The organism is Candidatus Saccharibacteria bacterium, assembly GCA_016700315.1.
In the GTDB taxonomy this organism is placed as follows: Bacteria; Patescibacteriota; Saccharimonadia; order Saccharimonadales; family SZUA-47.
This window is the reverse complement of sequence record CP065013.1, coordinates 400,898-456,338: the sequence shown is the minus strand read 5'-3', so window position 1 is coordinate 456,338 and position 55,441 is coordinate 400,898. Positions and strand designations below refer to the sequence as shown.

General features: G+C 43.4%; 67 protein-coding genes and 1 pseudogene (2 of these 68 cut by a window edge). 26 read left to right on the top strand and 42 right to left on the bottom strand.

The window, feature by feature from the left end:
• Positions 1-503 carry the 3' portion of a cytochrome c biogenesis protein DipZ gene (locus IPO96_02330; GenBank protein ID QQS65370.1) on the top strand. It extends 1,216 nt beyond the left edge of the window, so only the last 503 of its 1,719 coding nucleotides appear in the window; the start codon falls outside the window, past its left edge; the stop codon is at positions 501-503.
• Positions 504-569: 66 nt separating this feature from the next.
• On the opposite strand, the gene IPO96_02325 is transcribed toward IPO96_02330, so the two are convergent.
• The gene (locus IPO96_02325) at positions 570-986 is read right to left on the bottom strand and encodes a DUF1801 domain-containing protein (GenBank protein QQS65369.1); all 417 of its coding nucleotides are present in this window, start codon (positions 984-986) and stop codon (positions 570-572) included.
• 81 nt (positions 987-1,067) lie between these two features.
• On the opposite strand from IPO96_02325, the gene IPO96_02320 reads away from it, so the two are divergent.
• Positions 1,068-1,346, top strand: coding sequence for a YdeI/OmpD-associated family protein (locus tag IPO96_02320; protein ID QQS65368.1), 279 nt, complete (start codon positions 1,068-1,070; stop codon positions 1,344-1,346).
• A gap of 66 nt (positions 1,347-1,412) precedes the next feature.
• On the top strand, positions 1,413-2,477 hold the full coding sequence (locus IPO96_02315) for a metallophosphoesterase (protein ID QQS65367.1): 1,065 nt from the start codon (positions 1,413-1,415) through the stop codon (positions 2,475-2,477).
• A 1-nt stretch (position 2,478) separates the two neighbouring features.
• On the opposite strand, the gene IPO96_02310 is transcribed toward IPO96_02315, so the two are convergent.
• The 9 genes from IPO96_02310 to IPO96_02270 all read right to left on the bottom strand — a co-directional run bounded on the left by IPO96_02310 (position 2,479) and on the right by IPO96_02270 (position 7,877).
• Positions 2,479-2,742 carry a zinc ribbon domain-containing protein gene (locus IPO96_02310; protein QQS65366.1) on the bottom strand — a complete coding sequence of 88 codons (264 nt, stop codon included), beginning with the start codon at positions 2,740-2,742 and terminating at the stop codon, positions 2,479-2,481.
• A gap of 29 nt (positions 2,743-2,771) precedes the next feature.
• On the bottom strand, positions 2,772-3,413 hold the full coding sequence (locus IPO96_02305; protein ID QQS65365.1) for a hypothetical protein: 642 nt from the start codon (positions 3,411-3,413) through the stop codon (positions 2,772-2,774).
• 77 nt (positions 3,414-3,490) lie between these two features.
• Entirely contained in the window at positions 3,491-3,754 is a 264-nt protein-coding gene (locus IPO96_02300; protein QQS65364.1) for a rhodanese-like domain-containing protein, read from the bottom strand.
• A gap of 24 nt (positions 3,755-3,778) precedes the next feature.
• On the bottom strand, positions 3,779-4,339 hold the full coding sequence (locus tag IPO96_02295) for a leucine-rich repeat domain-containing protein (protein ID QQS65363.1): 561 nt from the start codon (positions 4,337-4,339) through the stop codon (positions 3,779-3,781).
• A gap of 71 nt (positions 4,340-4,410) precedes the next feature.
• Positions 4,411-5,295, bottom strand: a complete 885-nt coding sequence (locus IPO96_02290) for a PepSY domain-containing protein (GenBank protein QQS65362.1) — start codon at positions 5,293-5,295, stop codon at positions 4,411-4,413.
• On the bottom strand, positions 5,292-5,804 hold the full coding sequence (locus IPO96_02285) for a sigma-70 family RNA polymerase sigma factor (protein ID QQS65361.1): 513 nt from the start codon (positions 5,802-5,804) through the stop codon (positions 5,292-5,294). Before IPO96_02285 ends, IPO96_02290 begins: the two co-directional genes overlap by 4 nt.
• 192 nt (positions 5,805-5,996) lie before the next feature.
• The gene (locus tag IPO96_02280) at positions 5,997-6,365 is read right to left on the bottom strand and encodes a winged helix-turn-helix transcriptional regulator (GenBank protein QQS65360.1); all 369 of its coding nucleotides are present in this window, start codon (positions 6,363-6,365) and stop codon (positions 5,997-5,999) included.
• Positions 6,366-6,412: 47 nt separating this feature from the next.
• On the bottom strand, positions 6,413-7,141 hold the full coding sequence (locus IPO96_02275) for a hypothetical protein (protein ID QQS65359.1): 729 nt from the start codon (positions 7,139-7,141) through the stop codon (positions 6,413-6,415).
• Between the two features lie 25 nt (positions 7,142-7,166).
• The gene (locus IPO96_02270; protein QQS65358.1) at positions 7,167-7,877 is read right to left on the bottom strand and encodes an aspartate/glutamate racemase family protein; all 711 of its coding nucleotides are present in this window, start codon (positions 7,875-7,877) and stop codon (positions 7,167-7,169) included.
• A gap of 202 nt (positions 7,878-8,079) precedes the next feature.
• Between IPO96_02270 and IPO96_02265 the strand changes: the two genes are divergently transcribed.
• The 5 genes from IPO96_02265 to IPO96_02245 all read left to right on the top strand — a co-directional run bounded on the left by IPO96_02265 (position 8,080) and on the right by IPO96_02245 (position 11,001).
• Positions 8,080-8,727 (top strand): HAD family phosphatase, encoded by a 648-nt coding sequence (locus tag IPO96_02265; GenBank protein ID QQS65357.1) that lies wholly within the window; start codon positions 8,080-8,082, stop codon positions 8,725-8,727.
• Between the two features lie 107 nt (positions 8,728-8,834).
• Positions 8,835-9,203 carry a hypothetical protein gene (locus tag IPO96_02260; GenBank protein ID QQS65356.1) on the top strand — a complete coding sequence of 123 codons (369 nt, stop codon included), beginning with the start codon at positions 8,835-8,837 and terminating at the stop codon, positions 9,201-9,203.
• Positions 9,204-9,260: 57 nt separating this feature from the next.
• Positions 9,261-9,653, top strand: coding sequence for a DUF2177 family protein (locus tag IPO96_02255; GenBank protein ID QQS65355.1), 393 nt, complete (start codon positions 9,261-9,263; stop codon positions 9,651-9,653).
• On the top strand, positions 9,650-10,513 hold the full coding sequence (locus tag IPO96_02250; protein QQS65354.1) for a DUF1295 domain-containing protein: 864 nt from the start codon (positions 9,650-9,652) through the stop codon (positions 10,511-10,513). Before IPO96_02255 ends, IPO96_02250 begins: the two co-directional genes overlap by 4 nt.
• Positions 10,510-11,001 carry a hypothetical protein gene (locus IPO96_02245; protein QQS65353.1) on the top strand — a complete coding sequence of 164 codons (492 nt, stop codon included), beginning with the start codon at positions 10,510-10,512 and terminating at the stop codon, positions 10,999-11,001. Before IPO96_02250 ends, IPO96_02245 begins: the two co-directional genes overlap by 4 nt.
• Here the strand turns inward: IPO96_02245 and IPO96_02240 are convergent.
• The gene (locus tag IPO96_02240; protein QQS65352.1) at positions 10,998-13,409 is read right to left on the bottom strand and encodes a hypothetical protein; all 2,412 of its coding nucleotides are present in this window, start codon (positions 13,407-13,409) and stop codon (positions 10,998-11,000) included. The two genes, IPO96_02245 and IPO96_02240, sit on opposite strands and share 4 nt — an antisense overlap.
• A 181-nt stretch (positions 13,410-13,590) precedes the next feature.
• Between IPO96_02240 and IPO96_02235 the strand changes: the two genes are divergently transcribed.
• Entirely contained in the window at positions 13,591-14,199 is a 609-nt protein-coding gene (locus IPO96_02235) for a DUF2202 domain-containing protein (protein QQS65351.1), read from the top strand.
• 5 nt (positions 14,200-14,204) lie between these two features.
• On the opposite strand, the gene msrA is transcribed toward IPO96_02235, so the two are convergent.
• From msrA to IPO96_02220, 3 genes are read right to left on the bottom strand one after another with little or no spacing between them, the layout of a single operon-like run.
• On the bottom strand, positions 14,205-14,693 hold the full coding sequence (msrA, locus tag IPO96_02230) for a peptide-methionine (S)-S-oxide reductase MsrA (GenBank protein QQS65350.1): 489 nt from the start codon (positions 14,691-14,693) through the stop codon (positions 14,205-14,207).
• Positions 14,690-15,406 carry a DNA alkylation repair protein gene (locus IPO96_02225; protein ID QQS65349.1) on the bottom strand — a complete coding sequence of 239 codons (717 nt, stop codon included), beginning with the start codon at positions 15,404-15,406 and terminating at the stop codon, positions 14,690-14,692. The genes msrA and IPO96_02225 overlap by 4 nt, the downstream gene beginning before the upstream one ends.
• The gene (locus IPO96_02220; GenBank protein ID QQS65348.1) at positions 15,403-15,711 is read right to left on the bottom strand and encodes a hypothetical protein; all 309 of its coding nucleotides are present in this window, start codon (positions 15,709-15,711) and stop codon (positions 15,403-15,405) included. Before IPO96_02220 ends, IPO96_02225 begins: the two co-directional genes overlap by 4 nt.
• Before the next feature lie 269 nt (positions 15,712-15,980).
• Between IPO96_02220 and IPO96_02215 the strand changes: the two genes are divergently transcribed.
• The gene (locus IPO96_02215; protein ID QQS65347.1) at positions 15,981-16,196 is read left to right on the top strand and encodes a DUF2892 domain-containing protein; all 216 of its coding nucleotides are present in this window, start codon (positions 15,981-15,983) and stop codon (positions 16,194-16,196) included.
• Positions 16,197-16,209: 13 nt separating this feature from the next.
• Here the strand turns inward: IPO96_02215 and IPO96_02210 are convergent, their stop codons facing one another.
• The 5 genes from IPO96_02210 to IPO96_02190 are packed head-to-tail and all read right to left on the bottom strand — an operon-like array spanning position 16,210 to position 18,290.
• Positions 16,210-16,668: a VOC family protein gene (locus IPO96_02210; GenBank protein ID QQS65346.1), complete on the bottom strand. Its 459-nt coding sequence runs from the start codon at positions 16,666-16,668 to the stop codon at positions 16,210-16,212.
• Complete coding sequence (locus IPO96_02205; GenBank protein QQS65345.1) at positions 16,668-17,081, bottom strand: VOC family protein; 414 nt, start codon at positions 17,079-17,081, stop codon at positions 16,668-16,670. Before IPO96_02205 ends, IPO96_02210 begins: the two co-directional genes overlap by 1 nt.
• A 15-nt stretch (positions 17,082-17,096) precedes the next feature.
• Positions 17,097-17,516: a DUF1761 domain-containing protein gene (locus tag IPO96_02200; GenBank protein ID QQS65344.1), complete on the bottom strand. Its 420-nt coding sequence runs from the start codon at positions 17,514-17,516 to the stop codon at positions 17,097-17,099.
• 5 nt (positions 17,517-17,521) lie between these two features.
• Positions 17,522-17,875, bottom strand: coding sequence for a DUF1801 domain-containing protein (locus tag IPO96_02195; protein QQS65343.1), 354 nt, complete (start codon positions 17,873-17,875; stop codon positions 17,522-17,524).
• Complete coding sequence (locus IPO96_02190; protein QQS65342.1) at positions 17,868-18,290, bottom strand: DUF1801 domain-containing protein; 423 nt, start codon at positions 18,288-18,290, stop codon at positions 17,868-17,870. The genes IPO96_02195 and IPO96_02190 overlap by 8 nt, the downstream gene beginning before the upstream one ends.
• Before the next feature lie 170 nt (positions 18,291-18,460).
• On the opposite strand from IPO96_02190, the gene IPO96_02185 reads away from it, so the two are divergent.
• The 5 genes from IPO96_02185 to IPO96_02165 all read left to right on the top strand — a co-directional run bounded on the left by IPO96_02185 (position 18,461) and on the right by IPO96_02165 (position 22,389).
• Positions 18,461-19,012, top strand: coding sequence for a hypothetical protein (locus IPO96_02185; protein ID QQS65341.1), 552 nt, complete (start codon positions 18,461-18,463; stop codon positions 19,010-19,012).
• 108 nt (positions 19,013-19,120) lie between these two features.
• Positions 19,121-19,762: a DUF1345 domain-containing protein gene (locus tag IPO96_02180; protein QQS65340.1), complete on the top strand. Its 642-nt coding sequence runs from the start codon at positions 19,121-19,123 to the stop codon at positions 19,760-19,762.
• Between the two features lie 50 nt (positions 19,763-19,812).
• Positions 19,813-20,481: a response regulator transcription factor gene (locus IPO96_02175; GenBank protein QQS65339.1), complete on the top strand. Its 669-nt coding sequence runs from the start codon at positions 19,813-19,815 to the stop codon at positions 20,479-20,481.
• An 18-nt stretch (positions 20,482-20,499) separates the two neighbouring features.
• Complete coding sequence (locus IPO96_02170) at positions 20,500-21,534, top strand: HAMP domain-containing histidine kinase (GenBank protein ID QQS65338.1); 1,035 nt, start codon at positions 20,500-20,502, stop codon at positions 21,532-21,534.
• A gap of 42 nt (positions 21,535-21,576) precedes the next feature.
• Positions 21,577-22,389, top strand: a complete 813-nt coding sequence (locus IPO96_02165; GenBank protein ID QQS65337.1) for an RsmB/NOP family class I SAM-dependent RNA methyltransferase — start codon at positions 21,577-21,579, stop codon at positions 22,387-22,389.
• Between the two features lies 1 nt (position 22,390).
• Here IPO96_02165 and IPO96_02160 read toward each other — a convergent pair whose 3' ends face one another.
• Genes IPO96_02160 through IPO96_02130 form a run of 7 tightly spaced genes read right to left on the bottom strand, consistent with a single transcriptional unit; the run spans position 22,391 to position 27,195 of the window.
• A complete protein-coding gene (locus IPO96_02160) occupies positions 22,391-22,882 on the bottom strand; it encodes a DUF4352 domain-containing protein (protein QQS65336.1) in 492 nt (163 codons plus the stop codon).
• A complete protein-coding gene (locus IPO96_02155; protein QQS65335.1) occupies positions 22,882-23,463 on the bottom strand; it encodes a DUF4352 domain-containing protein in 582 nt (193 codons plus the stop codon). Before IPO96_02155 ends, IPO96_02160 begins: the two co-directional genes overlap by 1 nt.
• A gap of 6 nt (positions 23,464-23,469) precedes the next feature.
• On the bottom strand, positions 23,470-24,336 hold the full coding sequence (locus IPO96_02150; GenBank protein ID QQS65334.1) for a hypothetical protein: 867 nt from the start codon (positions 24,334-24,336) through the stop codon (positions 23,470-23,472).
• Positions 24,333-25,718, bottom strand: a complete 1,386-nt coding sequence (locus IPO96_02145; protein ID QQS65333.1) for a ferredoxin reductase family protein — start codon at positions 25,716-25,718, stop codon at positions 24,333-24,335. Before IPO96_02145 ends, IPO96_02150 begins: the two co-directional genes overlap by 4 nt.
• Before the next feature lie 54 nt (positions 25,719-25,772).
• Positions 25,773-26,186 carry a hypothetical protein gene (locus tag IPO96_02140; GenBank protein ID QQS65332.1) on the bottom strand — a complete coding sequence of 138 codons (414 nt, stop codon included), beginning with the start codon at positions 26,184-26,186 and terminating at the stop codon, positions 25,773-25,775.
• Positions 26,187-26,239: 53 nt separating this feature from the next.
• Positions 26,240-26,683, bottom strand: coding sequence for a hypothetical protein (locus IPO96_02135; GenBank protein QQS65331.1), 444 nt, complete (start codon positions 26,681-26,683; stop codon positions 26,240-26,242).
• A 2-nt stretch (positions 26,684-26,685) separates the two neighbouring features.
• Entirely contained in the window at positions 26,686-27,195 is a 510-nt protein-coding gene (locus IPO96_02130; protein ID QQS65330.1) for a GtrA family protein, read from the bottom strand.
• A gap of 69 nt (positions 27,196-27,264) precedes the next feature.
• On the opposite strand from IPO96_02130, the gene IPO96_02125 reads away from it, so the two are divergent.
• From IPO96_02125 to galE, 6 genes are all read left to right on the top strand, one after another.
• Positions 27,265-28,707, top strand: coding sequence for a sugar transferase (locus IPO96_02125; GenBank protein ID QQS65329.1), 1,443 nt, complete (start codon positions 27,265-27,267; stop codon positions 28,705-28,707).
• A gap of 24 nt (positions 28,708-28,731) precedes the next feature.
• On the top strand, positions 28,732-29,106 hold the full coding sequence (locus IPO96_02120; GenBank protein QQS65328.1) for a four helix bundle protein: 375 nt from the start codon (positions 28,732-28,734) through the stop codon (positions 29,104-29,106).
• A complete protein-coding gene (locus IPO96_02115; GenBank protein ID QQS65327.1) occupies positions 29,064-30,227 on the top strand; it encodes a glycosyltransferase in 1,164 nt (387 codons plus the stop codon). The genes IPO96_02120 and IPO96_02115 overlap by 43 nt, the downstream gene beginning before the upstream one ends.
• A gap of 90 nt (positions 30,228-30,317) precedes the next feature.
• On the top strand, positions 30,318-32,138 hold the full coding sequence (gene glmS, locus IPO96_02110; protein QQS65326.1) for a glutamine--fructose-6-phosphate transaminase (isomerizing): 1,821 nt from the start codon (positions 30,318-30,320) through the stop codon (positions 32,136-32,138).
• A gap of 41 nt (positions 32,139-32,179) precedes the next feature.
• Positions 32,180-33,757, top strand: a complete 1,578-nt coding sequence (locus IPO96_02105) for a putative DNA binding domain-containing protein (GenBank protein QQS65325.1) — start codon at positions 32,180-32,182, stop codon at positions 33,755-33,757.
• Positions 33,758-33,766: 9 nt separating this feature from the next.
• Positions 33,767-34,762 carry a UDP-glucose 4-epimerase GalE gene (gene galE / locus IPO96_02100; GenBank protein ID QQS65324.1) on the top strand — a complete coding sequence of 332 codons (996 nt, stop codon included), beginning with the start codon at positions 33,767-33,769 and terminating at the stop codon, positions 34,760-34,762.
• Between the two features lie 75 nt (positions 34,763-34,837).
• On the opposite strand, the gene IPO96_02095 is transcribed toward galE, so the two are convergent.
• The 4 genes from IPO96_02095 to IPO96_02080 all read right to left on the bottom strand — a co-directional run bounded on the left by IPO96_02095 (position 34,838) and on the right by IPO96_02080 (position 38,707).
• Positions 34,838-35,050, bottom strand: a complete 213-nt coding sequence (locus IPO96_02095; GenBank protein ID QQS65323.1) for a hypothetical protein — start codon at positions 35,048-35,050, stop codon at positions 34,838-34,840.
• Between the two features lie 646 nt (positions 35,051-35,696).
• Positions 35,697-36,224, bottom strand: a complete 528-nt coding sequence (locus IPO96_02090) for a phosphoheptose isomerase (protein ID QQS65322.1) — start codon at positions 36,222-36,224, stop codon at positions 35,697-35,699.
• Entirely contained in the window at positions 36,217-37,662 is a 1,446-nt protein-coding gene (locus tag IPO96_02085) for a phosphomannomutase/phosphoglucomutase (protein ID QQS65321.1), read from the bottom strand. The genes IPO96_02090 and IPO96_02085 overlap by 8 nt, the downstream gene beginning before the upstream one ends.
• A gap of 10 nt (positions 37,663-37,672) precedes the next feature.
• On the bottom strand, positions 37,673-38,707 hold the full coding sequence (locus IPO96_02080; GenBank protein ID QQS65320.1) for a mannose-1-phosphate guanylyltransferase: 1,035 nt from the start codon (positions 38,705-38,707) through the stop codon (positions 37,673-37,675).
• A gap of 113 nt (positions 38,708-38,820) precedes the next feature.
• Between IPO96_02080 and IPO96_02075 the strand changes: the two genes are divergently transcribed.
• Positions 38,821-39,183, top strand: coding sequence for a hypothetical protein (locus tag IPO96_02075; protein QQS65319.1), 363 nt, complete (start codon positions 38,821-38,823; stop codon positions 39,181-39,183).
• A gap of 202 nt (positions 39,184-39,385) precedes the next feature.
• Complete coding sequence (locus IPO96_02070; protein ID QQS65318.1) at positions 39,386-41,230, top strand: hypothetical protein; 1,845 nt, start codon at positions 39,386-39,388, stop codon at positions 41,228-41,230.
• Here the strand turns inward: IPO96_02070 and IPO96_02065 are convergent, their stop codons facing one another.
• The 11 genes and pseudogenes from IPO96_02065 to IPO96_02015 all read right to left on the bottom strand — a co-directional run bounded on the left by IPO96_02065 (position 41,231) and on the right by IPO96_02015 (position 51,655).
• The gene (locus IPO96_02065) at positions 41,231-42,658 is read right to left on the bottom strand and encodes a glycosyltransferase (protein ID QQS65317.1); all 1,428 of its coding nucleotides are present in this window, start codon (positions 42,656-42,658) and stop codon (positions 41,231-41,233) included.
• A 10-nt stretch (positions 42,659-42,668) separates the two neighbouring features.
• Positions 42,669-43,016: a glycosyltransferase family 2 protein gene (locus IPO96_02060; GenBank protein ID QQS65316.1), complete on the bottom strand. Its 348-nt coding sequence runs from the start codon at positions 43,014-43,016 to the stop codon at positions 42,669-42,671.
• Entirely contained in the window at positions 43,013-44,503 is a 1,491-nt protein-coding gene (locus IPO96_02055) for a hypothetical protein (GenBank protein QQS65315.1), read from the bottom strand. Before IPO96_02055 ends, IPO96_02060 begins: the two co-directional genes overlap by 4 nt.
• Positions 44,497-45,330, bottom strand: coding sequence for a hypothetical protein (locus tag IPO96_02050; protein QQS65314.1), 834 nt, complete (start codon positions 45,328-45,330; stop codon positions 44,497-44,499). The genes IPO96_02055 and IPO96_02050 overlap by 7 nt, the downstream gene beginning before the upstream one ends.
• A gap of 94 nt (positions 45,331-45,424) precedes the next feature.
• Positions 45,425-46,516 (bottom strand): UDP-N-acetylglucosamine 2-epimerase (non-hydrolyzing), encoded by a 1,092-nt coding sequence (gene wecB, locus IPO96_02045; GenBank protein QQS65313.1) that lies wholly within the window; start codon positions 46,514-46,516, stop codon positions 45,425-45,427.
• A gap of 5 nt (positions 46,517-46,521) precedes the next feature.
• Positions 46,522-47,373, bottom strand: a complete 852-nt coding sequence (locus IPO96_02040; protein ID QQS65312.1) for an SDR family oxidoreductase — start codon at positions 47,371-47,373, stop codon at positions 46,522-46,524.
• Positions 47,370-48,371 carry a polysaccharide biosynthesis protein gene (locus IPO96_02035; GenBank protein ID QQS65311.1) on the bottom strand — a complete coding sequence of 334 codons (1,002 nt, stop codon included), beginning with the start codon at positions 48,369-48,371 and terminating at the stop codon, positions 47,370-47,372. The genes IPO96_02040 and IPO96_02035 overlap by 4 nt, the downstream gene beginning before the upstream one ends.
• Positions 48,372-48,454: 83 nt before the next feature.
• The gene (locus IPO96_02030) at positions 48,455-49,303 is read right to left on the bottom strand and encodes a hypothetical protein (GenBank protein ID QQS65310.1); all 849 of its coding nucleotides are present in this window, start codon (positions 49,301-49,303) and stop codon (positions 48,455-48,457) included.
• A gap of 62 nt (positions 49,304-49,365) precedes the next feature.
• Positions 49,366-49,551: a hypothetical protein gene (locus IPO96_02025; protein ID QQS65309.1), complete on the bottom strand. Its 186-nt coding sequence runs from the start codon at positions 49,549-49,551 to the stop codon at positions 49,366-49,368.
• Positions 49,552-49,711: 160 nt separating this feature from the next.
• Positions 49,712-50,838 (bottom strand): annotated as a pseudogene (locus tag IPO96_02020) (ABC transporter ATP-binding protein).
• A gap of 1 nt (position 50,839) precedes the next feature.
• The gene (locus tag IPO96_02015; GenBank protein ID QQS65308.1) at positions 50,840-51,655 is read right to left on the bottom strand and encodes an ABC transporter permease; all 816 of its coding nucleotides are present in this window, start codon (positions 51,653-51,655) and stop codon (positions 50,840-50,842) included.
• A gap of 52 nt (positions 51,656-51,707) precedes the next feature.
• Here IPO96_02015 and IPO96_02010 point away from each other — a divergent pair, with 52 nt between their 5' ends.
• Together IPO96_02010 and IPO96_02005 are read left to right on the top strand one after the other, a co-directional pair.
• Positions 51,708-52,820 (top strand): glycosyltransferase family 4 protein, encoded by a 1,113-nt coding sequence (locus IPO96_02010; protein QQS65307.1) that lies wholly within the window; start codon positions 51,708-51,710, stop codon positions 52,818-52,820.
• Complete coding sequence (locus tag IPO96_02005) at positions 52,817-53,965, top strand: glycosyltransferase family 4 protein (protein ID QQS65306.1); 1,149 nt, start codon at positions 52,817-52,819, stop codon at positions 53,963-53,965. The genes IPO96_02010 and IPO96_02005 overlap by 4 nt, the downstream gene beginning before the upstream one ends.
• On the opposite strand, the gene IPO96_02000 is transcribed toward IPO96_02005, so the two are convergent.
• Entirely contained in the window at positions 53,955-55,244 is a 1,290-nt protein-coding gene (locus IPO96_02000; GenBank protein QQS65305.1) for an O-antigen ligase family protein, read from the bottom strand. The two genes, IPO96_02005 and IPO96_02000, sit on opposite strands and share 11 nt — an antisense overlap.
• An 18-nt stretch (positions 55,245-55,262) precedes the next feature.
• Between IPO96_02000 and IPO96_01995 the strand changes: the two genes are divergently transcribed.
• Positions 55,263-55,441: the start of a glycosyltransferase family 4 protein gene (locus IPO96_01995; GenBank protein QQS65304.1), read on the top strand. The gene runs 958 nt beyond the window's last position; the window shows 179 of its 1,137 coding nt (coding positions 1-179); the start codon lies at positions 55,263-55,265; its stop codon lies beyond the right edge, outside the window.

The following is a 55,441-nucleotide window of genomic DNA, read 5'->3' as shown; positions in this document are numbered from 1 at the left end:
TTAAGGAATCCGGAAAATCAATTACAGAAAAAATTGAAATAGAACGTAGCGCAGGCTCGGCAGCCGGCGAGCAAACACCAGAAACATACCTCGGCTACGACCGCGCCGAACGCTTTGCTAATGCCGCCCAGTTTATGGGCGATCAACCCGTAGACTATTCCCTTGCGAGTGAACTAAAAGAACACGAGTGGTCGCTGGGTGGGCAATGGCAAATAAACGATGAGTCTAGCCAAAGCCTTTCGGGCGAATCAAGGCTAAGAATAAACTTTTCTGCCAAAGAAGTCTACCTCGTCATGAGCGGTCCACCCGGATCGCTCGTCGAAGTATCCGTTGAGGGTGAGGGTTCCCCGGGCGGAGCCGATGTTAACCCAAAAAAACAAGTGAGCCTGAGCGGCGCTCGCCTATACAAAATCGTGAACTTAGATAAATTTATGTCCAACCAGATGCTAACTTTGACATTTCAATCGGGCGTCACCGTCAACGCATTCACTTTTGGTAGCTAAACAATACTACCCTAGCTTTTTGTCCTATACGATACCGCGTCGTGTTGTACCCATCCTGAAAGCATATTAGCTATGAGCGGCCACTATCGCGAGGTAGGATTTTTTGATAACTGCTGCAAGTTTGGTTTGATCAATCTGATTTAGGCGTTTTAGGTACACGCAGGACTTGCCCGAACCAGCCACGGTCATGCCACTTAATTCTTCTTTATACTTATCTTGTCCGTCCATAAGGTATAGCGTCATGCCGCCCTTTCTTGGGGCAAAGGCCACTGGCGGCCAGTCGCCACTGCGTCCACTGGCGTATTTGTAGGTGTATTTGCCAAAGCCAACGATTTTGTTGCCCCATCGAGCTGGTTTTTCGCCCGTAGATTTTGACATTAAATCGCACAGCCTCTTGGCGTCGTCGATATCTTCTGCCGGAAAGCTTTGAATGAAGTCTTCGACCGAATCATCACGCTGCTGAGTCTTTAGTTGTTGTGCCATATAGACATAATACACTCTTACTAACTACCATTACCATTTTTCAAAACAGCAACATATTTTGCCCTGTAGTATTATAGGTTCATGAATATTCATCAATTAGCTGACGGAACCGTACACAATTTACCCAACGACCTCAAAAAAGCTATTTTGGCTGATCAAAAAATGCTTGAGATGTGGCAAGATATTACGCCACTGGCGCGCAATGAGTGGATTTGTTGGGTCGAAGAAGCCAAAAAGGCCGAAACGCGCTCTAGAAGAATTGAAGTTGGCAAATCCAAAATGCATTCTGGCATGCGCCGACCATGCTGCTGGCAGGGCTGTTCGCATCGACCTGGCAAAAAACCTTGGGTCAAGAAGTAATTTCATCTTTCTGCAACTCCTATAACAGACGTAAGCATTTAGTGATCCAATGTTATAATTACAATAATGAAGTTAAACTTTGACGCTATAAAATCTACACGTTTTTCTGTGCTTATTGTAGTTTGTGCGATAACATTTGCAGCTGGTCTTTTAGTTGCTTCAAGCTATACCTCTAGCATATACACAAACGTAAGTCCTTCGTACAAACCTAGCTCCCAGATCGCAAAAAATGAGTTATTTTTTTCTGCTGTGGGCGACTTCGATATCGGTGAGAGATTCGGTCAGACTCTCGACAACCTAGCCAATGGCAAGCCTCACTTTGTTCTTGCGCTGGGTGACTTTAGCTACAGCAAAACAAGCGAAAAGGAATGGTGTAATCAGATTAACGCCAAAGTAAATGCCCCGTTCCAGCTTGTTGCTGGCAACCACGATATAGAACCATTAGCAAAAATTGAGAAATTTTCGGCTTGTCTGCCAAATCGTATACCAAACTTAGTTGGCTCATACCCTGATTCGTACTACTTTGACTACCAAAAACTTGCGAGGATGATCGTAATCTCGCCCGATATCGAAGTGGGTGGTCACAAAGCTAAATTTACTAAGGATGATCCCGATTACACCTGGCTAAAAGAAACAATCTCAGAAGCTAAAAAGCAGAACATTTCATGGGTAGTCGTAGCAATGCACAAGAACTGCATAAGCGTTGGTATAAAAAGCTGTGAAATCGGGCAAGATCTTAGCGACCTACTGGTCAGCCAGAAAGTAGACTTAATTCTACAAGGTCACGAACATGCCTATATGCGCAGTAAGCAGTTGGTAATATCTGATGATTGCAAAACAATATCGCCACTCAGTATTAACCCCGAAAGTTGCGCAAAGTCAGCGAAAAACGGCAAGTTCATTAAGTCTGAAGGAAGTGTCTTAGCAATTGTTGGAAGTGGCGGCGCGGAGGAACGTCCCATAAATATGAACTCCGCTAGTCTCAACCTCTTTGAATCTTACTATGGTGGTAACAGTGATTCGGTTTATGGAGCACTCCAAATTAGCGTTAGTAGCGATAGGCTAGTAGCTAAGTTCGTACAAAATCAAACTAGCGAAATTAAAGATAGTTTCACTATTGCGTCTGAGTAAGTTACTTAGCTTTCCAGCGTTCAAGGCGGGGGAGTTGTTTCTGGGCCAGCCAGCGCATAATCCGCCCACTACCGTTTTCAACCAAAGTATCATCAACAATCTTTTTCATATCATCGATGGTACGATTGGGGCCTAAAAAAGCGCCGCTTTCATAACACAATTTGCACCATTTTTCGCTCTTACTGCCGTCGGCTTCGGACCCACGGCAGTCTCCAGCTTTTCTGGTTTGTAGCGGCATCCCACAACTTTGACACTGTTTGGCCATAGTTATCTCCTTGTTTGGTTTACACAAATTTAATTAAAGTGAAGAAGGTATGAAGCTTTAAGCTTGTCTTTGTAGTCAGCGCTAGCGCCGGCAAGGTTAACACCGGAAAGCATAAAAACCACGTTGCCTTTACGGACAAACATTTGTCGATTCTTAGGGCTGTCGGTATTTTGGGTAAAATGAAACGCCTGGTCACCAACACCCGCTATATCTTCTCTGATGTAATAAACTTTGTCACCATATTTTTCGGTGCTAAGAGTGTCGGCAATGCTTTGCTTCGCAGAGTCAACGCTAGGGTGTTCCCGATATTCAATGGCAAAAGTTGCGCCTTGGCCGCTGTCGGTTTCGTTGTAGGTGCAAGAATAAAGTTTGCCTCCGCTGGTTGAAAGCTGGCTGACCTTATTTATGTCTGTATCAACAAACGGCACGCCCCATATTTTTTGTAGCTCTGAGAAGTTGTAGGTAGAGCAGTCAGCTTGTTGACCAACTGTCTGCGCCATAAGTTTTAAGCCATTATCCGCTTCTGTTGGCTTTTGTTCCTGCGAAGTATTATTGGCACTAGTAGAATTGTTGGTTGATTTGGTATCGTCCTTGTCTTTGCCCATCAACCAAAATACACCACCACCAACAAGCACTATAGCTACTAATGTCATGACTATTTTGTTCTTCATCTAGACTCCCCTTAATTAATGCTTAAATAATACCAACCCAAGCAAATAGATTCAAACTCCAGCTTAGCCGCTCTGTGCTAGACCCCGTACTTTGCCCTCAAACGATCTTGATTAATGCCATTCTCGATGTTAGTAAACCCCATTTGTCTAAAGAATGGAATTGCCGAATTGCTGCGAGAGCCGCTTCTGCAGTAAACGATTAGCCGCGTCTCTTTGTCGACATTTTTTAACTCTTCCGGCGTACCGCTAACAAACTTTTCGGGCGGGATATTGATGGCGCCATTTATATGACCGCTGGCAAATTCAAACGGTTCTCGTACGTCAATTATCACTACTTTCATGATCTCATTATCCCATAACGGACTCTAGAAAATAATGTTGGTTTTCGGTAATGCCGCCTTGAGGCTTTGGATTTTGTCTGTCGAAATTGGGTTGGCAGTAAGGTTTAGCAGCTTTAGATTCTTGAGATTTGCTAGTTCATTTGGCAGATCAGTAATCTGATTGTAGCTGTAATCAAGACTTTGGAGGTTTTTTAGCTGCCCTATCTCGGCAGGTATGCCTGTCATCTTATTGTAGCTCGCATCAAGAATTTTGAGATTTTGCATTTGCCTAATCTCGCCTATGAGGCTACCCTCAAGCTGATTGTGGTCAAGTTTTAGAGTAGTCAGATTAACCATTCTGCCCATTTCGCTGGGCAGACTCTTTAGACTGTTGTTAGAAAAAACCAAAACCATAGTATCTGTTTGGTTGTAAATTTCTGAGGATACCTGGCTCAAATTTTGGCCTGCTTTATTAAGCTCGCCTTTGGAGGCTGTCGTAGTAGAGGTAATGTTGGGCTGTTCATTGTCTTTTTTTGAAAGTACGTAAAATATAAAGCCAGTAAATACTATCACCATCATTAGGCCCGCGAATATTTTTTTGCTCATAAGTCTATCTTACCATCTCTAGCAAGCGCCGTATTGATTGATGTTTTGGGTAATAGGTTGAGTTTATTAAGCTAATCATCGTGGCCAGAGCCAGAGCCGCCTGAATCTGAGCTGCCGGAGCCAGAGCTTCCTGAATGCGAATCATCACCGCTTCGTTGATCACTACTTCCTGAATCGCTGCCAGACTTTTCATCTTCTGTCTCTATTTCGTTATTAGAATCGTCACTGCTGCTCTCAGTCTTAGTAGTGCTATCAGCGGTTTTTACTCGGACAACCGAACCATCGGTAGCGTTTACGTCTACACGGCTGCCATCCGCAAAACGTACGCTGTAGACAACGATTCCGTCTTCAACTTCTAGCTCGATCTTTACCACGGTTTGGCCTGGTCGTTTTGCTTGAGCCGTGGTGCGAGCCTGATCAAGCGTTACCGCTGGTTTAAAGTCTGCTGGCACTGCCTCATCTTTTTCTGCTGTTTCGTCAATTGGCTTAACAACTAGTTGGCCGGTTTTGGCATCATAAAGCTTAAAACTACCGTCAGCGAAACGTACCTTATAGTACAAAACACCTTCTTCATTCTCTAACTCAATGCCAGTTATCTGGGCTGTTGGATTTTCGGCTAAGGCTGTTGCACGTACGGATTCCATGCTGACTAAACCTTCGAGGTTGCTAGGTAGCGCCGAGCTTCTCTCGCTAACCTTACGGGCGTGGTTAGAGGCCAGAACCCCAGTCACCGAGCCTACGACAATCAATACGGCCAGCGCGGCCACACCGGGGACGGTATTTAACGTTTTGAGAAATGATAACTTGTTAGCTGACTTTTTATTCGTTTTTGCCATAATTGCGCTTCCTTCCTGAATTCTTAATATTTCGTTTTTGAGTTTTCGACGAAATGCAGGATTAATCACCAAGCGATCATCGTGGACTACACGCCTTAAGTCGCGGGGCATTTTCTTCATGCTATCTCCTCTCCATCCAAAAACGGACTTTTTATATTTTGCCTCAACCGAGCGATAGCCCGACGGTAAGTAACCTTTACATAGTTGACGTCTCGGTCGATTGCCTCGGCTGTTTGCCGCACGTTTAGGCCATCGAAAATCCTTAAAGTTAGCACGGCTTGCTGTTTGGGCGGCAAACGGTCTATGAAGGGCTTCAGCCGATCATGGGTGCTGCCCGCTAGCTCAAACTCAAGCGTTTCAGTTTGCGCATACTCTTCAAAGTTTTCAATCGACTCTAAGCTTTGCACCTGCTGCTTGTACTTGTCTTTTAGAAACTCCGTCCAGTTGTTGCGCATAATTCCGTAAAGGTACTTCTGGGGATTATCGATTTTTTTACTACCTAAACTCTCAACCAAAGCTACGAAGGTTTGGCTGGTCAAATCTTCTGCTATGTGCCGGTTGAGCGTTTTTATGTAAAAGAACTTGTAAACTTTCTCTACATACTGATCGTAAAAATCGCCGATATTCATACCCCTACTATACATGTAGAAAACGGGGTACAAAATAGGCCTCTCCCAGAGTGAAATACTGCTAGGGCTATTGGCAAGCAGGGTTGCCCCCCACTTTATTGATCTTCTTTTATACAACCCCCCGAGAGACTTGTTGCATAAAAACACTACGAAACTAAAATGACCCCTTTTTTGAGGGGTCATTTTTGTTACTTAGCACTTGCAGCTTTGGCAAGTACAGCCGCTGCATTGGCATCCGTCCATGTCCTTCTCTCCTTTATTTAGTTTGGTTAGCATGGCCATTAGTTCTTGGCCGCGTGATGAAAGCGAATAATATACTTTCAGCCCCTTCTTTTCTGAAACGACCAAGCCTGCTTCTCGTAAGTCGGCAATGTGGTGCGACAGTAGGCTTTGTGAAACACCAGGTAGGTGGCACATGCAGTCTCCAACACAATGCGGTCCTTTACTCCTTAGGGTATGCAAAACTTTAAGACGAGTAGGATCACTAAGTAGTTTCATAAGCGCGACTAACTCATCGAGTGATTGCTGCGACATACACGCTTCAGTAGTATATGAACTCATATTCATATACTACAGTCGTGCCTCCCTTAAGTCAAGAGCAACATTGTTTAAGGTTTATTCTTTGAAACAAAAAGACCTACTAAATCAGCATTCCCTACTAGTATCTCTGGGCTTGTCCAGTCGACAGCTTGGCCGTCTAAACCTACTATTTTTGCACCTGCTTCTTTGGCTATTAAGAACGCTGCGGCATTGTCCCAAGGCTTTAAGCCATCATGAAAGAACAGATCAAATTTGCCGCAGGCGGCATCACACATCGCCAACACCGCACTGCCTTGGACGTCGAACCAAGTTTTGCCTAAATTCAAAAGCATCCTAATGTTTCGGTTATCGTTTTCCTCGTACGTGTTACAGGTACAGACACGCGTACCCATATCAAAAGCCTTGGCATTGCCAACAGATATATTTTGGCCATTGAGCGTAGCACCTCTGTGTTTTTCAGCAATGTATGTATCACCATTGTAAGGGTTCAGCACCCCACCCAGCAGCACTTCGCCCTTGTCAACATATGCAAGTGAGATTGCCGAATAGTTAAAACCTCTTTTGAAGTTATTTGTGCCATCAATCGGATCAGTCACCCAGCCAGTGAAACTAGCTGTACCCTGCTGTAGCATTTTTTTGTAATCGCTCGACTCTTCGCTCATTACCACATCGTCAGGAAAAATCTGTTTGATGGTATCAATAATGACCTTCTCACTAGCAAGATCAGCAGCCGTCAGTAAATCACCTGCGTTTTGCTTGGTTTCTGTCTTGACGTTCTTATGGTCGAACCGCAGCACAGCTTCTTTGGCGAGCTACAAAGCCTTAACTAGTACGTCTTTTTTCATCATTGTTATAGTACACGTTCAACAGTTCTTCTGCCAGTATGTCTAGCGTATCAATGATCTTCGGATTGTTGTTGCTTTCACCAAAAACTAACGGCAGCTCAGTGCAACCCAAAATTACTCCATCAAGTCTGTTCTCAGCCATGAATTGACTAACACTTTTTCTGAAACCAAGTTTTTCCTGCGCTGTAATGTTGCCACTTATTTGGTTCAATATGCACTCCTCTGCTTGTCGAGCTAATCCCGTATTAGGACGAATAATCAAAGATGGCGTCAATGCTTCGTCAAACATCCTTGAGCGGAGTGTGTTTTTTGTACCAATGAGACCTACTTTTGTAAATCCTAATTGTCCAATCCTCTCAGTGACTATCTCTGGGATAGATAAAAAAGGCAAGCTACTAGAACGTTTTATCGCTGGCAGAAAAATATGGGCAGTATTACATGCAACTGCAGCAATAGTACAGCCAGATTGCTCTAGTACCTTCGTCTTTGAAATCAGAATTTGCCTGACTCTATCAAGGTTTTCTTCACCATCAATAAAGTTTGGCACCCGAATATTTAACAGTACAATTTCTGGGAAATCGTCATCAAATTTTACACCTTCTTGTTTCGATCTTTTTTGTATTATTAGATCCAAAAGCTTTGCGCTTGCTTGTGGCCCGAGACCACCTAAAATTCCAATTGCGGACATAGTAAAAAACCCTTTCTAAGGCTTTTGTAAGTTAATATTATAGGTTTTATGCAAAAAAATAAGGACTTAGCTGACTAAGCCCCGTGGTAAAAATAGACATGAGCAAACAGAGATCGTATGTTTAATGACATGTTGCTCACTTTCATAGCGTTATAATAACATAACAATTATCGTAGCGCAAGCAATTTGCTATACTACACTTATGGCTAAGATAAAGCTGGTTATCTTCGATATAAACCACACATTGATCGATGATAATTCATGGGAGAAACTCAACACCGCGTTTGGCATGACCAGAGAAGAAGATGAAAGGTTGTGGCTTGCAAACCAAAAAGGCGAACTTTCAAACAGCCAGTGGGTAAGAGAAGTTAATGCAATCTTCAAAAGTCACAAACAAGCCAATTTCGATAAATACCTAGAAGTTTGCAACAGCTACACTTGGAAGCCGGGTGCAAGAAAAATTGTAAAAACCCTAAAAGAAGCTGGCTACAGGATTGCACTAATTTCTGGGGCGCCAGATGAAGTAGTGCACAGTATCACTAGTAATCTAGGTGGCATCGACTATAAGTATTCTGGAGCAGATGTTGTTTTTGACAAAAACGGTACGTTTGTAAGCTTCACCTACCATGATGAAGAAGAAAAGCTGAAACAAAAACAGTTACAAGACTTAGCTAGAGATTCCGGCATTGATCCAAGTGAAATGGCAGTTGTCGCAGATGGGGCAAACGACAAGCCCCTGTTTGAAAAATGCGGAGTTTCGATCACGTTTAAAAATTCAAAACTAGAATCCATTGCAACAAATATCGTTTCGAGCCTACCTGAGATAGAAACGATATTACTCCCCATATAATCTAAAGTTTTATAACCATTGCCATGAAACTAGCCCGCAACTCCAAGCTAATTTTAAGTTTTATTTTGTACCTTGAGTTTATAAATAATTCAGTAAAGGAATAAAATATGGCTAAAAAAGTCATTACGACAGAAGAGATAATCGATGAAGAGGCTTTGAGCTCGCCGATCAGCTCGACTAAAAGGATTGAGACGAGTCTTGCTGCCAATGCAATCAACGGCAACAGCAAACTAATTGTCGGCACGCTCGCGCTTATAGCACTCTGTGCTATAAGTTTCTGGGCCGGACGAGAAACTGGATTTAACGACCATCACGACGTTATGAGGGGACGGATGCAAAGCAGAAATATGATGTTTGATCGAGATCCAAATAATTTTGATGGCCCAAGGGGCGGCTTACGATACAATACTCGTCAAGTGCCTACACAGGCCCCATCTACAAACCCGACTACAGCTCCCAGCAATACGATCAACTAGCCACAGCTTGCCAAAATTACGTCCGATTACTGTACAATACTCTTAGAAGGAGTAAGCATGGACTTTGTTAAAAATTTTGTTGTAACGGGTGTAATAATGGGTGCGTTTGATGCGGTATGGCTGAGTGTGATCGCCAAGAAATTTTACCGATCACAGATTGGTGGCCTGCTGCTCGAAAACCCTAACATGTTAGCGGCACTACTATTTTATATAATCTACGTTATTGGGATTGTTCTGCTGGTTATCAACCCAGCAATTGAAAAGAGCTCTCTGTCTCACGCTGTGAAATACGGCGCTGTTTTTGGCTTTGCTGCTTATGCAACCTATGACCTAACTAACCTAGCCACTTTAAAAGGCTTCACTAGCACAGTAGTGATCGTAGATCTTATCTGGGGAACACTACTCACAGCGACTGTAGCAGGCCTAGCATTTACGGTGCTAAATAGATGATAAAAAGAGCTTTTGTTGGGTTTTTTGTCATTTATCTTGGCGCTTGTTTTTATACTCTGATGATTAATAACATGCTTGGAAGCTTGCTTGGCAGAATGGCGGTCTGTTTTTTGAGCGCAGTAGTTGTCATGAGTGCAGTATTCTTGGTAGCTAACCGCAATAAGCGTTACGACTACATTGACGCTGGTTGGGGCCTATCTTTTATTGCCATTGCCTGGACTGGGTTCTTTTTGCAGAAAGGTACAATCAGCCAGTTCGACCCACAGCTTTTAGTTTGTGCTCTAGCAAGCATCTGGGGGTTCCGACTTTTTTGGCACATCAGCCGGCGCTTGCAAAGATCTAGCATTCAAGATCGCCGTTACACCGAACTAATGAGCGATTGGCCAGACCAAAAAGCGTGGCGAGTTTATCTAAGACTATACCTAACGCAGGCGGCCTTGGCACTGATAGTAGGCATTGCTGTAATTCACATAACTCTGGCCAGTGATGCTAATTGGACAATTTGGACTACATTAGGGCTTATCATATGGCTAAAGGGTTTTGCCTTTGAGTCAATTGGTGACTGGCAACTTAAACAATTTTTATCAAAGCCAAGCAACCACGGTAGGCTTATGACTAGTGGTCTATGGAGCATTACGCGTCATCCAAATTACTTCGGCGAAATCACTATGTGGTGGGGAATTTCAGTTATGTCTCTGGGTACGGCCCACGGCTGGGTTGGGATTGGCGGGGCTGCTTTTATTACATACCTGATTGTTTTTATCTCTGGCCTACCACTAGCCGAAAAAAGCTCAAGCAAGCGCCCGGGCTGGAAGGATTATAAAGCCAAAACCGCGCCGCTCATACCATTTGTTAAATGACCATCACATCAAACGACCCACTACAGCCAGGCTACTGCTACAAGCTTACTGCGGCAGTTGGCCAGCTAGATTTTAAGCCGCAGTTAACGCCCCGACAAATGTTAGAACTAGGTGTCTTTGGCGGCAACTACTTTGAAGGTGAGATAGAAGAGTATCCTGCCAGCTGGTTCAAGAATGCCAAACTGTCAAATTATGGGCATGATTCACACCTAAACTACTTTGATATCGACGCCTCACAAACCCGACAGCAGTGGCAAGCTAATGGCTGGATCAGTCCAGAGGATCCACGAGGCTGGTTTCAGTGGTACTGCAGGTACTTTATGGGGCGGCGATTACCAAAGGAAGATACACGTCAAATAAATCGTTGGCGGCAAATGTCTCGTCACCTAGCGCAGGTTCAAGCTAGCTGTGTGCCTGGCGACCAGCTTTGCCGTCGCCGGCAAAGACAAGCTCTACTTCACTGGGCGTATGACAGTAGAAATATTTAATTTCTTGCCAGACTTCGAGCTGTCTTCCTACGATAAACAAGATTAAGCGCAATTGCCAAGCCACTCAACAAAAAACCAAAACTAGTTGCAGTTAATGGATTGTTTGAGCCGGTGCTCGCAAGAGTACCAGACAACTTGGTAAGCGTTACGGCAGTAGCAGTATAGTTAATGCGATAAGAAACGCCGCTCACTGTAACTACAGCCCCATCTGCTAGTCCGTTAAAAGTACCTGACACACTTGTAGCTGTTAGGATTGTGAATACAGTACCATCTGCCGGTGTAACAGTGGATACAATATTCAAGCTAGCATTACCAAGCACCGCTGCGCCCGTAACTGTGGTTCGGTCGTATTGAGTGCACGCTGTCGTGCCTGCAATTTCTTCTGTGAAGACTGCACCTGCGTTAAGTGTAAGTGTCGTCATGGTCATACAGCCAGGGCTGTTACCGACGTTTACGGCACCACCATTAGCAACCGTAGTTACACCCGCGACTCCCGTCCCTTTTAGCACTGTTCCGTTTGAAACGGTGAAGCGGGCTTCATCATAGTTTGAGCTGCTGCCCATCACCAACGAGCCAGCATCGACCGTAATAATGGGTCGCACTGCACTTGTGAAGGAGTCTTTATCTACAGAACCAGTCAGCGTCAGTATGCCACTACCGGTTTTACGGAAAAATGTTTGGTCCAAAACAAAGTTGCTAAATTGTCCTATGCGTCCCCCGAAGGTGAAATCACTATTTGATGCAACATTGAGGGCTGCCGAATGACCAATAGTTATATCGCCATCGCCGGTAACATAGCCAACAGTTTCAGTTGAGCCGCTGCCAATTGCTAATACACCCTTTGAACTGCCGTTATTTGTGAGTGTGATGTGTGATGTATCGGCAATACTTTGACTAAACGATGTCTCAACATGACCATCATCAGTACCATCGCCAGCAATAACTAAATCACCCGTAATTGCCGTTACGTTTGCTGCTTTTGCGGGAAATAATCGGGCTCCTGTGACAGTGACTGTACCAACATAGGTGTTGGCTGATGCACCGCTCATGTCAAATCCTGCTGCGCCAGTGACCCCAGTAAATGTCATATTGGCCGTACCAGATATCACGCCGGCAAGCCTTAGCACCGAGCTACCTGCAAGACCGTTACCAAAAGTTGTGTCGCCATTAAGCGTAATGTTACCTGTCAAAGTCACACTATTAGACGTATCGTAAATATAGATAGCGCCGTCAATGCCTGTATCGCCTGCACCATTTACAGAAATATCTTCGTCTATCGTTATATCGCCGGCAATACTCTCAAACGTAAGCGACGCCCCACTATCTATATAGGTATCTCCAGCGGTAGTCCCTAGTGAACTATCATTGAGCGCTACTATGCGACCACCTGGATTTGCCAGTGTCGAACCAGCGTACGTATTTGCGCTGCTAAGCACAAGAGCATGATTACTAATCACATTACCCGAGCCGGAAATAATTCCGTTTTGGATTACTTCAGCGTTTCCGCCAAAGTTCATAGTACCAGTACCCAGATTCATGGTTCCGTTCAAAACAAGTGATGCCGACGCACCAGGCTCAATGATTGCCGACGCACTCGCCCCCGAAATTGCAATGTTCCCAGAGATTGTTGCTGTCTGATCTTGAGTAGAGATCGTCGCTGTCGACTCATAGAATTCAATGTCGTTGGCAAATGTTGCTGCTGTATCAAATCGAAGATCAGCATTATTACGCAGCTCGACAAGATTGCCCGCATCACCAAGACAAGTTGCAGACTCACAGATAATGGTATGCGCAAAGAGGGTAGCTCGATTGGTCGTTGTAAAGGTGTTAGCTCCTCCGAGGCGAACCGTTCCACCTGATGTCGATGTAACAAAGTAGTTCGTGCTTCCGCTTATTGACCCTGCCATGTTTAAGTCGGAGCCAGGACCAGCCGAGAGGCTGAAGTCTTGTCCGACATTTAGGTTAAGCGTTGTTGGGCCTGTCACCGCATTCCCTGTACCTGTACTCCTATAGGTCGCACTACTACCGTTGACTGTCGTGCTAATGGCCCAGTTGTTGTTTGAGCCCCACATGCTCAGGCTCTGCGCACCTGTTGGCGTCAGGTTAATCGAGTTGCCGCTCACCACATAACCACTGCCGTTAAACTGCACGCTATCAAGGTTCAAGCCTGCAATATCGTTCACATTAGGGTTCGTATTACTCGCTCCGGAAGCAAAAATCAGCGAGTCGCCACTTTCTGGCACACCGCCGTTGTCACAGCCCGACCAGTTGCCTCCATTGCTCCAGGTGTTATTAACAGCGCCAGTCCAGGTACAGGTGTCGGCTGCCGCGTGGACCTTGCCGAAAAGTGCTAGAGGGCTTAATAAGACCGTTAGGCTCGCTAGTAGGTAACTTATTTTCTTTTTCACGAAAAATCCTCCTAAAATATGAACTGATTATGCTCCTATTATTTCAGAATTACAATGTTTTTATAGTTGATAAAACTATCAATTGATAGGAGTAGTCTATGATAATAAAGACACTTTTCAGCCAAGATTAAGCAAATCTTAAGTTGACTTAGGTATATTCCTACTTGGAGGAATAATTATCATGAAAAAGATGAAAATTAATAAAGCTGGATTGATCGTTCTGTCTTTTGCCCTGCTTTTTGCTGGTGGTTACTTCGGCTGGCGACTTAGCAGTAAGGAAAAGTCAACCACGAATTTGACGCCCAATAGCAGTACGGCCACACCTACGCAAATAACAGATGAGCCAATAGAACAAGGAACTGCCAACAAACAGAAAACCGAACAGCTACTTGTGTATCTAATAGAAGAAGAGAAGTTAGCGCAAGATATTTATACTAAGATGTACGAACTTTGGGGGGCAAAAGTTTTTGGCAATATTCTTCAGAGCGAGCAGACTCATCAATCAAAAGTACTTGCACTGCTAAATGCTCGCGGGATTGCCGACCCAAGATCAACCGAAATTGGTGTGTTTAAGAACGCCGAGTTGCAAAAACTATACGATGACTTACTTGCACAAGGTAAACAAAGTGCTACAGATGCATACAAAGTTGGTGTCGCCGTCGAGGAAAAAGATATTGCTGACATTACCAATCAATTAGCCAACGCAACTGATCAAGATGTAATATCAACTCTCGACAGCCTACGTGCCGGCTCAGAAAACCACCTTCGGGCCTTCAACCGACAACTTTAATTAGCCTACTCCAAAAAACTTGGGATACTACGAATAAAATGGCAGGTGTAGCCTCCGGGGTTGGATTGCAGATAGTCTTGATGGTAGCCCTCGGCGGGCCAAAATTTAGTGAATTTTTCTAGAGTTGTCACCACAGGTCTACCCCAATCGCCACGCTTATTTACTATTTCAATAAACCGCTCGGCCCGCTGTTTTTCGTCTTCATCTTGATAAAAAATGGCCGAGCGATACGACTCGCCAAGGTCATTACCTTGACGATTTTTGGTTGTTGGGTCGTGGATACGAAAGAAAAAGTCGAGCAAATGCTCGAGATCGGTTTTGGTTTCATCGTAAGTGATTGCTAGCGCCTCGGCATGCCCAGGGTGAAAATTGTAAGTTGGATTTTGGTTGTGCCCACCAGTGTAACCGGCTTCAGTATCGACCACACCAGGTTGCGTACGAAATAACTCCTCCAACCCCCAAGAGCACCCACCGGATAAGTATGTTTTTTTCATGATTTACCCATTTTCATATAGTATGTTCTCTGCTGTGGTGTAAGTTTCTCGATTGCATACCTAAGGCAGGTGCGGGGCATTTCGTGAGCGTGACGATCGAGAAAGTCAGTTAACAAACTCTCATCGACGTATTTACCAACTTCGCGCAGCATCCAGCCGACCGCCTTTTGCAGTAGATCATGTTTTTCGGGCCACAGTATTTCGGCTAGTTCGATGGTTGGCCCAACTTGTTTTTTACGCACCCAGGCAAAACAACTGATTATCGCTACTCGTTTGTGCCAGAGTTTGTCACTCCGGGCAAGCTCAAACAAAATTTGTGCGCCATGCTCTTTAGCGTAGGCTCCAACGATGTGCTCGCAGCTTGTGTCGACAATATCCCAGTTGTTTATCTGGTTTTGGTCTAGGGCCGAAAGGTACAGGTCGAATAATTGTTGTTTGAGTGTAGGGTCAGCTTTTTTGTACTGACCAGACATAATGATTGTGGCGGCTAGGCGGTGTTCGTGAAACGGGCTGGCCAAAAGTTTTTTTAGTTCGTTAGCGGAGAGGTTTTTAAAGTCTTTGCAAACCTTTCTGGTTTGCGGCACGCGCACGCCAATAAAAACGTCGCCTTCGCCGTACTGGCCCGGGCCAGTTTTGAAAAACCAACCCAATTTCGCAGCGTCTATATCACTTGCACATTTCTTTAGCTCACTTTTTAGATCTTCTGCTGTCATTGAGCCTGTACCAACTGCGCCAATTTTCGTGCGGTAGTGACATTACGGATGGTCATACTCCGGTACTGCGGCGTACCGACGAGTTTAATGAGACAGCTTTTGGGCTGGGACTTGCGCGGTACATTTGAGATGAGCGCACCCGGAATGTAGTGAATTGTTTCAAACTCTGGACGGTAACCAATATTGTCTACTATGTCCGGTGAGTCTACTTCGGGGAATAAATACAGTACATCGCTTTTCTGTTCGGTATCATTCAGCCACTCGTCTGGATGGGCAACCCCCCCCCCCCCCCCAACCTTTATCATTTATTCCTCTTAGTAGCGCAACGTATTTCATAAATCATCTTTCCAGTTCCACCATTTTAACCGTCCCCCCCCCCCCCCCCCCCCCCCCCCCCCCCCCCCCCCCCACCCCCCCCCCCCCCCCCCCCCCTTTCGCCACGAAGGTCGATGATAGAAGCATAGCCAAGTGATTCGATATCCGACGCCAGTGAGGCACCGATACCGGGGATTTCCTCAAACACAGAACCTGTCATATATGTAGTATACTTGAATCATTAAGGAGGTGCTCTAAAGTGGAAAAATTTGTCGATTTTGCGAGCGGGAAAACAGGTCGTACGATTAGGCTTGTTGTTGGGGCTTTTGTAGAGTGTTTGGCGGTTGTAGTTCTAAAGGGGAATTGGGCGTGGGTACTTGGGGTGGTAGGTGTTTTATTAATGCTTTCGGGTGTCATGAAAGTATGTATTCTAAATAAACTTGTTGGTCGTAAGATCAATGCTTGCCCCAATTAGGTATCGCTGATTACTAGTATTTGGCAATAACGATTTTTTTCTGGTTCATCATGATTTTGAAAGCGTCGGGCTTTTTCATGAGTTCGCTTATGTCGGCCGGAACAATTTGCCAGCTTAGGCCGTACTTGTCTTTGCACCAACCGCATTGTTCGTTTTCGGGGTGTGCCGATAGCTTTGACCAATAATAATCTATTTCGGCTTGGTCTTTGCAGGCGACTGCGAACGAGACTGACTCATTAAATGAAAATTCGGGCCCGGCATTAATTGCTACAAAGTCGTGACCATCTAATGAGAAGTCGATTGTTAAATCTTTACCAGCTAGATCAAGCTGAAAGTCGGCTAAACCGTCTTCTTGGCTGTTTGGGTATGTGCTGCCGCCAGTAATTTTGCTATTAGGAAAGACCGAGGTGTAATATTCGACCGCCTCGCGCGCATTGCCGTTAAACCATAGATTAGCAGTTATTTTTTGCACTACATTCCTTCTGGGGCTGGCTGAAGCACCCCGACAAGATTCATCTCGGTGTCCCGAATGTATGCTAACTTGCCGACAGTCGGCACGTCCATGATATCCATATCGATTCGTCCGCCGTGCTGTTTTACTAGTTCTAGGCTAGAGGCGATATCGTCAATCGTTACCATACAAACATATGCATTTGGGCTAGCTTTGTCGTCAGAAGGTGCCGGCCCAGATCTTTTCATCATTCCACCGTTGATGCCTAGCTTTGCTTGGCCTTCGGTAACTTCTCCTCCAGGATAAACTACCACGTAGTCGTTAAAGTCTGCGCCCATATCTTGATAGGCCCAGCCAAAGACGTTTTTGTAAAAATTCTTTGCCCTATCGAGGTCGTCTACATATACCTCAAAATGAGTAATGACACTTGCCATATTAATCTACCTCCACTATCTTATGATTGCATTAATTACCCAGGCAGCGACCATCAGTCGGACTAAGATTTCGCCACTACTGATGACTATTTTGTGCCAAACATATCCCTCGGGACTTCCGCCAAAAATCATGTTGCCGGCAGTGGTTGGCAATGCAAAACCAAGCCAGGTCATAAATACAATTTTGTATGGTGATACTGTTGGCATCTGGATTAGCATGCCGGTAAGTACAGTTGATGAAATTACAGTAAATACTAACTGGGCTCCGTACCAAGGACCCATCTTGGCTTGCATTTCTTGTTGCTCTTTTTTACTGAGTTTGTCAAAGCCGTGAATTTTGCCCCAAATTTTGGCAAATGGCAACATGTACCAAAATGCCCCGACAGCGAACATCACTGCAGTCGCCGCCAACACCGCTACCCAATTAATTTCCATTAGACTTACCCTCCTATTATTGCTTGTACCCTAAATTGTACTACCTTTTTAATAAGATCGACAGGCAAAGGTTGGTCGTGCGGGAATTGTACCGAGCCTTTGCCCTGTTTGTATTTACTAAACTCTTTCGTGAATTCTTCGTGGCCGTTCGGTGTGGCATAAATACCAATGTGATTCTGGTAGCCAGCAAAATATATGAGCGGTTTTTTATTGAGCTTATACACTGGCATTCCGTAACTAATTGATTCGATAGCGTCGGGTGCGTGATCAATAATAATTGAGCGAATGGCGTTTAAACGAGATTGGGTGTCTCTTGGGAACATTGCGATATATTGGCTTACAACATCGACCTTAGACATTGGCACCTAATCCCGGATGTTGAGCAGCAAGCTGCAAAACTTTTTTTAGCTCGTCTAAATTAATGTCCTCCAGCTTTTTAAAGCGGATACAGCTTTTGCCGACGCTTACCTTGCCTAGGTTGTTCCTATATTTTTCGGCTATGTACTCACCATCCAGAACCGAGCAAACATAGATACTGATGTAGTGTTTCTGGTTGGCCAAGGCGATTAGTGGCCACGATATAAGTTCTTTTTTGTAATTGCGGTAAGGGAAGTTGCCGTAGCCAATCATGTTAGTAGCAAAATAGGCCTTTAGTTCGGGTACAGCTTTTTGAATAAAAGTGTGCAGGGTATTGATTATTTCCTTTCGTTCATCAGGGACTGCATCTAGGTACTCTTCTACAGTTTTTGCGCTCGTTGACTTGAACATGTTCATAGCTTTACCCTTCTTTCTGGTCTTACCATTTTTTAGATTTAGCATCCCATACGATTTGGGAACTACCGATTGTATATCAATTATATATCTGGAAGCAAATAATAATAAACGCCTTGCCCACTAGCATCCAGAGGAGTAACATTAAATTACTAAGCGGAGGAGCTATTTAGATGAACAAAAAACTAATAATCGGCGCTGTGGCAGCCATTCTGGTCGGAGCGGGAGTCTATGTGGCTACTAGAGATAGCGGCAAAACTACTTCTAATTCAGGAACAACCGAGCAAGCAAGCACTAATACTGTAAACCAGCCTGCTGCTCAATCTCAATCAATCGACACTTTAAGGGCAAGTGGTAAGCCCCAAAAATGCAACTTTAGTTACACGGGTGCAGGCGGCAAAGCTGACGCCGTTATGTACACAGACGGTCAGGGCAAAAGTCGCATAGATATGACTAGTCTTACCGACCAAAACAACAGCGGAAATCTAACTCAGATTATAAGAGATGGCAAATCTTACTCTATTGTTGAATCCAACGGCAAAAAGCTGGCCTTTACCTTTGATTTAGAGAAACTCAAACAACAAACAAACAGTAGCACAACAACTACGAGTTCATCCAACCAGGGTATTCCGACAGACTCCAATTTTGAAATGTCCTGCACTAGCTGGAGCGTCGAGTCTGCCCTTTTCGAAGTGCCAGGTGATGCAACAATGATGAGCTTATAGGGTACTCCAAAACTGCCTCAGGCTATTGAAGTGGACAGCTTCAAATGTAACTAGAGAATGGTGGCTATTGTACTATTCTGACACTTAACATCTTTAAAAAGGAGCATTATGGCTAGCCAGAGCAATGCAAGAAAGAAATACCGTAATAAACGAACCAGATTTGTAATAGCATTTGTGCTGGGATTAGGATCAACAATAATTTTCAGTTATTTTGTACAAACCAAGCTAGCGCTCATCTTGGGCTGGGACGCCGTAGCCCTCAGTCTTGTTTCTATGATTTGGTATGACTTTTCTGGTCATGACGGAGAATCGACAGAGCAAATCGCACATCAAGATGACATGTCTAAAACTTTTTTGGATAGCGTGCTTACAGTTGGTGCATTAGCTAGTGTAGCAGCCGTAGCGTACCTACTGACAAGTGGCGATAAGTCACTAACAAACGTTGGCATTGGGCTCGCGAGCATAATCATTACTTGGGCGTGCGTGCATAGCATTTACACACTTCGTTACGCTGTCGCTTATTATAAGGGTACAAACGGCGGCATAGATTTTGGATCTAACCATTCACCAAATTTCATGGATTTTGCCTATGTTGCATTTACAATTGGCATGACATACCAGGTGTCTGACACGGCTTTTACTACTACTAAGTTTAGAAAACTCGCAATCAAGCACGCCCTGCTTTCATTCTTGTTCGGAACTGCGATCATCGCAACCACAATAAATTTCGTGGCGAGTCTCAGCAGCTGATAATGCGCAAATTTAAGCTTTTTTTAAGTAACTAGACGGACAATAATCTTATGAAAATACTAGTAATAGAAGACGAACACCGGATTGCCAATGCCTTAAAAGAAGGCTTAGAGCAAGAGTCTTACGCTGTTGATGTAGCATACGATGGTGAGCAAGGGTACTTAAGCGCAAGCGCTGATAACTACGACATAATTTTGCTCGACGTCATGTTACCAATCATGGATGGCTACACTGTCTGCAAGAAGTTACGCGCCGAGGGAAACCATACGCCTGTACTAATGCTTACAGCCCGTGACCAGGTTGGGGATATTGTACACGGGCTCGATAACGGTGCGGACGATTACCTGCCCAAGCCATTCTCGTTTGATGTTCTTTTGGCCAGAATTCGTGCTCTAATGCGCCGTCCAAACGATTCAATTGGTGAAGTATTTAAAGTTGCCGATCTCAAACTCGACCCGAATGCGAGACGGGTGGAGCGAGCTGGCAAAGAAATAAGATTGTCTTCAAAAGAGTATGCAATTTTGGAATATTTGATGAGAAACAACAACAAAGTTCTTAGTAAAGACCAGATCATTGCCCACGTTTGGGATTTTGATTCAGATATCTTGCCGAACAATGTTGAGGTGTTTATTAACTACCTAAGAAGAAAGATTGATAAGCCGTTCAAAAAACAACTTCTTCACACTATACGAGGTTTTGGCTACCGTCTCTCAGAATAAAAGTTATAATTATTAACAATGAAAAAACTTATTTCCGATTCAAAAACCAAGTTAGCGGCAACATATCTCGGGATAATCATGGCAATGTGCATAGGATTCAGTGGAGTGATTTATCGTACTTCTGTGAACGAACTAAATCGTCCAGTTGCAGGTGATAGACTAGAGTTTTTGAGGGACCAGACTGGTGATGTAATTGAAATCACTCGTCCTGGACCAAGTCGTAGAAGTCTGTTTAACGACTTCCAGAAGCAACGAAGCCAAGAAGCTAGAACGGCCTTGGTAGGGAAACTTATTTTGATAAACATCAGCGCGCTCATATTGGGGGCTTGGTTTAGTTATTACCTCGCCAAAAGAACGCTTGCGCCAATTCACGCTGCTATAGATGCCCAAACTCGTTTTGTCAGTGATGCTAGCCACGAACTTAGAACCCCCCTAACCGCACTACAGACTACTAACGAAGTTGTGCTGAGAAGAAAAACAATAACCGAGGAAGTAGCACGCGAGATTCTAGCAGAGAACGTCAAAGAGGTTGAGAAACTAAGACGCTTAACGGACTCATTACTAGGAATAGCCAAAAACGATCATGCTGACTTGTCGCTTTCTAAAGTAAAGTTACTGGGGTCAATAAACTCTGCAACTGATTCTCTTAGAGTTTACGCCGAAACTAAAAAGATCACTATCGACAACAATGCTAAAGACCATACTGTAGAAGCCAACCCACAATCACTTACTCAGATAATTTCAATTCTTCTTGATAACGCCATAAAATACTCCCCAGAAAAATCAGTTATCAAGATTTCAACAGCAAGAAAACAGTCTAAAGTTTTGCTCAGTATTACTGACCCCGGTATTGGAATAGAAGCCAAAGATATACCGCATATTTTTGATCGTTTTTATAGAGCAGACCAATCAAGAAACAAAGCTCAATCTAGCGGTTTTGGTCTTGGACTATCGATTGCAAAAGATTTAAGTGATCGACAAAACTCTGAAATTAGCGTAACCAGCAAAGTGGGAAAAGGATCAACGTTCACTCTAATACTGAAGTCTGCCTAAGATGTTGATAACCAGCTTCATAGTTTTCTTTATAATACAGTTATGGGCAGCCGCAACCAAATAATTTCGTATCTGCAGTCGCAAGGTTTATATCTTCGCGAGACTCAGGTTCTGCCATCATTTTTTGATCCGTTGAATCAAATAAATGGACGTCAAATAAAATGGTCAAAGATGGCCAAACAAACTAACGTGGCCATAGAATTAAAAGAATTGCAGGCTGAGGGTATGAGCCTCGCAAGCATGGCCGCCGTGCACCAACTACAGCTGAAAGACGAGCAACGTTTACTTGATGTTTGCGCTGCTCCTGGTATGAAGTCACTTTATGCTAGCAGTTTGCAAGAGCTGGATCTACACTCTAACGACTTATCCTTTGAGAGAATTAAACGTATGGAAAGACTATTCCTTAAGCATGGCGTAAAATCGACTGTCTCAAAACACGATGCGAGCAAGATCTATGATCAATACCCTCCAGAAAGTTTTGACCGGATTCTAATAGACGCACCTTGTTCTGGCGAAGGTTTAGCCCTGACTGGCAACGACAAACAAACAACTGCCTGGTCTAGCGCAAAGGTTAAACGACTGCAGCAGCTTCAGATCAAAATCCTAAAAGCAGCCTGGAAACTTCTCAAGCCGGGAGGCCGTTTGGTTTACGCCACCTGCACGCTAAACAAAAACGAGAACGAACGAGTCATACACAAAGCGCTTCACGTTGATGTTGATGTTATACAATCTGCTTTGAGTCTAGACAAGCTACCGAAGCTTGCATGCGCAGAGGCCTGGAGAATTGAACCTAGCCAAAATTCTATAGGATTTTTTATTGCCGTACTCGAAAAGCCTATCGGCTTTCAAGACTAAACTATTTAATGTCTGCTACAGCGCTAGCTACGCCGTTCTCAGTGTAAACCAGTTGATACGATCTATCTTGGGGCGCGGTGAAATATATTGTTCCTGATGATACAGCTCCCCGCTCTAAAGGCCCGCCGCCGTAAAAGGTTTTTCCGCTCGGCGCGACGATCGAGAAAGTCTGCTTCGACGCGCTATCGACTAAATTCAATTGCAAGCCAGGCGAGAACTCTACTCTATCACTACTTTGGTTTTTAACTTCCACAGTAACGGCAAGCAAATCATTCTCACGGTTTGCGATGGTGGCTATAACATTTAATTTGTTGCTAGGCGAACTAGTTTGCTGTCCGAGCACAGCAGTTGTTTGATTGTTTTCTACAGTAAGCTGACTGTTTTTGGGCTTAGGACGCAAAAAAACATTGCCGACAAAAACTAGCACGGCAACAACGCCAAAAAGGCTACTTACATAAAAGGTTTTTACTACTCTACTGGCTCGATTATTCATTAGTCTACCACCATATCACTACTATATATACCTGGTATTATAACAGATTTTAGATTTTTATCAATAGTTTTATACTCAAACTTGTAAACTTTTCTGCTTTGATTATTTTGGAAGTTGGGCAAGATAAACCCTAGTTCCCCTGACATTTCCTCGCCTGTCTGTAGCGGTCCGCCTACACCGCCTATGCACGACGGGACAAAATCAATTGTATAGCTTTGGTTATCGTCACCAACTAGTCGTATCTCTTCAATGGGAATAAACTTCTTTTCGCTGCCACTAACATTTTTTATCTTTACCGGAAGGCATATTGGCTGTTCGTCAGCAGTTAGCTCGAAATAATTTTGGATAGAACCAGCTTTCTTCATGTCGCTTACTGTAATTTCAAAAACACCATTACTGTTAGTTTGGCCGATAGCCGAGGTGATAACACTGCTACTTTCAGCATCGTCTTTGTAGATACGGGCCAAGCGCCTAGAAAAGACTACAAAAAGTATAGCGACTGAAATGGTTATAATCACCATCAGACTTGCTAGGTGCCAGTTCTTGGACTTCAAAACAATAGTTTTGCTAGGGTTTTTCATTGTTTCTTACTGATAACCCGCATAATAGAAACTACTAAGCCATGATGAGAAGTTCTGACCGCCGATTGTGGCGCTACCCGAATGATCACCAGCGTATCCGCGCAGCGTACCAATGCTTATCACCTTGCCACAAGTTCGGGTAGAACTAGCAGCGTTCTTACCAGTTTCGCTTTGATGTGAACTATTAAAACCGGACGTTATGACATACGTTTTGTTATAGCCAGCGCCCGTCACACCCACCCAGCAGTTGCCATTAGTATTGTGTGAGGCTATATCAGCCGCTGTACAAACCCCGCCTGCTTTACACTGACTTACAGGAGCGTTTACGCTAACGCTAACTATTTTAGTACCACTACTTCCGGCGGTGTTAGTACAAGTCAAAGAGTAACTGGTAGTGCTAGCAGGTGTAACCGACTGACTACCGCTAGTTGCCTTCGTCCCGCTCCACCCGCCGCTGGCAATACAAGTAACTAGTTGCGTTGCGTTTGAGTTAACCGACCAAGACAAAACTGAGCTTGCACCAGCAGTTATACTGGTCGGCGATGCGGCCAACGTCAAAGTCGGCGCAACCGCACTCGCGTTGGTTGTCGAAGTGGTGCTGTCAGTTGTACTGGTATTTGGGGTAGCCGTTGGAGACTGCCCAAGAGTAGTTGCCGCAGCAGAACCCGCCGACGCTTGCTGTGTGACGTCTGAGCTCTTGGTCTCGATGGCCTGACTATCGGCTGCTGAGCTGTCGGTTGTTCGAGCAACATTCTTATCACCACTAAGTTTAAGCAAAACTTTTTCTGGCAGTAGCAGCCCGGTGAGTAAAATAACCAGCATCATACCAAGCGTCAGAATCAGACAAAAAGTAACTATCTTCTTTAGCCTCATTGCATTGAAAACTCCTCAGTGTGGATTCGGTGATTACTAACTCCCATGCTGTTTAACTGGCCGCGCAGAGATTTCATCATCGGTGGCGGCCCACAAATAAAGACTTCCTTACCTTCCAGCCCGCCTACCATATCCGAAACTTTCTGGGCCGTTAAAAAGCCTTCTTGTTCGTCGCCTGCATAGGCAAAATAACGAAAGCCCTTAAACTTGCTTGGTAGCAGCTCGGCCAAAGCTTTCTGGTCGAGAAGCTCGCTACGACTTACAACCGAGTAAATCATGTCAACATTGGGGCTATCTTGGTTATAGCTGCGAGCCATACTCAGAAATGGTGTTACTCCAATACCGCCGGCAATCCAAATTTGGGGCCGATCGCCAAAATTTGTGTAACTAAACTTTCCGTATGCGCCTTCCAGCTCAGCTACAGTCCCGACTTTTAGATGCTTAAGGCCGCTGGTGTAGTCGCCAAGGTTTTTTACATACAACGCCAGTTTGCCGCTTTCGTGAGGTGCACTAGCAATCGAAAAAGGGTGCGCTTCGCGAGTCACGCCCTCGGCGCCACTCCATAAAAATCTAATGAAGACAAACTGACCCGGCTTAAAATCCAGGGCTTTCTCCATCGGCTCAAGCACCAGCCCTGTTACTTTGCCGGCAAATTCTTGAATATCACTTACTTTATACGGATACCGCCTGACAAATATGTTGTTCATAACGGTGCGGTAGACAAAAGCCGACAGACCAATCACCACCCACAAGAGTAAGTAGTAACGTAAAAACGCATCGCGTGAAACTTCAGAATTTATCATTATTGTATGCAGACCAGCAAACATGAAGGCGACACCCAAAAACTTATGTGTTGCTAACCATATTCGATAAGGAAGTTTGACAAAAAAAGTCAGCACCAAAAGAGCAACCATACCAACAAAAGCAAAGATGCCGGCGTTGATAGAGGCAGCCGTCTGAAAGTCAGAAAAAGTTGTGTCAGTTGGCATTGCTCTCGGCAAAAGATACCGAGCAGCGTCCCGTAGTGTCGTCAGTACGTGAACATCGACTAGCCTAAGCGCGATAAAAAGCGGATGAAAACAAAGCAGTATCAGAGCTATGCCGCCAGTTAGATGATGGGCAATATAAACTCTGTTGAGACCACCGAAAAAGTTTTCCATCCAGCGCGTACGCGCGGCGAGAAGTAAGTTAATTGCATAAAGTACTAGGCCGACTAAGCCCGTCAAGCGGCCAAAAGCCAAAAGAAAAGAGCTAGCACTACCAAAAACGCTGCTGAGTTGGTTTATTGACAGCCAGCGCAGAATCACGACAGACACAGCTAGCCAGATAAATATCCAGCCACCAAAACGCTGCAACCAAAGCTTATAGTCTTTTTCTGTCATATTTTATAGATCTAATGCTTATTATAAGACATCAATAGGACCAATTAACACCACTCAAGCTTCGCGCGAGCTGTGATCATGCTCAAAATCTTTGCGCAATTTATCTTTGTCAAAGACTTTAAATGCCGAGAATATATTTATTTCATAGCTGTTGACTGGAAGATCACTATTTTGATTGGTTTTAGATTTATAATTTTTTCTAAGTCTTAAAAATGATAGCGTGTAAGCGGCGTTCAGCAAAAGTATAAATATCAGCAAACCATAAACAATAGTTCGCTGCTGATTCGCCTTGATACCCTCGCTCATAATCTGCAAAGCTAAACTGTTGCTATTGATAAGTAGGATAAAAAAGACGATGGCAGCAATGCCAACGATTGTTAGTAGAACAGTAAAATTTATCCTAACCAGATAGCGTATTAACAGGCTATACGTCAACTCTGTCTTGGTTTTCTTGAGGCTTTTTTTCATTTCTTATCTCACCCACCGCTTGTATGTTATAAATTATACTCCTACAGAAAAACTTAGTTATCTCTAGGAAGTCGAGGGATAAAAGAGCGCATCGCATCTTCTAGGCCTACCGCCTTCAGCGCGCCTACCAGCACATAAAGTTCATCACGCAACTCATCTGTCGGTGTCTTCTCATATTGATCAAACTTTGAGTTAATAGTACTTACTAGCCATTTTTCCTGAGCGGCTGTAGGGCCATCAAGCTCTTCCACTTTTACCACAGCTTTGGTCAGCTCCAAACTCCGGGCCGAACGTCCACGTTTAACTAAATGACCACGGTCAATCAAATTACGGATGTGCAGTGCCGCCGTCGCGACAGAGTTATAGTTACAACCCTTCATTACTTCCCTATAACTTGGGCTGTAGCCGTGTTCGGCGATAAAAGCAGCAATAAACTCTAGCAGTTGCTGCTGACGCATCGTTGGTCGAACTGTCGATAGCGGCTGGTCCTCTTCCATGTTTATTTTCTACCTTTGCTGGCATGCGTTAGGCGAACATGTTTGGAACGATGTAGTGCTGGCGAGTGTGGTTTGCGGGGTCGCGGCGGTTGTTTCTTTTTGCCGAAGACCCAGAGCTTGTACCACAACCAGTTCCAGACAGTAAAAAAACCACTAGAGATAAATTGGCCGATGTAAGGACTAATACCGATAGCTCTTAGACCACCGACTATACCTTGATCTAGCACAAAGTTCACCACCATCAACGAGTAATAGCGCTTAGCCGAGTCACCAAGCTGCTGGCCAGCGCGCTTGGTTTTGAAAACCCAGTAGCGCTGTAGCAAAAAGTTGACACTGGCACCGATTATATAGCTACTGATTTTGGTTGGCCAAAATGGTACATGAAATACCTTGTCTAGGACCGCGAATGCGCCATAACCAACCCAAAACCAAGCACCACCGCTGACCATATACTCTGTAAATTGAACCAACAGTTTACGATTCTTCTTAGTATTGAGTTTTTTTGTGCTCATGCTTAACTTCAAGCATACACCCTTTTAGTAATCTGTAACAGTGGTAATAATGTTACAATGTAGCTACAAATGAAAAATAGTTCTAATCTCCTTTACGCATTTGTACTTTTGATTGGGGACTTTGTGGCGCTGCTGGCAGCCTTTGTGATGGCCTACCTAATCCGCGTTAAGCTAGATATCCGACCTAGACCATTTCAGATTGATGGTACAACATACTTACTAGTTTTTGCCGTACTGCTAGTTTTTTGGTTGCTGATATTTGCCCTGCTTGGTCTTTACCAGTCCCGAGTCTACGAAAATAGATTCAGCGAAGCGGTGCGAATTTTGGCAGGCTCTTTTGTTGGTATTTTGTTTCTCATAGGCGCTGAGTATGCGCTTAATCGCCCAATCTTCCCCGCCCGGCTGGTGCCAGTTTACGGCTTCGGCATTAGTTTTTTGTTAGTACTGCTATTTAGAACAATAGCTAGAGCCGTACGGCGCAGCCTGTTTTCGATTGGTATAGGCCGAAACCACATATTACTGGTTGGTTCCACGCCTGTTACAGAAGAATTATGCCAGCTTCTGGCCAATGTTGACTCTGGTTTTAAGGTTGTTGGAGTAGTTGGAGATCGACGCTTTAACTACACTGGGATTGAGGAAGGAAGTGTATATAAAGATTTTGATGAGGCAGTAACTGCGCTCCAAACCAGCCAGCTGCATAGTATCGTCCAAACTGAACTTTATAGCGACCAAAGCATCAATGATTACGTGCTTGATTACGCCCAAACGCACCACAAGGCCTACCGCTTTGTGCCGGGCAACTCTGGTATGTTCCTTGGCAATATCGATGTCGATCTATTCCAAAACATCCCGGTCATTGCCGTACACCAGACCGCACTACTTGGCTGGGGTAGAGTCGCCAAAAGGCTCTTCGACATTTTAATATCGCTATTCTGTATCATTGTGTTCTCGCCGATCATGTTGCTAATTTATCTATGTCTTATGGTGTCTGGCGGCGCGCCGATTTATCGACGTAAGCGCTTAACTCGTTTTAGTGAGCACTTTACTATTTACAAATTTCGCTCGCTTAAGAAGAAGTACAGCGGTTTAGACCCAGAAGCTGGTTTTGCCAAAATGGGCAAGCCGGAGCTAGCAAAAGAATTCCGCGATAATGGCGATTTTCTAAAGAATGACCCACGCATTTCGTTGTTTGGGAGGATAATTCGCAAAACCAGCCTAGACGAACTACCGCAACTATTCAATATTCTAAGGGGCGACATTAGTTTCGTTGGCCCCAGAGCATTGATCGAGGAAGAGCTTAATAAATCCGAACTGAAACACCAAATTCTTAGTGTAAAATCCGGCCTTACTGGACTAGCCCAAATTTCGGGCCGCAAGAATTTGCCGTTCGAAGAACGCCGCAAACTTGACCACTATTATGTCCAAAACTGGAGCTTCTGGCTCGACATCGTAATTGTCCTAAAGACAGCCGTCCAGGTTTTCTTGCGGCTATTCAAAGGCAGCAGCGACTAATGTGTAGTAGATGGTAGGTAGTATATGGTAGAAGGCAAAAAAAGAATTAAATCTTTTGAAGACCTTGTTGTTTGGCAAGAAGCCCATAAACTAGCAGTCATTATTTATGAAGTAACGAAAAATTTCCCTGTTGATGAGAGGTTTAGCTTAACAAGCCAATACAGAAGAGCCGCCTATTCAGTTTCAGCCAACATTGCAGAGGGTTTTGGTAGAAGAACCAATAATGATAAGCTGCATTTTTATACAATAGCTTACGGCTCAACCCTAGAGGTCAAGAATTTTACGTTATTATCTGGTAGCCTTGCATACATGAAGGACCAAAAACAAATTGAATTGGTTTTAGCACAAATAGTCTCATGCCAGAAACTACTAAACGCATTTGTGAAGGCTCACAAGTGAAGCCACCAACTACCAACTACCAACTACCAACTACCAAGTCTGTAGCCTTGGTAACCGACTGGATATATGGCGGTGGTAGTGAACTTGTTGTCGAAGCTTTTCACAAAATGTTCCCCGAGGCACCAATTTATACATCTTATTGCTCGGACGAGTGGCGCAAGCGCCTAGACAATAAAGTAGTTACTGGGTATCTACAAAAAGCCCCATTTAGACAACTCCGAAAGTTCTTGCCCCTACTACGACAATGGTGGTTCGCTAGGCTAGACTTATCCAAGTATAATTTAGTTATTTCGATTACCGGAAATGGCGAGGCCAAGTTCGTTAGAGCCAAAAAGCATATCAGCTATTGCCACACACCAGTTCATTACTATTGGCGACATTATGAACAGTACTTAAAAAATCCAGGAGTAAAACCAGCTTGGCTGGCGCGACTCGGCCTAAGACTACTAGTCAGACCCCTGAGAAAAAGAGACTACCAAGCAGCCCAAAAAGTTGATGTTTTCATCGCGAATTCTTCACATATAAAAAATGATATAAAACTTTATTACGACCGCGAATCTACAGTAGTTTTCCCCCCGGTAGATTCTAGTCGTTTCCATCTACCAACTACTACATACCATCTACCAAAACCGCGAAGCGGATTTATTACCCATGGACGTGTTGTGCCTGCAAAGCGTATAGACATACTTATCAAAGCTTGCAATCAACTGCGCATACCACTAACGATCATAGGCAAAGGACCGGATCTAGCGAGACTGCGCACTCTATCGGGTCCTACAATAAATTTCGGAGGTTTTGTGACAGATGAAGCCTTAGCATCTGAGCTTCAAAAACACTCGGCCTTTTTGTTCGCCAGCTACGAAGACTTTGGCATTGCTCCGATTGAAGCTATGGCGGCAGGTCTCCCTGTAGTTGCATATCGTGGTGGTGGCGCCCTCGACTATGTCGTTCCAGGCGAAACCGGTGAATTTTTTGACCAGCAAACAGTTGAATCATTAATCGAAAGACTACGAGTCTTCGACCCAGATATTTATAACCGCAAAGACCTAAACAAAAAGTCTAGAGAATTTACGATTGAAAATTTCAATAAATCGATTACGGGCTTACTTCACAAAGTATAGTGTCAAATAATTGTTGCCATTTTGTTTGTGTGCCGGAGCCCCCATTTGATATAAAACAATGACTATACATAAACAAGAAAGACAATCCCTATGTGCGGCATCGTTGGTTACATTGGTAATAATAACGCAACCGGATATCTGCTCGACGGCCTTGAGTCGTTAGAGTACCGCGGCTATGACTCTGCTGGCATTGCGCTTCTTCGTAACGACACAATAAACCTAACCAAGGTTGTTGGCAGAGTCGAGGCTCTAAGAAAAGAACTAGACGCTAGCGACCAAGCTAACTGCGGCATAGGCCACACCCGATGGGCAACGCACGGCGGAGTTGTAAAGCGCAATGCTCATCCGCATTTGTCTAATGACGGGGCTTTCGCAGTTGTTCATAATGGCATCATTGAAAACTACCAAGAAATCAAAAAGTTTCTTAAGAAAAAAGGCTACAATTTTCACTCCGACACCGACACCGAAGTAGTCCCAAATCTGTTGCAGTACAACTACCAGCAATCTCGTGACGTTAAGAAGGCTTTTGCTGCCACCATTCAGGAACTTAGGGGAGCATACGGCATTGTTATGACGACTACGCACGACTATGAGAGATTATACGCTGCTAAATTATCCAGCCCGTTAGCAATAGGCGTTGGCGAGGGTGAGTTATTTATCGGCTCGGATGCAATCCCAATTGTTTCAAAAACAAAGCAGATTGTCTTTCTAAACGACGGAGAGATAGCTTACGTCAAGGCCTCCGGCTACCACATCGTTGATATCAAAACTCTAAAAGATATTATGCGACCAACGGAACTAATTGAGATTGAGCAAGACGCGTCAGGGACCGGAAACTTCCCCGACTACATGAGCAAGGAAATACACGAAGCGCCACAGACTGTTCGCAGCGCCATGCTAGGACGAGCCCGGATTGAAGAAGGAATTATCAAACTTGGAGGTCTAGAAGCCGTTGAAAACCAGCTAAACTATATCACCAGAATCATTATTATTGCCTGCGGAACATCCTACTATGCTGGTATGGTTGGAGAATATCTACTTGAAGAAATAGCTGGCCTGCCTGTCGAGGTACAGCAGGCTAGCGAATTCCGCTACCGCAAAGAGCCGCTCAGCCGATCGACTGCCGTATTGGTAATCTCGCAATCTGGCGAAACCGCAGACTGTATTGCTGCACTGAAAAAACTCGAAGGTAGCGGCATACTTATGCTCGGCGTCGTCAACGCCCCAGGCTCTAGCTTAGCCCGCATGACCGACGCTGGAGTTTATTGTCATGCTGGCCCAGAGAAGGCCGTCGCCAGCACCAAAGCTTTCATCGCCCAAGTTACGGTCTTATGTTTAATCGCCCTAAAGTTGTCAAAAACCTACACTGGCTTTGATGAGCTGCTGACTAGCCTCGACAAAATCCCAGCCCAGCTCGAGCAAATTTTAGACCAAGATGGCGAAATCAAGCGAATCGCCAAAAAATACGCTCATCACCGAGACTTCCTGTTTATCGGAAGGCGCTACCTTTACCCCGTGGCGCTCGAAGGTTCGCTGAAACTAAAAGAAATCAGCTACATTCACGCCGAAGGCTACGCCGGCGGCGAAATGAAGCACGGCCCGTTGGCGCTGATCGACGAGAATTTCCCAACTTTTGCACTTGCTCTGTCTAGTGACGTAGCCGAAAAATCAGCTAGCAACATGCAAGAAATCAATGCTCGCGGCGGACCAATCATAGCCGTAATCGACGACCAAAAAGCAGAGGCCGCACAAATCGCCGATGACCTAATTATTATTCCCAAAACCATCGAGCAGCTCCAACCAATCCTAGCTGCGACAGTTACTCACATCTTTGCCTACCATGTAGCCCGTGAGCTTGACCGCGACATCGATAAGCCGCGCAACCTCGCCAAATCTGTTACAGTCGAATAGCCTAGGTGTTATTTTTGCATATACTAAGATAAAATGTACTAATGGCCTTACCAATAAATTTAGATGATTTAATAAGCGGACGACTAGTGGAATGGGAAAGACTGGAATTTAAAGCCGGCTGGAACCCACTTGCCGTACTGCAGTCGATATGTGCTTTCGCAAACGATATCAATAACTGGGGCGGCGGGTACATTTTGTTGGGCATAGAGGAGAAAAACGGTAGACCCGTTTTACCAGCACAAGGTTTAAGCAAGAGCAGTTTGGACACAATTCAAAAGGAGTTAATCGAAAGATGTCATCAGTTAAGGCCTAACTACTTCCCAATAATTGAATTAGCAGAAATAGGTACTGCCACAATATTAGTGATTTGGGTACCCGGCGGAGAAGTGAGGCCGTATAAGGCACCCGCCAATCTAAACAAAAACAATAAGGAGTTTTACTACTACATTAGACGAGGATCCATAACCAAGAAAGCTTCTGACTCGGAGGAGCGAGATCTCTTAAACATGTCAGCCCATATACCTTTTGATGATCAGGTTAACCAAAGAGCCGAAATTACTGATATCAAGTTGCCACTAGTTAAAGCTCACCTGGCAAGTGTTGGCAGCTACTTACTAGAACAATCGGAATCGTTGCAATTTGCTGATTTATGCCGAAAAATGAACATTGTTTCCGGACCAGATGAATATTTGAAACCTAAAAATATCGGGCTACTATTATTTAATGATAACCCCACCCAATTTTTCCAATGCGCTCAAATTGAGCTTGTAATATTCGAAGATGAGGTTGGCGACAGTTTCACTGAAAAAAATTTCAAAGGGCCAATACAGCAGCAACTTCAAGACATTTTGTTGTATTTCAAAAATCATATTATTGTCGAACGAGTACGCAAAATCGAAGGTAGTGCTGAAGCAGAAAGATTCTATAATTACCCCTACCAGGCCATAGAGGAAGCTGTCGTTAATACCGTATACCACCGTAGTTATCAAGACGACAGCCCTATCGAAATTCGTATCTTTTCAGATCGTATCGAAATGGTCAGCTACCCTGGCCCACTGCCGCCCTTAAACAAAGAGAAGCTACATAGCGGCCGGGTTGTAGCTCGCAAGTATCGCAACAGACGAATTGGAGACTTTCTCAAAGAGCTACATTTGACAGAAGGTAAAGGTACCGGCATACCAAAGATCAAAAAGTCTATGGAAAGCAATGGCTCTCCAGCACCTATTTTTGATACGGATGATGACCTAAGTTATTTCCTAACTATTCTGCCAGCGCATCTTGAGTTCAAGCAGGCCAAAGCATTAGGCCAAGTCAGAGGACAAGTGACAGGACAAGTGACAGGACAAGTGACAGGACAAGTGGATGAACTAATTCTGCTATTCTGTCGTAGACCCAAGAAAAGACGTGAGATCATGTCAGAGATAGGGCTTAGCAATCGTTATGAAAACTTTACTCGCTATACAAAAGCCCTGATAAACAATGGCTATTTATCGCCCACTATACTAGACAAACCCAGAAGCCAAAATCAACAGTACAAGACTACGGCGCTCGGAAACGAATTTATCAGTAAAAACACTGGCAAGTCCTTCAGCGATGATAACTTAAGCTTAGAATTATAGGGGTAGTAGATGGGTACATACTTACTAACTGGGGGATTGGGTTATATCGGTAGTCATACGGCTGTTGAGTTGATTTCTCTGGGTCACGAGGTCGTTATTGTAGACAATCTAGCAAACTCCAAACTTTCTGTGCTGGATCGGCTCGAGCAAATTACTGGCAAAAAAATAAAGTTTTACCAAGCAGACTTATGCGACAAAGTAGCTTTACAAAGTATATTTACTGAAAACAAAGTTGAAATCGTTATACACTTTGCCGGCCTAAAAGCCGTTGGCGAGTCTGTCGCTCAACCACTTGCGTATTATCGTAACAACCTTGACTCTACCCTAACACTCTGCGAAGTTATGCATGAGGTAGGCGTCAAAAAACTAATTTTCAGCTCGTCAGCCACCGTTTATGGCAACCCTAGCGAGCTGCCGCTCAAAGAAACTTCACAGGTCGGTGTCGGGATAACAAATCCATACGGCCAAACAAAGTACATGATCGAACAGATTCTGAGTGATCTTTGTGTATCCGACCCCGACTGGCAAATCACCTCACTGAGATACTTCAACCCTATCGGCGCTCACTCCAGCGGCCTAATAGGCGAAGACCCCAACGGTATTCCTAACAACTTGCTTCCCTACGTTGCTAAAGTGGCGTCAGGTGAACTAGAAAGTGTTGGTGTGTTCGGGAACGACTACGATACGCCTGACGGGACAGGCGTACGTGACTACATCCATGTGGTTGATCTAGCACTGGGGCATGCAGCAGCTGCAGCTCATCTGAAACCAGGTTTTAGTGTTTACAACTTAGGCACAGGCCAAGGCACTTCGGTGATGGAGATAATTAGAGCTTTCGAACTAGCATGCGGACACTCTATAAAATATGAGATCAAACCCCGTCGCAAAGGCGACATAGCCAGTTGCTATGCCGACTGTTCAAAAGCTAACGAGGAGCTTGGTTGGCATGCAATAAAAACCATCGATCAGGCTTGCGCCGACTCATGGCGCTGGCAACAAAAATAGACCCCAGACCCTAGACCCTAGACCCTAGACCCTAGACCCTAGCGTAATTTTAGGCGCGGCCGAAGTCAATCGACTCTAGTATTTTCCTAGTACAGATAAAATATTGTCCGAAAGCTCATCAAACTCAATCTTTGATTTTTCAATATTCTCACGGGTACCAACTTGGCTAGCCTCGGCTTTGATCGGATCAATTTCAAAAATTGCTTGTCCCGTTTCATGGGCCAAGGCCGGCAATCTTCCATAGTCTTGTCGGCTAGACATTTTCGGCAGGTTGCGCCACCCAGCCATTCAATTTTTTCTGCATCACCTTCGACGATACCAGGTATCTTCAGGATCAACGTTCCTTGGTCTCTTAATGTCTTGACTAGCATGTAGTTGTGTGGGTTTGGTATGTTGTATATAATCAACCATCTGAACTCAAAATAGTTAATTTCAATCTCTGCGGCAAGAACCTTCTCGGTATTCTTCGAGTGTCTTCCATTGCAAAAACTTCCTAGATTCTTTAAGGCAAAAGCTGCTTTTGGATGACTAACCCAGTAGCTACCGCTAATTTGTATTCCTGCGATTAGCTTAGTTAGCAGTTCGACAGCACCATCAACAAGCGTTAGATTATCAACCAATGTTGCCCTGCTGAAATGAACCGCCTAAGATATTTTCGTATTCTGGCTTGATCGCCTCTTAGAAATACAGATTCTTTGGGACGGTCTTGTTCCATAAGCGAAGAACCTGATTTGCTGCGACACCTTTAGTACGTCCTCTGTCTTTTTTGTCGAAATGGTGTTCTCTAATCTTCATTTCCAGAGTTAATAATTACACTTTGCTCAAGGCGCATGTTTGTAACAAGCGTTGTACTCAACTGCAACGTTAAACGCTAGCGTAAAGACATCATCCCTAATCAAAAAGTTAATTTTGGAGCGCGCGTTTTTTTTCCTTCTTAGCATTTTATGGCCCGGCCATAGTCGTCAGAAAGTCTTACAATATCTGATTCGTCTGAGAGATTGGATGGATCCTCGTGCTTCCATATTTCGGCAGCTATAGCCCACCCCTTTGAGCTAGCGCCTGCTTTATGCCTTGCACCAAGTGGAAAATTTAGAATTTCTCCAAGTTCGTAAATCTTGTAATCCCCCAACTCATCGCTGTCTCCGTAGAATGCTTCAATCTCACCATATATTACTCTCCAGATTTCCGACCTACGATTGTGGTATTGAAAACTAACCTTTTGTCCAGGAGCAAAAATCATGAACTTGGGGTTAATATTACCGGACAGCTCAACATCAAGTTCTTTGTAGAACAGCTCGAGGAACTTCTCTCTTTCTGAGTCTAAAAACCTATAATACCCACCGTAAGGCTTATGTTCATCGACATCGTCCATGACTAAACCGTTTTTTAAGATTAAATCATCTTTAATCCTTCTTAGAACCGCCCATTTATTATTTGCGTCTACACCTGACAAATCAAGCATTTGTTTGCTCCGTGTTTATGGCGTGCACGTTAGCATTTATTTTAGAATCCCAATCAATATCCTTATTTTGTAGGAGTAGCTCATATATAAGTTTCCGCAGACTTTCATAACCAGCAATATTCCGAGCCTCGTACTTTATTGTTAAATAGGGTCCATTTTGTGAGTAACGTACAACAAACATTTGGCCGTCCATTTCAAACCTTAGCCCATCACCGGCTCTTTCGTCATCTATTATCAGGGCTTCTGGGAATCTTTTTTTTAGACTTGGCGCTAGCTCTTCAATCGCTGCTTTCTTCTTGTCATCAGCACAATAAACTTTTATCTCTGGACTTGATATGTACCGAGGCAAATCATTAATATGCCTGCTAAGTGGCTCGTTATTTGAACTGAGATATTTTAAAAGTCTCATTGTTGAATAAAGACCATCGTCATGATTATAGAAGTCTTTACTAAAGAAGAAATGGCCCGACAGTTCGCCGATAAAGGCAGCGCCTTCTTCTTGATTTTTCTTCTTTAAGAAAGAATGACCGGTACGCCACATGAAAGGTATACCGCCAAGTCGCACAATAGTTTCGGGCACTAACTGGCTACATAGGGTATTAAACATTATCTTTGAACCTGGATGATCAGTCAAAACGTCTGCGGCAAAGAGAGCGACCAGAACATCATTCCAAATAATACCGCCTTTCTCGTCAACTATACCTATACGATCTCCGTCTGCATCGTAAGTAAAACCAATATCTGCTCCGGCTTCGACGACTTCCTTACTCAGCCTCTCGGCCACTTCTACTTCAGTGGGATCGGCAACACCGAGTGGGAAGCTACCCGAAACTTCTGTATTTTTTTCAATGACTTCGTGCCCTGCACGTCTAATTAGCTCTGGTGCGAATGCCCCGGCGGTAGTACAACCAGAATCTACTAAAACCTTTAACGACCTTGGAGAAGGTAATCTCGCTAAAATATCCGCATAATATGCCTCGATAATGTTCTGCTCATCGTTCTTCCCTACATTGTCCGACAAACTATATTTCTCAGATAAGACCAGATTTTTCAGATCGTTCATCCCATCTGTGACTAAAGTTTCTGAAAAATCATTTGCAAACTTGAAACCATTATATTCAGGTGGATTATGAGATGCGCTTACATACACCCCCGCCTTGATATTTAAATGGTATTGAGACCAATAAAAAGTTCCGACTAAAACCATACCTATGTACACTGTGTCGACACCTGTTTTGTTGAGGCCACGAATTAATGCAGTGGCATAGTTTTCGCCACTCTCACGACAATCACGCCCGATTACGGCCTTGGTCACGCCTTGATTCTTTAGCATAGTTCCGTAAGCCATTCCAAGGTTTTCGGCTAATTCTTCACTTAAATCTTCACCGACTAGGCCTCTTAAGTCATAGCCTCTAAATATATGTGGGTTAGCTTGCATCAAGATCTCCTTACTTTTTAAATCTCTTACTGACTTCGCCGACTTTTTGAGCGTGATTTTTATTTGTTACCAAAATGCCACTGGGCGTATTTACAACCACTACATTATCTACACCGATAACTGCAACGGGCGTATCAGTGTCGTTTCTCACGTAACAATTACTTGCTAGCTCAGTTTCTATATTTTCACCTCTAAAATGATTGCCATTTTCATCTTGCTCGCTCATTTCGTGTAGATCATGGAAAGAGCCTACGTCTGCCCAATCAAAACTGCCCGGTACAACGCCCGCCTCCTTGACCTTCTCGCTTAAAACATAATCAACTGCTATGTTCTCACAATCTAAATAAGCTGCCTCGATGTCTTTGGCCGATTTCAATCTTTCGTAATCTTTCTTCATGCTTAGCGCGACGCTCTCAAATTCTGTTTCGAATGCTTCTCTAGTGCCCACCAAGTAGCCGGTGTTCCACAGATACTTGCCGCTTTTGAAGTATGCAGTAGCAGTTTTGCGGTCCGGTTTTTCTTTGAAACCTTCGAAAACGTATGCGCTCACCCAGCCATTCAGCTTGCTGCCTTTTTTGATATAGCCCAGTCCGGTTGAAGGATATGTAGGCTCAACTCCCACAAAGACTAGCTTGTTATCTTCCTCGGTGATCTCCCCAGCTCTTAGCATCGTTGCCGTAAAGCCATCTGTATCGCGGATAATGTGGTCAGCCCAGAGAAAAAGCACAGCTTCGTTCTTATCTACACTGCGCTTATAAAGCTCCGCTAATGCTAGCAGAATGCAGCTAGCTGTTCCTCTGCGGGCAGGTTCGACCAAGATGTTTTCTTTTGGCAGACTCGCTAGCTGACTATAGACGTGCTCAATATGTGACTTTTCAGAGACAACAAATATCTTATCTGTGCTTGTTAGCTGCGATGCTCGATCATATGTATTCTGCAGCAGACTATTTTCGTCAGTTAGTTTAAGAAGATGTTTGGGATACTCAGGCGTACTCAGTGGCCATAATCTGGTCCCAGATCCGCCAGCGATAATAAAAACAATCATGCAGTTCTATGATACCAAAAAGACCTACTTAGCTCTCTTGTACAACTTACAACAAAAACTTGAACATTGCTTATGTTTACTGATACAATAAACTTACAAAATAACAAACAAAAATGGCTAATTTAGATAAATACAAAAAGAAGAAGAAAAGTCCCGTATTCCCGGTAATCGCCGCACTGCTCGTTGTAGGCTGTCTCCTGTTTTTGCTTGAAAAAAAGGGAGTCACTAATTTCATCAAAACTAAGCCGACTCCTACTAGTACTACTAGCGCCGGTGAGACTATCAACTACACGCCGACAAGCCCCGAAGAGCAAAAACAAATCGACGATAACAAAACCAACCCCAGACTCCGCCAACCAATACTCAGCCTGCCGCAAATACAGCAAGCATCACCTCTGCTAAGCAAGATGGCGGTAACATTGTCGTCCAAACCAAGCTTACAGGTGAAGGCTGGAAATCCTGCTCACTTTCACTGACACTAGGGGGCAATTCTGTTGTAAAAACGGCCGAGACTCTTTACAGCCGCGAATTTTCAACCTGTGCAGGGTTCTCCGTCCCAACCAGTGAGCTGGCCGTAAGTGGCACATGGCAAGTCAGCCTAACTGCAAATAAACTCGACGGCACATCTGTTAAAGCCGAAACTGTTCAGGTAAATGTGACAAAATGAGTAGTAGCACTATGAAAAGATTTATTTATCACCTAACGCCCTTCCTATTAATAATTGTAGGTATCATTACGGTTAGCGGGCCGGCAAAAACTAGTGCAGTCAGTGCTAGCGACTGGAAAGCTGGGCGTATTATTGACGATTCCGTTTTCACCAACTCTACTTCGATGACTGCGCAAGAAGTCCAAAACTTCCTCAATGCGCGCGTGCCTGTCTGTGACACCAACGGCACACAATTAACCGGCAGATGGTACGCCGCAGCCGGCCGTTATTACACTCGTGCCGAGTGGGGGGCGCTGAATGGCAACCCCGCACCATTCACCTGTCTTAAGGACTTCTGGGAAGTGCCCAAGACCGATCCTGCGCCTGGCCAGCCCGCAAACAACTACGGTGGAGCTGCCATACCTGCAGGGGCCAAATCGGCCGCCCAGATCATTTGGGATGCAGCGCAGCGCTACCAAATTAGCCCAAAGGTTCTGCTTACAACTATCCAAAAAGAATCTTATGGTCCTCTAACCAGTGACGACTGGCCATATCGCTCCCAATACGAATACCCAATGGGTGCTTACTGCCCCGACACAGCACCATGTGACCCAAACTATGAAGGTTTTTCTATTCAGATTTACGAATCTGCTCGACTTTTCCGCTACTATCTCAATAACATGGGTCAAAGCTGGTGGCCATATAAAAAACCAAATCAAGTAAACTCGATTCTATACAATCCTAACTCTGCTTGTGGCAGCTCTAATGTATTTATAGAAAGTTCTGCAACGGCGGCGCTTTATACATACACACCATACCAGCCAAACGCTGCTGCGCTGGCCAACATGTATGGCACAGGTGACGGCTGCAGCGCCTACGGCAACCGTAACTTCTGGCGCATCTTCTCCGACTGGTTCGGCACCACTACTCATACGCTTGTGAATCTTAACGGCGGCATTTACCTCATTGAGAATGGCAAGAAACGAGGCTTCCCCAACGAAGAGACTTTCTTTAGCCATGGCTATAAGTGGGCAGACGTCGTTACTATATCCAGCACTGAGCTAGGTCTAATACCTGCTGGTTTACCGATGGAATATAATGTTAATTATAGAAATTGGCAACTTGTAAAAACACCTGGGTCTACTGGCGTATACCTTGTACATATTGGTACGAAACGAGGCTTCCCCAACGAAGAGACTTTCTTTAGCCATGGCTATAAGTGGGCAGACGTCGTTACTATATCCAGCACTGAGCTAGGTCTAATACCTGCTGGTTTACCGATGCCCTACGACACTAACTACAGGAACAACAAGGTGGTAAAAACCCCCAGTTCTGGCGGCATTTACCTCATTGAGAATGGCAAGAAACGAGGCTTCCCCAACGAAGAGACTTTCTTTAGCCATGGCTATAAGTGGGCAGACGTCGTTACTATATCCAGCACTGAGCTAGGTCTAATACCTGCTGGTTTACCGATGGAATATAATGTTAATTATAGAAATTGGCAACTTGTAAAAACACCTGGGTCTACTGGCGTATACCTTGTACATATTGGTACGAAACGAGGCTTCCCCAACGAAGAGACTTTCTTTAGCCATGGCTATAAGTGGGCAGACGTCGTTACTATATCCAGCACTGAGCTAGGTCTAATACCTGCTGGTTTACCGATGCCCTACGACACTAACTACAGGAACAACAAGGTGGTAAAAACCCCCAGTTCTGGCGGCATTTACCTCATTGAGAATGGCAAGAAACGAGGCTTCCCCAACGAAGAGACTTTCTTTAGCCATGGCTATAAGTGGGCAGACGTCGTTACTATATCCAGCACTGAGCTAGGTCTAATACCTGCTGGTTTACCGATGGAATATAATGTTAATTAGTTAGGTTCTTATTTTAGCTCGTTTAACAACAGCAGCAGCAACCCCTCTTAGGCCATTGGCACGGAACTTCCTTACTACGAGATAAGGTAAAGACTTTTTCAATTTATGTTTTATAAATTGCGATACTGACGGCTTCCAGTAATCCTCCAACACAAGCCCGTTTTCGTACATTAGCCTATCTGATCTGTTTACCTGATAGTAATCGTTACAAAGTAGTGCAATGTCGTAAGAGAATGAGGAATAATATTTATCGTTAAGTAAGTATGCAAGAATATTCTTGAGCCCAATTATGAACTTTTTACTATCATACGCATTAGTAGATGCATTTACGTTAACTACTGTAAGCGGTTTATCGACGTAAAGTATTTCGTGCTTTTTTGCTATTTCCAGCCAAAAACACGTATCCTCTCCTACTCTTATTGACTCGTCAAAAAATATACCTTCATCTAGTAATATTTTCCTTCTTACGATAACCGTCGGTGTCGCTATAGGACAGCTACTTATTAAGCGCGGAATTACCACACCAGAGATACCGTAGCCTCCAATAACGGACTCATCGGTTTCAGTTTTTTTAGTATACGCCGTGTAACTTACGTGCGGGTTATGTAAGCGCATTGCTTCGATTTGAGTTTGCAGTTTTTCAGAGATAAATTCGTCATCAGAATCTAAGAAAGCTACGTATTCTCCTTTTGCGACTCTGATACCGACGTTTCTAGCCCCGCCAGGACCTAAGTTTTTTTCTAGACTTATTAACGATGCGTTTTGTAAGTTTTTAACATAGTTCTCTAAGGAGGAAACATCTTCTGTTGAAGCATCATCAATAAGGATAATCTCAGTATTTTTGTACGTCTGTTCTTGAACAGATTTTATGGAGTTTAAGGTGTCATTTACTCTATTTCGAAAAGGGATTACTACCGTGACTAGTTTTTCAGATTCGTTATGCTTAGTCTTCTCAAGCGACTCTTTTTCCTTATCTAAACTGTACGCTAACGCGCCTTTATAAGGCGTAGTCCGTAGAAATTTAGACATCTCATAATAGTAGTTATATACCGTGTTTTCATACTCTATTTTCTCTTTATCGCTAAGTTCTTCTATCAGCCTCTTCCATAAAATATCGCCTTCTTTGACTACGTTTGGAGATACTGCACTATCTTGGGCCCCATGGATCCGAGTAACAGTAAGTATTTCTTCCATATGTACAAAATCGTACTTACGAAACGCCCTACACCATAGATCATAATCTTGGGTGCATCTTAGTTCCTCATCAAATTCCCCTACATCAGATAGAATACTACGAGGTATAAGAAGAGTTATGCCGTTCACACTGCCTCTTAATAGAGAGTACTTTGGCTTACGGACTAACTGTTCGTGGTTAAGTTCTACAGGCACTATTCTGCTATCTTGCAGTAGTGCGTAATTCGCATACACAATAACGTTTTTATTTTTTTAGTGACTCTACAAAACGTACCTGATTTTCGATCTTTTTTGGATAGTATATATCATCGTGACTAAGCCATGAAAAATAGTCACCAGTCATCTTCTTTATGCCTAGATTTAAAGCCGTTGATACCCCACCGTTTACTTTTTTGTAGTATCTTATTTTGCTACCGTATGACATGGCGATTTTTTCTGTCTTTCCCTGATCGGCAGACCCGTCATTCACAACAATTATTTCTAGATTTTTATACGTTTGTGCTAATGCACTATCGATCGCTTCTTTCAAGAAGTTTGATCCATTATATACAGGAATAATGATGCTAACTTTAGGAAGATTTGACTTTTTCATATTCGTTTTTTCACCTTGTTTGCAATAGACTTTGCTATACCTTTTACGCCGTCTTTTTTATATTTTTTAACAACTCTTGTTGTGAGTGGCTCCACCGTTGCTGGTTGTAGTTCTGGTGGATCTACAACTTTTTCAGGGGCAATATTATGAACCATTATGCCGTCAAATATCAGATGCTGAATGTTCTTTTCAAAAATATAGCCAAGAAACAGCGGTATATTATTGATGATTACCCTTTTAGGGATAATAAATTTTCCAACGTTGTCAATTATCGGACTATTGCTTGTGTCTTCACTACCAAAGTAATAAATAGAATTCACATCATCAACTTTATCTAGCAGGTCGTCAGCGTATGTGCATTGTTCATTTATGACAATCGCAAACTCACCGTACATATGATGCAGTTCGTCGTATATCGCTTTGTCTATTTGCCTTGTGTAAATAGACTTAACGCGATTCTTACACTGTGCTACGTGGCTTCTATTGCTGCTGATTAGCACCGTCTCAACGTTCGCACAGTTGAAACTTTCTATCACTTTAATGCTATTCTCCACTTCAGAAAGACTAGTTGGATTAATGATAAACGCCGTAAACTTCTTGGAAAACAAACTCATTATATCAGCGTGTTCCGAGGCAGGTTGTATATAGTTTGTTAGCGAAACGGGACTAACAACATGATTTTTACCGAGCGTCGGTACATTAGTTTTCTTAGATTTGAAAAGCTTAGCCTCAGATAGGCTTTCAGATTTCTCACCTTCTTTCAGGTGATACACAATACTATCCTTCGCCGTAATGTGTTCGACTCCAAACTGAGAGAGTCTGCGATAAAAATCCTCATCGCCATACCGAATGATCTGATCAAAAGACTCACCTGCAATATTACCTTCCGGGTAAAGCCCGGCTATAATTGCTACGTCCCTGTAAAGTAAGCATGGCATGTAAGCTCCCCCAGAAGAAAAACCAGTTTTACTCAACCTGCTAGCGTACGCCGTAAACCCAACTTCATCAAAATCCTCCAGTGTCCTACCAAAGTTTTTCTCTATAGCAAACGGGAACACACTAAACTTTTCTTGTCCTGGCTCAATCAGTGTTGAACAAACCACTTTTTTATAATCAGAGTACTTAAGCAGGTTTTCAAGCCAGTCATCACTAAAAAAGTTATCGCTATTTACCAGCACAACCTTTTGACCTTTGGCCTTGAGAACTCCTGCGTTGTAACCCTGATAGACTCTTCTTATATACTCTGGTGAGCCAATCCCCAAGCCGAATAACTCCTGATCACTCAGATGCTCATTGATATTCAAGTAATAAGGTATACTTTCAGCATCAAGATAATTTACTAACTCTTCCGTGGGATCATTCGCAATAAAGAAGAACTCTGCCTCCCCAGTAGACAACTTGGGTGTGTACTTCTTCACAGATTCATACACGGCTTCAGCCAACACCTTTGACTTATATATAAGACAGACTATCGAGACCTCTACCATTTGACACCCTTTTCCCTAAAAAAATCAACCCACTTCTTTTTGACGCTCTTCCTGTCCCAACCCATGCTGAAGACATCATCTCTGGGATTATCAGAAGGGTAAAACTCACGTTCGGCTCCACCAAAATGAACAAAAGGTATACCTGTCGCCATTGCTTCCCACTCTGCCATATAGTATGGCCTGAGCTGGCTAGTTGCCAAAAAGAAATCAGAAGCATTGAGAAGCTCACAAATCTGTTGCTGCTCAATTTTTACAAAATTATGCACTCCACTTATCTTTAGCTCTTCCATCTCCCATTTCCATACCATTACCCACTCAATATCAGGGTTTACATTAGCATATTCCAACATTTTAGAAATACCCTTCATTGGGTGACGAGTACCTATCCATATGCCGATTTTTTTATTTTCCGGTAAACCATACTTCACTCTCAATGCTTTTTTGTTTTTAAGAGGTCTGTAAAGATCTGTGTTCACACCGATGGGTATAACACGCACCTGACCATACTTCTGATAGTTTTTTGCAGTTTCCTCAGTAGCAACAGTACGGTAAGTTGCGTAGCGTGCTGCATTGTCAACCTTTTTCATACGCTCATCAAAGTAAGATGTATTAAATAGCCCTTTCATTTCGGGGTAAAGCTCCCAGCATAGTGCCATCTGCTTTCCTTCAATTGGTAAAAACCCTAGAGTAGAGTACCTAAGTAAGATATCGTCATCATTCAACTTTTTTGGCTCTTTGAATACTGAGTTAGGGAATTCTCTCTCAAACCAAGTCCAGAAGGTGTCTTCCCCTAGACCACTTTTAACTTCGCAGTTTAGGTATATCATCGTCCGCCCCTAGTGCCAACAAAAGGTTCGTTCATTCTTGAACATATATTACGACACTGATATAAAGATCTACAAAAAACCATCTTGTCCTTCGCTACTTTTTCCATACTGTTCGGTTTATGTAACCAGTGTAGCTCATGATTATCCTCACAACCTTTTGGGAGACCTTCTCAACATCGTAGTCTTTTACGACAGACATTGTGCCAGATGTGACAACTTTTATAGAGTTTAACACCGTCTCCTTGTCTAGCCCCGTCATTATCAGCGTACCTTCATCCATGCCTTCGGGCCGTTCGTGGGCTTGTCGAACTGTAATTGCAGGGAACCCTAGTAGTGACGACTCTTCGGTAACAGTACCGCTGTCAGATATCACACAAAATGCGTTCTGCTGTAAGTGTACATAATCGGCAAACCCCAATGGCTTCATTAACCGAACTAACTCATGTAACTTAACTTCGTTTTTATCAATTAGTTTCTGAGTTCTGGGGTGGACTGAAAAAATAACAGGGAATTTATATAGTTCACAAATAGCATCAATGGAATCGATTAGATCTTTAAAGTTCTTCTCATTATCAACATTCTCCTCACGATGAACGCTGAGCAAAAAATATTTCTTTGGCTCTAAGTCTAAGTCCCTCAGAGCTTGACTTCTGTTTATACTTTTTTGATTATTGGCCAGCACTTCTTTCATACTAGAACCAACTTTGATAATCGTTTCAGGCGGTATACCCTCACGCATCAAGTATCTTCTGGCGTGTTCTGTTAGAGTCATATTAATATCACTTAAATGATCCACCACTTTTCGATTCAGCTCTTCTGGCACTCTCTGGTCAAAACATCTATTGCCCGACTCCATATGGAAAACAGGGATTTTGTTTCTTTTTGCTGAAATAACCGAAAGACAAGAATTTGTGTCACCATAAAGCAAGACTGCATCTGGTTTAAGCTCTTTCATTAGCTTATCGGCGCCAATGATGACATTACCTATTGTCTCTGCAGCATCATTGCCGGCAGCATTCATAAAAACATCGGGATTCCTGATGCCCATGCCATCAAAAAAGATTTCATTAAGCTCATAGTCGTAATTCTGACCGGTGTGAACTAGTATATGCTCGGCGTACTTATCGAGTTCTGCTATTACAGCGGATAATTTTATTATCTCAGGACGGGTCCCCACAATCGTCATTACTTTCACAGACTACCTCCTTGACTTTTTGGATAAATTTCTTTGTGATCGCTAACCCATTTTCTCATATCTTGGACCATTTGCTCGTAACTAGGAACACCAAAATCAAAGTCCGTTTTTCGGATTAAGCTTTTGTCGCTAACATATTCACTTTTTCGCTTTATCTCAATGCTTTTACCAAATGTTGTCTTGAAAAGCTGTAGCAAACTGAACTTATCAATTTTCTGGTTATTCACGACGTGCCTGAGACCAGACAAGTTACTTTCGATTGCTTTTTCTATACATTTTGCTAGCTCTATTGTTGTGACACCGGTCCAAATCACCTTATCAAAACCACTAACCTCGCCTGTCTGGTTCATAAACCACTGGAACAAACCAACGCCCTTTTCGTTAGGGTCGGGTCCCACTATCGAAGTTCTTAAGGTTAAGCTCCGCCCATTTTCTACTTCCCCAATAGCTTTTGACTGACCGTAAAAGCTTGTCGCGTCTTTTGGGCTGACTTCCGTGTACTCACCCTTTTTACCATCAAATACGCAGTCCGTAGATATATGTATAAACTTAGAATTAACTCTTCGACAAATTTCGTCAGCATAGTGTGGCAGATAACCATTTACTAACACTGCTAAAGATTTATTTTCTTCGGCTACCTGATTTAATAGTCCTATACAGTTTATTACAGCATCCGGTTTAATACTTTCTATGTATCTACTGAGGTCGCTCAGGTTTTTCGTAACATCAAAGTAAAATTCGTTCTCTAAATTACGGGTCGTTCCAAAAACTTGATGGTTGTTATCGCTGAAATATGCCCTGACTACATGCCCCAACATTCCGTCAGAGCCGAGAATAAATATCCTCACACTTCGACCTCACCCATTTTCTTGAGTAGTTCAATAATCTCATCTTCGTATATACGTCGTGTTTTGTCAGAACTATATTCTTCATACTGCACTACATCACCATCACCATCTGGGTAAAAGTTATTATAATTCATATCTCTGTTATCCATCGGTATCCTGAAGAATTCTTTTAAATCTTCAGCTTTTGACATTTCTTCACGAGTAACAAGCACTTCATGTGCTTTTTCACCATGCCTTGTGCCAATAATCACTGTTTTTGCTTTCGAATTTTTATACTTTTTTATAGCCTCTGCCAAAACTCCAATCTCTGCGGCTGGAGCTTTTTGGACAAATAAATCACCTTGGTTGCCGTGCTTAAAGGCAAATACAACCAGATCAACAGCGTCGGCTAGAGTCATCATGTAACGCGTCATTGTAGGGTCAGTGATAGTTAGGGGCTTACCTTCATCAATTAACTTGTAGAATAATGGTATAACCGACCCTCTTGAGCCCATAACATTTCCGTAACGGGTTAAGCAGATGGTCGTATCCGAGTCGTTACCCAACTCACGCGCTCTGGCAATTATTATTTTTTCCATCATTGCTTTACTAGTACCCATTGCGTTGATTGGGTAAGCAGCCTTGTCTGTACTGAGACAAATGATCTTCTTCACCTTTTTCCTAATAGCGACCGTCAACACATTGTCTGTACCAATAACATTAGTTTTAACTGCTTGTAGTGGGAAAAATTCACACGATGGCACTTGCTTGAGTGCCGCTGCATGGAAGATGTAGTCTACGTCTTTCATCGCCGTCTCAAGACTCGTTATATCTCGAACGTCGCCAATATAGAACTTTAGCTTAGGGTTGGCGTAACGCTTCCGCATGTCGTCTTGTTTTTTCTCATCACGCGAAAAGATACGTATTTCTTTAATGTTGGTGTTTAGGAAGCCTTTTAAAACCTCGTTACCAAAAGATCCAGTCCCACCCGTAATCAAGAGCACCTTATCTTTAAACATATTACCCCTTATGCCACACAAAAAGTGTGGAGTTTATTTACTCCACACTATTATAACGTTTTTACCCCTTGAGTAATAGGGCTTTACCTAGGTTTTGGCAATAAGCCTTTTTGCCTTAGGTCACCACGAAGATCTATTCTTGGTCTTGGGTGCTGTGGCCCATCTTCACCAAAGAAGCTAGATCGTGCGTCTAAATCGCCCTTTGCGCCATATATTGCCGCCTTGCCGGCTTCCAAGACAGCTAGCCTGGACTGATTCCCTTTTTCGTTTTGATCAACGAGGAAAGGAACCATAGTAGTACTTTCAGGAAAATCTCCTTTATACTTTTCAAGATAACGCCCGGTTCTCGCGGCATGTGGCACACCATGGACGACAGCCACCTTTCTAGTATCAGGCAGTTTGCCGGTTAAATATTCGGCTAGCTGCTTAACTTGGCCAGGGGTATTAACTTCGATTATTGGGCAAATAACGACTTTTTCTGGAGGTATCGGGAAGTCTTGCTGTTGCGAAAGCTCTAAGAAATGTTGGTTTTGTTGCGGAAATCGAGTACCCGGGTTCTGTTCGCTTTCACCGTTATAGTATAGAGTAGGCCCATGCAAGGCTACGTCCTCTCTGGTTACCCCACTTACCGGCTTGCCAAGACGAAGAGCTGTTACTTCGAGAACAATCTCTACAGACCTTACTATAGTACCTTTGTTAAACATCGTGCCCTCGTAGGGGTTGTCTTTTTCTCCTTCAGGGAAGCTTGCCGGCTCTTTTACAGTGCCGGGCGTAGACAAGGCCCAAACTACATCAATATCTGGAGTAACAAGCTGCTTGTTCATCTCACCATAAAGCGAGTGAACCTCGTCTAGCGCATTAGTAAATATTCTTCTTTCTTTTTCTCCGCCAAAGATTTGGCTTCGCATGGTTGGAGGTAATAATTGTTGCATAGCTAAAATACTACCATAAAATATGTAATTATGCAAGTATATTTATCCGCCTGTAGTGCCTGTTAGTTCTTATAGCTATAAGGTAGGCCTGTTAGCCCACCTACTGTATCGCTGTCCTTGCCATCATCTTGTATGGTGAACCTCCAGGATTTATTAGCATACTCAATAACGTGACCATCTTTGTCTTTAATGAGAGATGACAAATAGTAAGAGTCTGGGCCCAAAATCAAGCTTAACTTTGTAATCAATTGACCCCCTTTAGAAGTAGCGTGCCGGTGTTGCTGCCAAAAACATACTCATTATTGTAACCAACGATAGCCACACCGACCATACCAACGTTTTCAACATCTGGCCAGGATATTTTTACAGACATATTCTCACACTTGTTATATGTTGCTTTTTGACCCGTTATTCATAAGCATAGTCGAGTCTAACAATACCAGAAATCTCGCTATTAAAATCATCTCGAATTGTAAATTTCCAAACCTTATCAGCAAACTCAATACTACGATCCTTAGGACCATAGATTGCGGCGCTCAAGTAATACCTACCCGGGCCCAAATTCAAGCTAACAGAATAACGAATAGCCGATCCTTTTATTATTTTTTCCCCTGTGTTGCTAGCGAATACACACCTATCATCTTTATTGAATATGGCAACACCTGCCTTCTTTACGTCTTCACCCTCTGGCCATGCGAGATTTAGCTTCATAGTTTCATTCTGTTTGTATACAGGTTTGCAACCTGTTATTTTGATCTTTGAGGTGCTTTGGTCACCGCTATTCGCCTCTGGTTTATCTTCATTACTTCTGAGGTAGGCGTTTGCCACGTCTTTGACACTACCGATTATCTCAACTTTACCGTCGGATAACATTAATGCTCTTGTACATAGGTTCCTGATATTGTCCATACTGTGAGTCACGAGTACCACCGTTTGTTTGTTCTTGCGGTACTCCCAAAAAACGTCCATGCATTTTCTTTGGAATGCTTCATCACCTACCGCCAGAACCTCGTCAAAAATTAATATATCGTTTTTTGCTTTAACTGCTATAGAAAAAGCTAGCCTAACCTGCATGCCGCTGGAGTAGTTTTTCAGTTTTTTGTCCATGTGTTCTTCTAATTCGGCAAACTCGACGATGCTTTCATACATACCTTCCATTTCCTTGTGAGAAAACCCCAACAGTGCACCGTTAAGAAAGACGTTCTCCCTGCCTGATAGTTCTGGGCTAAAACCTACGCCTAACTCGATAAACGGGGTAAGTTTGCCATTGGTCTTTATAGCCCCTTTATCAGGCGAATAAATACCGGCCAACATCTTTAATAGTGTGCTCTTGCCGCTTCCGTTACGCCCGACAATCCCAAAAAATTCGCCTTTTTTATCTCAAAGTTAACATCGTCTAAGACTTGTTGCTTTTCAAAACTACGTTTACCTCTGAAAATGTTCAGGAAAAGGCCTTTGATACTTGAGCTTTTTTCATGCGGTAGGTTAAACGATTTTGATAAATTACTGACTTCGATTGCAACTTCGTCCGTCATTTTAGATATCCTCCGCAAAAGTTCTGGCTTGTTTTTTAAAATACACTACTCCAAATACCAACGATACCAAGATTACTCCTAGAGGGAGTAGCCAAGCGTAGTTACTGTTCCAAATTTCAGAGATTGTAAGTGTTTCTTGAGTAACGACTACATTCCTTATACCCTGAATAGAATGTGCTACTGGATTTATATACATTACTTTCAAAGCCGTCCAGTGTGAGGCCAATAGATTCGCGTTTTTCGTAATTGGATACAAAATTGGTGTTAAATAAAAACCAGCTTGAGTTATGATGTCCCATATGTAGCTTATGTCGCGATACCGCACATATAAAGCAGAAAGAAATAGTGAAATACCCAATGCAAAAAGATATATTTCCGCAATGTAAATTGGCAAAAAAAGTACGCCTGCAGATATGGGGGTTTTACTAATGATAATAAAAACTAAGACAACTACTAGGTTTAGAAGTAGGTTGATCGTCGCTCCTATGCTCACAGATAGCACTATTAACCATCTGGGGATTCTAATCTTTCTTATCAGATCACCCCTAGCGACTATTGCGCCAATACCCTGAGTCGTAACGTCCCCAAAGTAAGTCCATAGTACAATCCCCAACAGCAAGTAGACTGGGTAATGTGGCACTCCTTTACCTGCTTTGAAAACGACAGCAAAAACTAGATATGTAATGGAGAACATGAAAAGTGGTCTTAGTAATGACCAGGCATACCCAAGTATCGAGCCCTGATACCGTAGCTTAAAATCCGTTACGACTAACTCTCTTAAAACAGCTCGATTTTCTTTTTTAAAAATTTTCTGCATTATATCTATTCTATCAGATATGGATACCTCATACATGTTAAAATTCTACTAAATGAATATACTGATAATAAGAAATGCATACCAAAAAGATACGGGCGGAGCTGAACAGTATGCATATAATTTTGGGCTGGCGTTTAAAAAAGCTGGCCACGAACCTTTTGTCGTAACCAAGCACAAGGCAATACTAGATAAGTGCAAACTCAAGCAGATTAAAACCATCAAAGGCCTTTGGTACGAAAAACAGTCTTGGGATAGGCTATATTATTTACGTGCTTTGTACACTTCGGCTTGGTATATATATGTAATCATCTCTAAGAAGATTGACATTGTCCATCCTCAAAGCCGAGATGATTTCGTTTTTGCAACCTGGGCGGCAAGAATTTTGAGAAAAAACGTTTTTTGGACCGATCATGGCGATCTAAAATTTTTATTAGATCGCAAGAATCACCCACACCCACGGATGCAAAAATGGCTTTTGGCGTGCGCAAACTACACGCGGAAAATAATTTGTACCAGTGATTCGGAAAAACAAAAAATAATTGAGGTAGCAAGCGAACTAAAAGGTAAGTTAACTACCATCCATAACGGTGTCTTCCCGATTTATGCGCCAGTGCCCGCGCACAAAACAAAACCGGTTATTGGAGCAATATCCCGCCTGGTGCCTGACAAGGGGATAAAGGAAATACTCGAAGCCTTTTCTAAACTAGTAAATTTTGACGGGGAGCTGTGGTTAGTTGGGAGTCTAAGCGGAAATGGCGAGATTTACAAGTCATTAGCCACGAAGCTCGGTGTAGCAAACCGAGTCAGGTTTGTTGGATATGTTAATAATTCCGACAACTACCTAGCCCAGATGGACTACTTTGTGCATGCTAGTTACCATGAATCATTTGGCATAGCTGTAGCGGAAGCATGCATGGCTGGGTTGCCTATTGTAGCCACAAATGTCGGTGGCATACCTGAAATTGTTGAGTCAAATGTTTGTGGTTTACTTGTCCCGCCAAAAAATAGCGCTTTGTTAACAGAGGCATTACAAGAATTGATTAGCAACTCTGAACTAGCGTCAAAGCTTGGTCAAAACGCAAAAAAACGTGCTATCGAGAACTTTGATTTTCAAAAAATTGTTGAAGAGCAGATAATACCTTTATACAAAGAGGCTTTGAAATGAGATTATTTATCGAATCCAGTGCCATAATTGCAGAGCGATCCGGTATCGGCGCATTCACAAAAAGATTGATCGAAGCTTACCATAAAGAATTCCCTGAACAAAAAATCAAGTTGTTTGGTTTCAGATTATTCTATAGAAAATTTACCCCGCCCATCCCAAAAACAGATTCATTGAATTATCGTTTAATTAGGTGGTTCCCTGGCAAAATATATACAGGTCTTTTCAAAAATGGCGTACCCTTACCTATTGATGCATTTATTGGTGCCAGCAGAAAAGACGTAATACTTTTTCCAAATTTTGTAAGATGGCCACTCGTACTAAACAAGCGCTCAGTAGCTATAATACACGACCTGTCGTTCGTCTTTTACGGTCAGTACAGTTCGGGACCGAACAAAGACTACATGCTCAAATTTGTACCCAAAACAATAAAAAAAGCCAACCATTTAATCACTATCTCCGAGTGCAGCAAAAAAGATATGTCTGAGTATTACGGCATAGCGCTAGATAGGGTATCTATTGTTAATCCTTTCATTGACATGTCATTGTTCAAACGTACTTCGTCCAGTGAAATTGCAAGAGTAAAGCATAAGCTAAAATTACCTAAGAAATATCTTTTATATATGAGCACCATCGAACCAAGAAAAAACGTTATTGGTTTACTTGAAGCCTACCAAAAATTACCTAAAAAAGTTTTGGAAGAATATGGCTTAGTTTTGGCAGGCGGTAAAGGATGGCTTAATGATGAAATCCACGCAGAGGCCGACAGACTTGTGGATCAGGGGTTAAATATTGTCCGCACTGGATACATCGCAGATGAGGATTTAGCAGCACTGTACAGCGGAGCGACATTGTACGTATTTATCCCACATTATGAAGGGTTTGGCATTTCGCCATTAGAAGCAATGGCTTGTGGCATACCAGTTATTACTAGTAATAATTCCTCGTTGCCGGAGGTAGTTGGAAAAGCTGGACTTTTAGTCAATGCGGCAAAGCCTCTGGAAACGACTAAAGCCATAGAAAAATTACTAAATAGCCCTGCTTTATGTAAAAGAATGGTAAAAGAAGGCTACAGCCAGGCTGCCAAATTTAGCGCATCAAGATCGGCAAAACAACTACAGTCAGCCATCGATAAAGTTAGCTCTTAACAGACAACAATAGGCCGGATAGGCCCCACCAGGTGTAGGCTATGGTTTCGTTGGACCAAGTGTGAATTAGCAGCGAGGTTATTAATAGACCCGCCAAACTAGCTAGAAGTGCTCTGCCGGCTGGCAAATGACGCAAGCCAAGAAGCTTTTTTATAACCGTAAATAAAATCGCTACAAATATTATTATGCCCAGCCAGCCGACTTCTTCTGCTATTTGCAGATAGTAATTCTCGTTTAAAATAGTGCCCTGAGTCTGATTGCGAATTGATGTCAGGCCTGCCGTACCAGGGCCTGAGCCAAGTGGGTTATGGGCGATTCTACTGATTGATTCTTTGAAGAATCTAGCTCGTAGTTGGTTAGGGTTCTCCAGCACGGTTTGTTCGTCGGCGTGAAATATAACGTTTTTAACTAGATAGGAATTACGTAGAGCAAGTCCCGACAAAGTGGCTATACATAGTAAAGCCGCTAGGCTCAGCAAAATCCTATTGCGATACTTTTTTAGATATTCAAAGCTGGTCGGCTCCAGTGCCAACAAACAAGCCACTGTTGCAACCAGCCCTATTAGTGCACCCCTCGAAAAACTAAACCACAAGCACGCCAGGCTAAGTAGCAAAACACTGATATAGAGTTTTTTTAATTTTCTTGTAGCGCACAAGCTAAAGGCCAGACTTAGCGCAATTATTATTAACATATAAGATCCCAGCGAGTTTGGGTCTTTGAGCGTCGACATTGACCGTTCTAAATCTGGTTTTTCGTCTATGAAAAAAGCTGGCGGTGTACCATTGGCTCGACTATAGCCCAGATGACTCAGCGCGTTGTTTGGTAGCACTAGGTATTGAACTATACCAAATATAGCGACTACCGCCCCGCTCACCAGCGCAAACCGCAAGGTCTTCTTGAGCAGGTGCTTGTTTTCCGGCCAGCCGGCGACTATCGCGCCGTAAATAAAAATCGCAAAAAACCTAAGGTTATAGACGACTCCTAAGACTTCGGCATCCTGTTCTGTCGAGCGAAATGTTGCCAGCACAATTGTTAGCAGGCCATAAGCCATTATCAGGATTGTTAGCTTATTTTTAAGCAATGCTCTAAGCTGTGTTTTGCCAGCGGCCGCGGCGGCAATTAACAGCCCTGCTACAGCAAATACATCTTTAAATATCTTGGCGACTGTCATTACACCAAGACTAGAACCAACCCACGTCGCAAGAAGTACATGAAACGGCATGTAGGCAACTAACACCAAAAATATTATGGTCGAAATACTTCTTAATCTCTGCCTCATTACTTATAATTATAGCTAATGGGGAAAACAATTGTTATTGATATTCGCATCCGCCGCTCCAGTACTGGGCGCTACGCTGATCGGCTAGTCGAGCACTTACAGAAAATTGACAAAGAAAATAACTACATCATTCTACTTGAGCCAACCGACACTTGGCAGCCGAGCGCCCCAAACTTTAAAGCTGTTGCCTGTAAGTA

What these genes read in the sequence shown, in the direction of transcription:
- IPO96_02325 (QQS65369.1), bottom strand. Translation starts at nt 986, where the DNA reads ATGGCACAACAACTAAAGACTCAGCAGCGTGATGATTCGGTCGAAGAC.
- IPO96_02320 (QQS65368.1), top strand. Translation starts at nt 1,068, where the DNA reads ATGAATATTCATCAATTAGCTGACGGAACCGTACACAATTTACCCAAC.
- IPO96_02315 (QQS65367.1), top strand. Translation starts at nt 1,413, where the DNA reads ATGAAGTTAAACTTTGACGCTATAAAATCTACACGTTTTTCTGTGCTT.
- IPO96_02310 (QQS65366.1), bottom strand. Translation starts at nt 2,742, where the DNA reads ATGGCCAAACAGTGTCAAAGTTGTGGGATGCCGCTACAAACCAGAAAA.
- IPO96_02305 (QQS65365.1), bottom strand. Translation starts at nt 3,413, where the DNA reads ATGAAGAACAAAATAGTCATGACATTAGTAGCTATAGTGCTTGTTGGT.
- IPO96_02300 (QQS65364.1), bottom strand. Translation starts at nt 3,754, where the DNA reads ATGAAAGTAGTGATAATTGACGTACGAGAACCGTTTGAATTTGCCAGC.
- IPO96_02295 (QQS65363.1), bottom strand. Translation starts at nt 4,339, where the DNA reads ATGAGCAAAAAAATATTCGCGGGCCTAATGATGGTGATAGTATTTACT.
- IPO96_02290 (QQS65362.1), bottom strand. Translation starts at nt 5,295, where the DNA reads ATGAAGAAAATGCCCCGCGACTTAAGGCGTGTAGTCCACGATGATCGC.
- IPO96_02285 (QQS65361.1), bottom strand. Translation starts at nt 5,804, where the DNA reads ATGAATATCGGCGATTTTTACGATCAGTATGTAGAGAAAGTTTACAAG.
- IPO96_02280 (QQS65360.1), bottom strand. Translation starts at nt 6,365, where the DNA reads ATGAGTTCATATACTACTGAAGCGTGTATGTCGCAGCAATCACTCGAT.
- IPO96_02270 (QQS65358.1), bottom strand. Translation starts at nt 7,877, where the DNA reads ATGTCCGCAATTGGAATTTTAGGTGGTCTCGGGCCACAAGCAAGCGCA.
- IPO96_02265 (QQS65357.1), top strand. Translation starts at nt 8,080, where the DNA reads ATGGCTAAGATAAAGCTGGTTATCTTCGATATAAACCACACATTGATC.
- IPO96_02260 (QQS65356.1), top strand. Translation starts at nt 8,835, where the DNA reads ATGGCTAAAAAAGTCATTACGACAGAAGAGATAATCGATGAAGAGGCT.
- IPO96_02255 (QQS65355.1), top strand. Translation starts at nt 9,261, where the DNA reads ATGGACTTTGTTAAAAATTTTGTTGTAACGGGTGTAATAATGGGTGCG.
- IPO96_02250 (QQS65354.1), top strand. Translation starts at nt 9,650, where the DNA reads ATGATAAAAAGAGCTTTTGTTGGGTTTTTTGTCATTTATCTTGGCGCT.
- IPO96_02245 (QQS65353.1), top strand. Translation starts at nt 10,510, where the DNA reads ATGACCATCACATCAAACGACCCACTACAGCCAGGCTACTGCTACAAG.
- IPO96_02235 (QQS65351.1), top strand. Translation starts at nt 13,591, where the DNA reads ATGAAAAAGATGAAAATTAATAAAGCTGGATTGATCGTTCTGTCTTTT.
- msrA (QQS65350.1), bottom strand. Translation starts at nt 14,693, where the DNA reads ATGAAAAAAACATACTTATCCGGTGGGTGCTCTTGGGGGTTGGAGGAG.
- IPO96_02225 (QQS65349.1), bottom strand. Translation starts at nt 15,406, where the DNA reads ATGACAGCAGAAGATCTAAAAAGTGAGCTAAAGAAATGTGCAAGTGAT.
- IPO96_02220 (QQS65348.1), bottom strand. Translation starts at nt 15,711, where the DNA reads ATGATAAAGGTTGGGGGGGGGGGGGGGGTTGCCCATCCAGACGAGTGG.
- IPO96_02205 (QQS65345.1), bottom strand. Translation starts at nt 17,081, where the DNA reads ATGGCAAGTGTCATTACTCATTTTGAGGTATATGTAGACGACCTCGAT.
- IPO96_02200 (QQS65344.1), bottom strand. Translation starts at nt 17,516, where the DNA reads ATGGAAATTAATTGGGTAGCGGTGTTGGCGGCGACTGCAGTGATGTTC.
- IPO96_02195 (QQS65343.1), bottom strand. Translation starts at nt 17,875, where the DNA reads ATGTCTAAGGTCGATGTTGTAAGCCAATATATCGCAATGTTCCCAAGA.
- IPO96_02190 (QQS65342.1), bottom strand. Translation starts at nt 18,290, where the DNA reads ATGAACATGTTCAAGTCAACGAGCGCAAAAACTGTAGAAGAGTACCTA.
- IPO96_02185 (QQS65341.1), top strand. Translation starts at nt 18,461, where the DNA reads ATGAACAAAAAACTAATAATCGGCGCTGTGGCAGCCATTCTGGTCGGA.
- IPO96_02180 (QQS65340.1), top strand. Translation starts at nt 19,121, where the DNA reads ATGGCTAGCCAGAGCAATGCAAGAAAGAAATACCGTAATAAACGAACC.
- IPO96_02175 (QQS65339.1), top strand. Translation starts at nt 19,813, where the DNA reads ATGAAAATACTAGTAATAGAAGACGAACACCGGATTGCCAATGCCTTA.
- IPO96_02170 (QQS65338.1), top strand. Translation starts at nt 20,500, where the DNA reads ATGAAAAAACTTATTTCCGATTCAAAAACCAAGTTAGCGGCAACATAT.
- IPO96_02165 (QQS65337.1), top strand. Translation starts at nt 21,577, where the DNA reads ATGGGCAGCCGCAACCAAATAATTTCGTATCTGCAGTCGCAAGGTTTA.
- IPO96_02160 (QQS65336.1), bottom strand. Translation starts at nt 22,882, where the DNA reads ATGAATAATCGAGCCAGTAGAGTAGTAAAAACCTTTTATGTAAGTAGC.
- IPO96_02155 (QQS65335.1), bottom strand. Translation starts at nt 23,463, where the DNA reads ATGAAAAACCCTAGCAAAACTATTGTTTTGAAGTCCAAGAACTGGCAC.
- IPO96_02150 (QQS65334.1), bottom strand. Translation starts at nt 24,336, where the DNA reads ATGAGGCTAAAGAAGATAGTTACTTTTTGTCTGATTCTGACGCTTGGT.
- IPO96_02145 (QQS65333.1), bottom strand. Translation starts at nt 25,718, where the DNA reads ATGACAGAAAAAGACTATAAGCTTTGGTTGCAGCGTTTTGGTGGCTGG.
- IPO96_02140 (QQS65332.1), bottom strand. Translation starts at nt 26,186, where the DNA reads ATGAAAAAAAGCCTCAAGAAAACCAAGACAGAGTTGACGTATAGCCTG.
- IPO96_02135 (QQS65331.1), bottom strand. Translation starts at nt 26,683, where the DNA reads ATGGAAGAGGACCAGCCGCTATCGACAGTTCGACCAACGATGCGTCAG.
- IPO96_02130 (QQS65330.1), bottom strand. Translation starts at nt 27,195, where the DNA reads ATGAGCACAAAAAAACTCAATACTAAGAAGAATCGTAAACTGTTGGTT.
- IPO96_02125 (QQS65329.1), top strand. Translation starts at nt 27,265, where the DNA reads ATGAAAAATAGTTCTAATCTCCTTTACGCATTTGTACTTTTGATTGGG.
- IPO96_02120 (QQS65328.1), top strand. Translation starts at nt 28,732, where the DNA reads ATGGTAGAAGGCAAAAAAAGAATTAAATCTTTTGAAGACCTTGTTGTT.
- IPO96_02115 (QQS65327.1), top strand. Translation starts at nt 29,064, where the DNA reads ATGCCAGAAACTACTAAACGCATTTGTGAAGGCTCACAAGTGAAGCCA.
- glmS (QQS65326.1), top strand. Translation starts at nt 30,318, where the DNA reads ATGTGCGGCATCGTTGGTTACATTGGTAATAATAACGCAACCGGATAT.
- IPO96_02105 (QQS65325.1), top strand. Translation starts at nt 32,180, where the DNA reads ATGGCCTTACCAATAAATTTAGATGATTTAATAAGCGGACGACTAGTG.
- galE (QQS65324.1), top strand. Translation starts at nt 33,767, where the DNA reads ATGGGTACATACTTACTAACTGGGGGATTGGGTTATATCGGTAGTCAT.
- IPO96_02095 (QQS65323.1), bottom strand. Translation starts at nt 35,050, where the DNA reads ATGGCTGGGTGGCGCAACCTGCCGAAAATGTCTAGCCGACAAGACTAT.
- IPO96_02090 (QQS65322.1), bottom strand. Translation starts at nt 36,224, where the DNA reads ATGCTTGATTTGTCAGGTGTAGACGCAAATAATAAATGGGCGGTTCTA.
- IPO96_02085 (QQS65321.1), bottom strand. Translation starts at nt 37,662, where the DNA reads ATGCAAGCTAACCCACATATATTTAGAGGCTATGACTTAAGAGGCCTA.
- IPO96_02080 (QQS65320.1), bottom strand. Translation starts at nt 38,707, where the DNA reads ATGATTGTTTTTATTATCGCTGGCGGATCTGGGACCAGATTATGGCCA.
- IPO96_02075 (QQS65319.1), top strand. Translation starts at nt 38,821, where the DNA reads ATGGCTAATTTAGATAAATACAAAAAGAAGAAGAAAAGTCCCGTATTC.
- IPO96_02070 (QQS65318.1), top strand. Translation starts at nt 39,386, where the DNA reads ATGAAAAGATTTATTTATCACCTAACGCCCTTCCTATTAATAATTGTA.
- IPO96_02060 (QQS65316.1), bottom strand. Translation starts at nt 43,016, where the DNA reads ATGAAAAAGTCAAATCTTCCTAAAGTTAGCATCATTATTCCTGTATAT.
- IPO96_02055 (QQS65315.1), bottom strand. Translation starts at nt 44,503, where the DNA reads ATGGTAGAGGTCTCGATAGTCTGTCTTATATATAAGTCAAAGGTGTTG.
- IPO96_02050 (QQS65314.1), bottom strand. Translation starts at nt 45,330, where the DNA reads ATGATATACCTAAACTGCGAAGTTAAAAGTGGTCTAGGGGAAGACACC.
- wecB (QQS65313.1), bottom strand. Translation starts at nt 46,516, where the DNA reads ATGACGATTGTGGGGACCCGTCCTGAGATAATAAAATTATCCGCTGTA.
- IPO96_02035 (QQS65311.1), bottom strand. Translation starts at nt 48,371, where the DNA reads ATGTTTAAAGATAAGGTGCTCTTGATTACGGGTGGGACTGGATCTTTT.
- IPO96_02030 (QQS65310.1), bottom strand. Translation starts at nt 49,303, where the DNA reads ATGCAACAATTATTACCTCCAACCATGCGAAGCCAAATCTTTGGCGGA.
- IPO96_02015 (QQS65308.1), bottom strand. Translation starts at nt 51,655, where the DNA reads ATGCAGAAAATTTTTAAAAAAGAAAATCGAGCTGTTTTAAGAGAGTTA.
- IPO96_02010 (QQS65307.1), top strand. Translation starts at nt 51,708, where the DNA reads ATGAATATACTGATAATAAGAAATGCATACCAAAAAGATACGGGCGGA.
- IPO96_02005 (QQS65306.1), top strand. Translation starts at nt 52,817, where the DNA reads ATGAGATTATTTATCGAATCCAGTGCCATAATTGCAGAGCGATCCGGT.
- IPO96_02000 (QQS65305.1), bottom strand. Translation starts at nt 55,244, where the DNA reads ATGAGGCAGAGATTAAGAAGTATTTCGACCATAATATTTTTGGTGTTA.